Raw genomic sequence first — 54739 nt, 5'->3', positions numbered from 1 at the left:
GCCGCGGCCGCACGACCGCCACGGATGCGTTGGTCCAGCATATCGGACTGCGGCAGGCGCTTCATCTCCACCAGCCAGTCGACGACGCGTCCGCTCCCGCCGAGGCCGAAATGGCCCGATGCGTCGCGGCAAAGAGCAACAACCCGCCGATAGGTTTCAGCGGCGAGGCGAGCGTTCAGTCGCAATTCCTCGTTGCAGTAGAGGTGCCGCTTCCTGATCGTGCTGAAATCCAGGAATGCATGCCTGACCGGTTTCTTGAGCTTGTAGACAAGTTCGTCCGTGAGGAAGACCCAGGACATATGCGTCTCGCGGGCTTCCACATGAGTAGTTCCGCGACCGTAAGCCGCCAGATCGCTCAGAAAGCACACCTTCGCTGCCAGGTTTGCAATTTGTCGCTGTCTCGCCATCGCCGGCACAATGGTAGCCGGCGACGGCCGTCACTTTGATGCGCATCAAGGACGTGCCCGCAGGGCATGACATTTTTCAGACAAGCAAAGTCAACTGGCGGAACGCTATGGATCGCAAACACACTTTCAACATCGGCTACGTTATCGCCGTGATGGTCTTCATGGCGCTTTTTCAGCTTTGGTTCGGGTATCGCGATCTGGCTTCGATTTCCTACAGCGATCTCATTCGCTATGTTGCGGACGGCAAAGTCGCGTCGGTGACGGTGACGGAGACAACCATCCAGGGTCGCTTCTCGACGCCACTGGACGGAAAGCAATACTTCGTCACCAATCGTGTCGATCCCAACATGGCCGAGCTGTTCGAAAAAGCCGGCGTCCAAATCACCGGAGCCACCGACAGCAACTGGCTGACCACGATCCTGTCCTGGGTGCTGCCCACGCTTCTCTTTTTCGGTCTGTGGGCTTTCCTGTTCCGAGGCTTCGCCAATCGCCAAGGCATGGGTGGTCTGATCAATATCGGCAAGTCCAAGGCGAAGGTCTATCTGGAGCGCAAGACAGGGGTGACTTTCGAAGATGTGGCGGGCGTCGACGAAGCCAAGACCGAATTGCAGGAGATTGTTTCCTTCCTCAGGGACAAGGACAAATACGGCCGTCTCGGCGCTCGCATTCCGAAAGGCATCCTGCTTGTCGGACCGCCCGGTACCGGCAAGACCTTGATGGCGCGCGCTGTCGCCGGCGAGGCAGGCGTGCCCTTCTTCTCCATCTCCGGCTCGGAATTCGTCGAGATGTTCGTCGGCGTGGGCGCAGCCCGGGTGCGCGACCTGTTCGAGCAGGCCAGGCAGGCCGCGCCTTGCATCATCTTCATCGATGAACTCGACGCACTCGGCCGCGCCCGCAGCCCAATCGCGGGCTATGGCGGCGGCGACGAGAAGGAGCAGACCCTGAACCAGCTGCTGTCGGAACTCGATGGTTTCGATCCGCGCGTTGGCATCGTGCTGCTTGCGGCTACCAATCGCCCCGAAATCCTCGACCCCGCACTGCTGCGCGCCGGGCGCTTCGACCGGCAGGTCGTGCTGGATCGCCCCGACCGCAAGGGCAGGGAGGCGATTGTCAGGGTGCACATGACGAACGTTTCAACCGCGCCCGAAGTCAGGGTGGAAGATATTGCCGCGATTACGCCGGGCTTTACCGGCGCAGATCTTGCCAATCTGGTCAACGAGGCCGCCATTGTCGCCACGCGGCGCGGCGCCGACAAGGTGACGATGGATGATTTCACCAATGCGGTCGAGCGCATCGTCGCAGGGTCGGAACGCAAAAGCCGCCTGCTGAAACCGCAGGAGCGTGAGCGTGTCGCCTTTCACGAAATGGGGCACGCCCTGGTGGCGTCGACGACGCGAAGCGCCGATCCGGTGCATAAGGTGTCCATCATTCCGCGCTCGATCGGCGCCCTCGGCTACACCATGCAGCGCCCAACGGAGGATCGATTTCTGATCACGTTCGGCGAACTTAAGGATCGGATGATCGTCCTCATGGGCGGCCGCGCCGCCGAGCAAATCATATTTGGCGAGGTTTCGACCGGAGCGGCCGATGACCTGGCCAAGGTCACGGATATCGCTCGCCAATGTGTCACGCGCTTCGGCATGGATGAGGTGGTGGGGCAGGCCGTTCTCGAGGAGCAGCGCCTGCAATGGCTGGGTGACGGCCCGGGCGCACCAAGCAGGAGAGACTATTCCGAGGCCACGGCACGGGAAGTCGATTTGGCCGTGCGCAGCATGATCGACCAGGCCTTTGCTTCCGCCAAGGAACTGCTCAGCGGAAGGATTGCCGATCTGCGCGCCGGCGCGAAGCTGCTGCTCGAAAAGGAGACTCTGACGCCTGACGACTTTGCACCCCTGCGGCGAGCCGTCGAATTGGCTCCGGCGGCGTGAATGGCCGATGGCGTATCCGGTGGAGATGTCATGATGGCCGGATACTCCGTGGTGTCGGCCAGGTTTGAACAAACGAGGGTGGCGGTCATGAAACATGAACTTCAGGGCAAGATGGTCAGCATCCTCGAACGTTGCATGGACATGACAATCACGACGATCCGCTCAGGCGGATCGCCGCAGGCCTAGACGGCAACAACAGAGGATACGGCGGACGCTGACGGTCCGCCGGGAACCCTGTGTCGGAACTCAGTTCGAAAGCAACCGGTTGATCGACCCTTGCTTTAGCAACGAACGGGTCATGCCGCCAAACGCCCATTCACGGATGCGGCTGTGACCGTAGCCGCCTGCGACCACAAGGTCGGCTCCTATTTGACGCGCGATATCCATAACGATCTGGCCGCCATCGGCAGAGCTGCTTGCGAGAACGTCGGATCGTGCCTTGACACCATGCCTCATCAGGAAGCGCACAACGTCGCCAGTGCTTTCGCGTGCGCTCCTCTGATCCTGCTCCTCGATCGTCGCCACCAGCACGTCCTGTGCGTCGGTCAAGAAGGGCATGGCATCGGCGACCGCGCGGCGGGCTTCGCGCGTGTCTTTCCAAGCGATGACGATCTTCCGGGCGGCTGGCGGTGTCAGATTGTCCTCCGCGAGAAGCACAGGGCGCCCGGCGGACAGGATCAACGTTCCGATATCCACCACCCGGTGATGGTCGTCGGCGGCGCCTGGTGCCGGCGCTCCGGTCACGATGAGATCTGCGGCGCGCGCGTGCACAGCGAGAAGACGTGTCGGATCACCGATCTCTTCGCGCCAGGACGCGTCGTCCCCGGCAATGCTGCGGAACTCTTCTCTCAACACCTTTAGGCGTTCCTCGATTTCCTGCCTGCGCTGACGCATCATTTCGGCGGCCGCGATGCCGCCGTCGTCGCTGGGGGCAAACACATATGCGTCGGCTGCGGCAAAGCCGATCAGTGTGGCTTCGAACCGCCGCGCCAGTTCCTGAGCGTAGATCGTTCGCGGAGCGGCCGGAGAATCGACATCAAGTTGAACCATAATGGTGTTGAAGATCATTTTCGTGCTCCTCTAAGACCTTGTTGCAGGATCACCATGAAGCCCGGCCTTTCGCCTTGATGCGCATCAAAGCCTGCACATGCCGGCAGCCCGTCAGGTCACATCGTCATCGCCGGCCGCGCCGCCTTCGGCCTCCCAATCCGAGATCCGCCGTGATTGGTCCGCATCGAAACGGAGCCGAACACCGGCACCTCCCACAGCATCTTCAGGGATAAATTCCGCGCCAAGTTGCTCCAAAGCGCGTCGCACGGCGAGCATATCGGCGTTGGACAAATTTCGGCCGGTCCTTTCGAAAGACAGAATAGCTTCTGGCGAAACCCCGGACGTCGCAGCCAACAGAGGGCGGTCGACATGGGTGAGAATGCGCGCAGCGCGGCACTGCTGCGGCGAAATCATCATCGTGGTGGCTATATCCACCATAAGAAGGGGCGCCTCGCTTCGCCTACATCGACATTTCCGGTTCCAGAGCGCGTTCCTTCGTCGGTTCTGGAATTTCTGTCATGGTCGCTTCGGTCAAGAGCAGAACGCTCGCGACCGAGACGGCGTTCTCAAGCCCGATGCGCACCACCTTGGTTGGGTCGATGATGCCGGCCTCGACCAGATCGACATATTCCTTGCGTCCGGCATCGAAGCCGAAATTGCCTGCGCCTTCAATCATCTTGGCAGTGACAACGCCGCCGTCGACAGCGGAATTCTCGGCTATCTGGCGAACCGGCGCTTCGAGTGCGCGCTTAAGGATCTGAACACCCGTCCGTTCGTCGCCTTCGCAATGCTGCTCCTCATCAGCCACCGTCGCGATGCAGCGCAACAGGGCAAGGCCCCCTCCCGGCACGATGCCTTCCGCGACCGCGGCTTTGGTGGCGCTGATGGCATCATCGAGCGCTTCCTTCTTCGACTTCATCTCGGCCTCGGTCGGAGCACCGACTTTTATGACCGCGACGCCGCCTGCAAGCTTGGCCAGCCGCTCCTGCAGCTTTTCACGATCGTAGTCGCTGGTCGTGTTGTCGATCTCGCGCCGTATCTGTTCCACCCGACCTTTAATCGCCTTGGCATCGCCGCCGCCGCCGATGATCGTCGTATTGTCCTTGTCCACGACGACGCGTTTCGCACGTCCCAACTGTGCCATCGTGACATTTTCGAGCTTGAGACCGAGGTCCTCGGAAATCACCTGTCCGCCCGTCAGGACAGCTATGTCCTGCAGCATGGCCTTGCGACGGTCCCCAAAGCCGGGCGCCTTGACGGCGCAGTTCTTGAACGTGCCTCGGATCTGGTTGACGATGAGCGTCGCCAGTGCCTCTCCTTCGACTTCCTCGGCGATCACCAGCAATGGCGAACCGGACTTCGCCACGGCTTCAAGCAGCTTGATGAGGTCGTTGAGCGAAGCGATCTTCTTCTCGACGATAAGCACAACCGCATCTTCCAGGACCGCCTCCATCTTCTCGGCATCGGTGACGAAATAGGGAGAGAGGAATCCGCGATCGAACTGCATACCCTCGACGACCTCCAGAACCGTTTCCGTGGTCTTGGACTCTTCGACCGTGATGACGCCTTCGTCGCCGACCTTTTCCATCGCCTCGCCGACCAGTTCTCCGATGAGCGGGTCATTGTGCGCGGAGATCGTCGCCACCTGCTCCTTCTCGCGGCGGGTCGAGACCGGTCGCGATACCTGCTTCAGCGTCTCGATCGCCCGTTTGGCTGCGCGGTCGAGGCCCCGCTTGATGTCAATCGCACTGGCGCCGGCGACGACATTGCGCACGCCATCGGCGAACATCGCGTGAGCCAGAATGGTTGAAGTGCTGGTGCCGTCGCCGACCATGTCGCCGGTCTTTTCGGCTGCCTGCCTGAGCATCCGCGCGCCGAGATTCTCCTCGGGATCCTTCAGGTCGAATTCCTTGGCGATCGTCACCCCGTCGTTGCAGACGATCGGTGAGCCCCATTTCCTTTCGATCAGGACCGACTTCGAACGCGGCCCGAGCGTTACGCGCACGGCGTCGGCAAGCTGGGTCGCGCCCCGAAGGATCTTTTCGCGCGCGGCTGAACGAAACAACACTTGCTTGTGAGCCATGATCATCTCCCAGGAGATTACCGTCGGCCACAGCTAGCAGGCGTCCATTCAGCCGGCTTTGATACGCATCAATCACGATCCTGGGGGCGTCTTGACGAGGATCAATGATGGCCGGGTTCATTACCTGTCAGATGGCTGTCGATTCAATTGGGGAACAACCATGCGGACGAATGAAACGCCTCGATACGACGCCAGCGTGAACACGACCGGCTGCTGCCCCAAGTTCAATCCCGAGGGCTGGGACGGTCAGGAACTGCACTTCAAGGACAAGCGATTTGTCAAAGCGGCAACCCGCAGCGTCATGCATGTCCCGATGAACATGGGCAGCGTATTTGCGCGCGTTAACAAGCACATCGAGGACGCCGGCGCTTCCGATGCCGATCGGTTCATCGTGCTCAGTCAGGACATCTCGCCCTGGAGCAGCGAGCACCTGTTCTCGGTTTCGAAAGAGGTCCCCGGCGAGGAGATGGCTGCGCTGAGTGGCAACTTCGTGACGAAAGTGTTCGAGGGTCCGTACAGTCAGCCCAGAGTATGGCACGAGGAGATGCGACAGATTGCGCGCGATCGGAAGTCCGAGCCGAGCGACGTGTATTTCTTCTACACGACATGTCCGAAATGCGCCAAGCCTACGGAAAGAACTATGTCGTCGGGGTCGCGGCGATAAGCTGAATCACGACAGATGGAGCTCGCTCTCGGTCGCGTCATCTGCGACTGCGGGGAGAAGCATGATCAACGGCGTCAGTCGGCGAACGGTCGCAAGCGCAACCGACTGCTCATTCATCCGCGGAGGCGCGCTTGATTTCGAGCTTCCGGATGACGTTTCGAAGCTCGTGTACCGGCAGCTTGGTGAAATCCTTGGCTATTTCTGCGGCCGTGACCTTGCGAAGGCTTTCCGGAAAGGCTTGGCGAAGATCGCCTAACATCTGGGGAGCTGCAGCAACCACGAGTTGGTCGAAATCTCCAGCGAGATGACGGCTGTTCAGCATATCGGCCAGCATTGCAGCAAAGGCACGGTCTTCCTCGCGCACCGGATCGGAATGATACTCCATCGCCGATCTGCGGGTTCCCGTTGAAGCGAAGCTGCGGCCCGGCTTGTCGGCCATGATTTCGCGCGGTCGCCGCCGCTCCGAATGGAACATCAGATCTTCATCTTCTTGGGACGCTTTCTCTCTGGACAAGACATCGCGCAAAACTCGCGCTCGCGCTCCGTCTGCTATCAGAACCCAGATCCTCTGCGGCTTCATGGCACCCTCGTTCAAATCAACAATTTAAATCATATGGCTGACAAGCGATCCGCGTGTTGATCCGGATCAATGGGGCTTTGCCTTATGGCCATCACCAGCTGACGGTGCGATAACCGCCCAGCTCGCTTATCGTCTATCCGGGATCGACTGGCGCAATCCGCAGGAAGCGTGGCGTCCGATGTCGGCCGAGTGACGGTTCAGGTTTTGAAATTGTGAGCGAATATGATTCCCTCGCCGTGTGAAAATCGCTCCTCGATCGCTTCCGTCCGATCTTGCCGCCGCCCCTGCGATGATCCTCGGCGAGCGCGCCGCGCGCATGGAAGCCGAGGCCATCGCGGCGCGCGCCCGGGGCGGTGAACTCCAGCACGGACGCCCTGATCGCGCATCTCAAGCTCGAGATAGAGAAGCTGCGGCGCGAACTCTACGGCAGCCGCTCGGAGCCGTGACGACAGCACCTTCCGGCTTCCCAAGGGCAGCGCGTTCCAAGCGCTTCGCATGACGCCGGCGCTACCGCCCCAGAATGGCACGCCGGTGGCGGTGGTGTGCCGGATGCGGTCCTGGAGGATCGAAAGACTTCCGGGACGCACGGCGGCTCGTTCAGCAACGGCTCTTGGATCACGCGCATCCTGAACACGGAAGTGCGGGATACGTTTGGCCTCATCAGCCTTGCCTTAAATCAGTTAACACCAACGGTTGCCGGGTGGGTTGAGTGGGAATGCCCCGGCTATGACTAGCGGGCGCCAAACTCGCCTGTTCAACGTGACGGATGCCGTGGCCGTCGACGTGGGCACCAGCGAGTAGACGGGGCCGGCAGTGGCGCAGACTCTACGAGAAGTAGCGGCGGCGCTGCCGTTGAGGCTGGGAAGACTTACCGGATCGAACATCGATGTAGCATTGGCAACTGCAACGGCTTTGGAAGAGCCTGCGGCTTCGGCGCTGAAGTCTACACCTGCGTCAAATTTTGGAGCGCCTGACAGCCCTAGAGTCTTTTGCGCACGGATCGGGCGGTCTTTGCCAGAAATCTCTTGAGGCCGCGCTCAGCAAAAAGGAAATCGGAAATCGGTCGGCCATTGGTCCACTGAATACCGCTGCCGGCCGACAGCGTGGCGCTGACATATATCGTGTCGCCGCGCATTGCCACGATGTCGACGTGCGACAGAGCAAAATTGACGTGCGACAGGAGAGCATGGCCGGTCGTGAAATTGTTATGCGTCTTCATGCTGGTGCGCTGCGGCTTCTTCGGGTTGAGCAATAGGTGAAGATCACCTGGCGCCCCGGAGCATGCGCAGCAAGTGCCCGGAAAAACCCGGTAAGATCATTGATATATTCGAGCGATCCCGCGCAAACGACAACATTGAAAGGCACGTCTGGCAGTCTGAATTCCTTGTTGAAGTCCACGACAAAGGTCCCAGGAAGATCATCGACGCAATCGACCGGCACATACGTGCAAGCCGGGGGGATGAACTTCTTCAGCTTCTGATTTCCCGCGCCTATGTCGAGAACGGTATCTGTCGCTCGGATTAGCTTTGCGATGATACCTGCGCGAGATTCCCAATCGGGCTGCGCCCCGACTGCTACGCCGCGCCATTCGTCAATACTTGTTTGGATCTTTCACCCCCCAAAGCCCGCGCTCTTCTTAGCTGATTTCACTAACCGTGTCACGCGAAACCCCAATCAATCACAACCTGTCCGAGCGGGCGGAAGGTTCTTTGCCATGGCTGAGCGCCTGAAACCCAAGTTCAGATGAAAAAATGCGAGGGAAAAGGTCGGACTGGTCGATACGCCCAGATAGTAGTCCGAACGCCTACGGCAGGCCCCAAGTACGGGCATAAGAGGCGAGCGGCACACACGGCCCGACGGCCGCTCAAGGATCACGAGAGGCCGCCGGGCCTGACCGGCTGTCGGTTTGGGGTTGCGGTCGCCGGCCGGCGAGTTATAGGCTAAACAAGCGTTGTTGCTAATTTAGTAAAATTATCATGTTCCGTTCCCTTGGCCGTCAAATCGGATGAGCCGGGAGGCGACTCCATGCCTAAAACGGGTGTGGGTAGCCGGCATCGGCGAGGTGCGGCCTGCTACTTGCTTTGCCTTGACGGCGGATTAAATTCCTATCTGTTCCCATCGAAGGAGAACAAGATGCCGCGCGCTCGCCGCCACGAACATATTTCCGAGTATCATATTGCCAGGATCGAGCGGCAGGCGAGCTTACTGAAGTACGAGCTACGTAACGCGCAGTTGGCGCTCAAGTTCGTGAGGCCGTTGAACGCTTTCACCTGCAAGTCGATGCAGTATTCCTGCATTCTGAAATTACCCTGCCACTCGCCGGTGCAGTCGGCTTTAATGCCGGCCATCGTGTCGGGCTCGGCGGCTGCCGTGCCTGGTAGCGCGGTCAAAATGATCAGCATGGCGATCACTGTGCGCATAGTCCCCTCCCTTTTCCCCAAGGTCAGCATCGCGCAGCGCGCGGTCGTGCGCAGCCCGGTAGGATAAAGCGAGTTGGTGACGCTCTACGCGTCGCGCTATGTCGGCTCGATGGCGAAGGGGCTGGACATACCAATCTCTGATCGATGCGAAGATGAAGGTGACCGCGCACTGCCATCATGCGCCTTGGGGCCTGCCTGAGAGCCATCTGACTACAGAAAAGGTAGCATCGTCTTAGCTCCAGATGAACGTGAGGAAGAAACCGGCAATAGCAATTGCCGAGATGACATTGGGCCACCATACGGCATCATGGGCCGGTTTGGCTGGCTTGTACCTGTGCCCCGTGCGGGGCAGCAGGTTCGGATCGTAGCGCACGTGGCGCTTAGGGTCGTATTTGGTTGACCGTTTCATCGCGTTGCACCCCATATTGCGACACATAGGATGGAGGCGGGTGCTCGAGATCGGAATGATATAGCGCCTCGCCAAAGAGGATGCCGCTGGTGTGGTTGTTGGTTCTAATCCGGACCATGAAGGCCGCGCCCTCCATTGAGCGAGTTCGAGGCGGCCCGACAGCCGCTCAAAGGATCAAGAGAGGCCGCCGGACCTGACCGGCGGGCCCTTTAGGCGGGGGGCGGCGCCGGCTGGCCTAGTTATAGGATATCCATGCGTGGTTGCTAATTTAGTAAAATTGTCGTCTCCGTTGCCCCTGGTCGTCAAATCGGATGAGCCTGGAGCCGACTCCATGCCTAAGACGGGTGTGGGTGGCGCGCGTTCGAGTGCGGCCTTGACGGCTTGAGGATTAGATTCCTATCTTGTCCTCATCGAAGGAGAGCAGGTTGCCGCGCGCTCGCCGCCACGAACAAATTTCCGAGTTTCACCTCGCTAAAATCGAGCGACAGGCAGCTTACTGAAGTACGACCCGCGTGACGCGCAGTTGGCGCTCAAGCCGTTTCATGGCCATTGGGGCGTTATCGACCACTGCATCGGGACATACGGCGGGCGCTCAATGTATTGAACAGCCGACCGGCGGACTATGAGGAGCCGCATTTCGCGCCAATGTCGAAGGGGCTGCTCGGGTTGCCCTAGTGCCGCGCCCGGTCGAAGACCCGGTACTAGAAATCGCAATCGCCTTTGCGGCCGTCGGCGCGCGCAGAGAGAGCGCACCAGGCCGCCGCCAGCTCGGTTTTATTGTGGTCTGTGGTGGGCCGGGCTTCGTTGCATTCCGCTGAGGCGGGTTTGTCTCGTTTGGCCAAGGGATTGCTCCTCCGAAAACACAGGGGCGATAGTGAATGTGCTCACCCACATTCGCAAGGAAGGGCGGCCGGCACCAGTTTGGGCGGGGGGCTTGAATAGGCACCGGCCTAGCGGATTGGGACTCCGCTGCCGCTGGATAGTACCGAGTATGGTGATTCGAGCAATTCCGTGATCGCGGATGCACCTATGCGCTGCCGTCCGTTTCGCTAACTGCGCTTTCTGGTATTCGGTCCTGGCGAGCTGTCCGACGGGTTTTCGGCCAATTTGGCGGATCGCCGATCTTTTAGCCACAGGGATTTCTTTTTTCTTGCCAGCAGTTCATCGCGATCGCCATCGGTCGGTCGGCCGTGCTGCGCGGCAATCACATAATCGGCTCTGTTCGTTCGATAGTCTTTTTTTTGCACAGACATCGTTGTTCCTCCACAGACATCGTTGTTCCTCCATCGCGGCCTTGCCCCTTTGGCCTGATGCAGAAATTAACCGCCCGTGAAACGCGCGAGTCTACCAATCGAGGATTGTATTAAAATGATACACTCCGCAGTCGCGCCTACATCTCGTTGTTTTCGATGATGCCAGCTTCGCCGTCAAAAGCGCCGACCAAGAGAACGACGATAAGCAGATATGGCTCTTCGATTAGACTAACAATCTCGGGTGGCATGCCGGTAATCTTACTGAACGCGGTTTCTCGTATTAAGCCACGACCGACTAGTAAGCACCAGGAGCGGAGCGTTTGACTTCAAGGTTGGAGTGACTGGAAGATCTGAATGCTCTGCGGGCCAGTGCGCGCTCACGCGGCGCGCGGTGGCTGGCCCGGGGCCGCGCATATAGTAAAGCTCTGGACGGTAGCGCGGGGCAACGAATTCGCGAAAGGCTGATGCCAACCGAGTGATCAAAGCCCAACGTTCCATGACACAGTCTCTGCAAGACGCCGCTGCAGGAGGCGGTTCATTTCCGATTTTTGTCGGGGCTATCCACAGTCTCGCGGCCATCGAGGCGCTCCTTATGGCCTTGTGACGGCCGTCGGACATGATGGCAGAGTCCGCGACGTCGACGCCGATGCGGTCTCTGCTGATAGACCGCTTGAACAAAAGACCGAATCGGATTGGGTCGCAGTCAGAAATCCCCATGAGGTCTCGGACGACCAGAGGGCTACTCCCACGTCCGCGGCCAAGAACGCTACGGGAAGGCCGAACAGAAGCTTACGCGACATCATTTGTCCCAACCTCACAGGCCGGTATCGACATGGAACAGCGTGTTTATTGCGCCCGGCATGTCTGAAGCCGTGGGGGCAAGAACCGTGCCACGCTTGACTGCTCCATTGCACCGGGAAGGCGGATCAACTCATCGCTCATCGGAATGTTGTCGCTTCAGTTTGGGCTAGTTCTCTGCCTCAAGCGACTTGCGCGCCAACTGCCATTCGCCCCACACGTTCTCAGGATCAATGTCGTCGTAGCCCCAAACTTTTATGACTGCCCGATATGCATGCGCGGGCATCGCGATGGACGGAGCCTGATCTCTGATCTGAAGGACTTCTCCTTCTGTTAGGGGCGCGCCTTTTTCCCGTTCCGCAGCTAGAAGAGTCGCTACCAGCGCCGTGACCGGGACAATGAACAATTTTTCCGCCTGATCAGTCATTAGGTGTCGCTGTCAGCGAGGCCTGGTCCACCAACCGCTGGCACGGGCGGCCGCGAAGCACACTTTGCTAGGGTCAGGCTTTAGCCCGGCTTTTAAAGAGGCAAAGCCACGCTCGTACTCGCGAGCCTTAATGTACTTTCTGTCCTGGTCCATGAACTTCCCAAAGCCGGCATCGTTATAAATGACCACATCAGGGCACAGCAAATACGCTGCCTCTGGTAGCCAGTATCGAAAGCAACCGAGTCAGCGTCGGCATTGGACGACACGAGCGAGGTGACGCCAAGCGCCAACGCAGCAACCGACATGCGAGCAATACACGTAGTTCATTGTATCCTCCCCGGACCACAGAAGACTGCCGCAACCGTGGCGCGCGCAAGCATTCGCCCCCGCACACACGGGGGCTGGGCAGTAAACGGATGATCGCATCGAGGGTTCTGCAATTTGCGGTATGCTCAATTCTATGCGGGACCCTGCTACAATCCCCCATGGCCGTCCGAATAGTGGTTGTCCTGGCGCTTCTTTTCGCCTTCGCCTACGGATTCGCCAAACTCGTGGAACGTTATGGCGGCGTTGGCGATCGGGTCTCTCCGTGTGGGCAATTGTCAAACCTTGATTGCCCAGACCCGGACGCGCCGCCTCCTGAGCCTAAGCCCTCCTGAGCCTAAGCCCTCCTGAGCCTCACACCAGCACCGCCACCGTTCTCGGGGATGAATTCGACGCCGGCCGCTTCGCGGGCGTGTGGCGGGCTTTTCACTGCTCGGGCGAATAGTCCTCAGCACGCATCAGTTTAGGTGAGGAGAGCCATAGATCCTTGAAGGCGATCATGGCCGGCGTCCATGGTTCCCACTTGTCCATTGCCCGCAGGATGAACAAGCCAGCTTCGAAGGCGACCAACGCCCTGGTTTCTTCGGGTCTGTTATGCTTGTGCCAATCGCGCGTCTCATTTAGACGCCTTATCCAGTCCTTGTCTGCCGCGACTGGACGATTCGGATTGTCTCGAATGCCCGCCCAAAGGCCGTTCGCTTTGCCGGGTGCCATATCTTCGGCCGCTCCAGCCAGGGTGATGGTGACCGCAAATTGCCCGGCATGGAAAGCGGTGATTGCCGCCTCAATCTGTTGAGCAGCAGCCTCCTGCTTGGTGACTGTAAACACACGGGAGAAGGGGCGCCTCTCTCTCATAGTACCTCTGCAAGAGTCGGCCGCCTCATGGGTGGCCCGAGCTTTCTCATTGCGCGGACTGTGCGAAGCCGCCGAGCAGGCCGCCAACAAAGCTGCCTATCTTGCCATACGTTTCCGCGCCAAGAGATCCTTCCGGTTTCGCCTCAACCGCTTGCCGGATCGAGCCTGAAGCACCGTTAAAGGTCCCTGTTTCGATAGCAGCGATGCCTTTGGACGTAAGTTGGACGCCCAAATAGCCGCCGCCTACGTAGGCCCCTTGGCTTATGATAAGCCCCTCAGCGTGCAACCAACTGACTACATCGGCAAAGTGGTAGCGCTTTTCGGTGTTCGCATCGGGCATAACATCCTTGGCCTCTAGTTCCTGCCTTCGCAGTCCGCCAAGAATAGTCTTGGCGAGAATCCGGCCAATGATTTCGTACGACTCAGCAAGCGACGTCATCTGTTGCCCAAATGTTGCCCTGGCGCTCGTGCGGCCAATTCGGCCACTGAGAGAGTTTAGCTGAGTGCTTGAATGCGTTGGCTCCCCGGGCCGGAGCCTTCGCGGCGACATTGTCGTCCATGTCATTCGGGGACTACCCTCGCAAGTGCTTGAAACTGCCTCCAAATGCAGGAATTCCTTGCGAGGCCCAACCATATCGTCTACTGCTAGCGCACCACCCAATAGCGGGGAAAAAGCGGGGAAGACGAAATGGGGAGCCATACTCTCAACGCTCTAACAGTCAAGAAAATCGAAGCCAGCCGCAAGCCCAAATTGCGTGACGGCGGCGGCCTGTGGCTCGTTACTAAGGGAAAGGGCCGGTACTGGATTCTCGACTATCGCTTCAGCGGCAAGCGTCGAGAGATGGGGATCGGCCCGCTCCACACGGTTGGCTTAGCGGAGGCCCGACAGAAGGCTGAGGACGCACGTTCCCTGTTACGACAGGGTCTCGATCCGGTCGAGTACAGGCGCGGCGCTGGCGCCATAGAGGAAGCCAAAGCCGCCGCAGCAGAGAAGACATTCGGCGACTATGCCGACGCCTACATTGACGCGGCAGTTAAGGCTGGCCGGTGGCGGGGCGCCAAGACTGAAGCCGGTTGGCGCAATACACTGACAAACCACGCCGCCCCGCTGCGCTCAAAGACACTGACAGATATCGGTGTGCAGGACGTGTTGTCTATCATCCGTCCGTTGTGGGGCACAAAACAGGAAACAGCCGAGAAGCTGCGCGAGCGCGTCGAGCGCGTGCTTGATTCCGCTAAGGTCGAGGGCCTTCGTAGTGGCGAAAACCCTGCTACATGGCGAGGCAATCTTGAACACGTTCTGCACAAGCCGGACGCACTGAGTAAGACCAATAATCATCCGGCGTTGCCGTACAGTCGTGCGCCAGGGTTCATGAGGAAACTGCGCGGCATCGACGGCATGGGCGCGCGTGCGTTGGAGTTCACCATTCTAACGGCGACGCGGAGCGGCGAGGTGCGTGGCGCGACTTGGGACGAGATAGACTTGGACGCGGCCATGTGGGTCATCCCGGCAAAGAAAATGAAGGCTGGAAAGGCGCACCGCGTTGCGCTTTCGGATGCCGCGACAAAACTACTCAAAGCGACACCGCGGTTCGAGAACAACAAGCTTGTATTCCCAGCTGTGCGGGGCGGGGAGTTGTCCGACATGACGCTGGCGGCTGTAGTCAAGCGCATGCACGCAGCCGAACTGAAGGCGGGCCGCGAGGGTTGGATTGATCCGGAACAAATAGACGACGACGGCAAGCCGAAAGTCGCTACCGTTCACGGGTTTCGCTCCACGTTCCGCGATTGGGCGAAAGAGATTTCGGACCACCCGCGTGAGCTTGCCGAAATGGCGCTTGCGCATGCAGTCGGCGATGCCACGGAGCGCGCCTATTCGCGCGGGGATGGGCTGGAAAAGCGCCGCCAGCTTGCGGCGGATTGGGCGGAGTATTGTTCCGGCGGGAAATAAGAGTGGTTGCAGAAATGCAACAAACATACTCTCACGAAATTATTAATCGTCGCAAATGGTGCGGACCAGACTAGGATTTTCGCCCGTTAAACAATCTATAGTGTGCATCAAGGACGGCATTGTCGTCCATGCGCTTTACACAGGTCGGGCGGTGATGCCGCCAGTCTGCCCCGCAGGGCGACTCATAAAACCCACCCACGCTTCCAATCAACGCCACAAAAACGCGCCCGGATTCCGTCTGGCCGCTAGGAGGGTTTATGCAACACGACAACGATAATGGCATCGCAGTTTTGGTGTCGCTCAACGACGCCGCGCGCATGACGAGTTTGTCCCGCTCTATGTTGAATCGATATCGTGCTGAGGGGCGCTTCCCGGCAGCCGTGTCGCTGGGCGAAAAAAGGGTGGCCTTCGTCGCCACAGAGGTGCGCAACTGGATTGACGAGCGCATCGCAGCGAGGGCGGCAGCATGACCAAGCCCATCGGCCGTCCAGGCAGCGATAAGCAAAGAGGGAGGACTATTGCACCGTCCGCTAATCGTGCCTTCACCTCCGGGTCGCTGAGCAACTCATCAACGGTGCGCGGATCCGGAACAGGGATGTCTTCAAGCCAGGCCGCAACTGCGTCGAAGCCGTCACGCAGCGCGTCAGCCGCTGTCAGCCCACCGGCGGCGGCGCCGGGGACATCCGGGAACAGACGCGCCATTCGCCTGTGTGGCCGCCGATTAGTGGCACGTATCGCGTCGCTCGCATGACTTCTCCACGTATCGCCGTCCGAACGCCATGACAATCAGAGCCGCGCTCAGCGGCCAGTTACTGCCGCCCTCAGGCGGATTTTGAAAACGGGAACAAGCAATTGAGAATCATAGCTGTCCGGCCTGCAGCCGGATCGAAGACCCTCGCCTATTTCGATCTCGAAATCGGTGAGCATTTGCGAATCTATAACTTGATGCTTCGCAGGAATACGGACGGAAAGCTGCGCACAATAGCGCCAAACGCCTGCGGCAAACACGCCGCGACGTTCCATCCGATTCTTGCCGAGCGTATCAGCCAGGCAGCAGCCGCGGCATTGAGCGGAGGCCGCGCAGCCAATGACGCATCTTAATTCATATGAAATGCAGCCCTTCACCCTGCCGGCCGGTTTTGGCGAGGGTGACGATGCGCCGCCCGCAGTCGGCCTTATCAGCGTTGATCCGCGTGAGCACGCGCTTGAATGCGCGAAATACTATGCTGAAAATCTGCACGGCGACATGGTTCTGGTGCCGTTTGTCGACGGCCAGCCAGATTGGCCAGGCACCACCCGCGACACCCTCACCAAATTAGCGGGCCACCACTGGTCAGAAATTGAAGTGGAGGACATCCCGCGGCTCGGCGTTTTGACGGACAGCTTTGCCAAATTTCTCGACTACGGCTTGGGCTATGGCGACGATGTTTCAATCATCACACTGTGGCGCGAGGGAACGCCCGAGGTGAAGCAGATTGATGGTGAGGATTGCCTGATTGCGCGCCATCTCATCATGGAAGCCCTTATTGACGACGAGCCGTTGAAAGCCCGCCAAACGAAGCCCGACAAGCCAAAAGATCCGCCCGTAGTTGCCAACGACAACAAGCCAAAATCCCGATTTAGGATGACTTGGTTTGACGACATCGCAGGCCGCATCACGAAAGAGACAATCATCAAGGGCGTGTTCGGCGTTCGGGAATTCACAATGGTTTCCGGGATGCCAGGTAGCGGCAAGTCCGTCATCATGACTGACGCCGCGTGTCACGTTGCTGCGGGCCGGGAGTGGCACGGCAGGAAGGTGAAGCAGGGTCTGGTTATCTATGTGGCTGCGGAGCGGCAAGCGCTCACAGAACGACGAATGATGGCCTTCCGCAAGGAGCACGGCGTCAAGGACGTGCCTCTCTTGGTGCTTGGCGGAATGATCGATCTCACCACCGGGCTGGCTGACGCTGACGCCCTGGCGACAGTCATCAATGCTGCGGCGAAAGCCTGCGACGAGTCGTGCGTATGGATCATCATCGACACGCTTACGCGTACCTTCGGACCCGGCGACCAGCACCAGTCGAAAGACATGGCGAAGTTCGTTCGGTCCTGCGACAGACTGTCGGAAAAGACCGGAGCACACGTCACAGTTATCCACCACACGGGGTGGAGTGGTGACCGCGGTAAAGGTGCTATCGACCTTGATGGCGCCGTAGATGCGTCATTCATGGTGAAGAAGTCGGCCAGCGGCTACACATTGGAATGCGACGGCGCCAATGACGGTGATGAGGGCACAATCTGCCACTTCACGATGAAGAGCATCGAGGTTGGCATCGACGAAGACGGCGAGCCTACATTCGCACCGGTAGTGATACCTTCAGATGGCGTCAGTGCCGGCGAGCACTTGGTGACTACCTTGAAGGGTCACAACGCCAAGGCGCTGCAAATCCTTACCGAGGCTTGCCGTGGTACGGGCAGCCCGATCGATGAGGAGGACTGGCGCGAGGCGTTCTATGCGGCATCCCCTGGCGATAAGCCGGAAACGCTCAAGGTTCGATTCCAGCGGGTTCGAAAGGCGCTCAAAGACTCGGGCGCGGTCCATTATCATGAGGGCACATATTGGGTTACGCCAGACGGAACAGACGGAACATGTTCCGCCACCGTTCCGTGTTCCGTTTGATAATTTGGAATCTACACAGGCGGAACGGAACGGAACACACCCTTTAGGGTGTTCCGGTGTTCCGTCTGATGTTCCGTTGAAAGATGAAGATGTTCCGACTGCCTAGCGCTCGCGCTAGAGTTTTTCGCGTTAAAACAATACATTTAGTGTTAGCGACCATCTTGGACGCTAGATAGTGGACTGCGGCCCTGGCGGGCCGCTCTCAAAAACCTGGGGAACTTCACAACATGGCATTCACTACCGACGACACATGGACTCCGTCCACGTACCGCAAGGCCTATGCCCTTTGGGCGGCCAACGCACCGAAGCACGACGGCAAGATACTGCCAAGGGAGGCGAAGACAACGCGGCCGCGGCACGACAAGCTTTCAGGGAAGCTGAAAAGCCTTATGGCCTGGAAGCGCGCCACTGAGCCAGACGATCCGCTTTCAACAAGTTGGTTGCGCTACGATCTGCATGCCGACAATGACAATAATTTTGACGAGCACGACGAGCCTTCGCCGCAGCTTCTAGATTGCGTCGAGGAGATCAGACCGTCGATCAATGAGCTTCAGCGCGAGTTCGAGCCGAAAGTCTGGAAGAAGAAGGACGTCGAATATCACCATGGCGTTGCTGTCGGAGGCGACGTCGAATGGGGCACTGCGACAGGCCTGACACACGTGGCGAGCGAGACATCTGGGGAAAGGGCACCGCGCCGCACCTACCGTATTGTAAAGCGCATTCGTGGGCTTGAATTCAGCAACGGAGATCAGGTCGAGAGGTGCACTGTTCTGAAGTTCGACAAACCGGTGAGCGGCGAAGTCCCTATGCCCACCGGCGCGCTTGTCCGGTATCGGCAGGGCAAGACATGGCGGCGGCCTTCCGACGCGTTCAGAGGCGCAAAGGGCGAGCCGCCAGAGACAGAGGCAACGGTCGGCGTGGGTAATCATAACCCCGGCTCTTTGCCTTGCCCTGATCCTATCATCGATCGCGAATGGGCGGCAGACATCCGCAAGCTGGTCGGCAAGGACACGGCCAGCGTGCTTGACAAGGCGCTTGAGGCTGCGAACTTCAAGGAGATCGGCATCGCGTTCGGCAGGCAAGGAAAGAACGCAGAACGTCATGGCAAGAAACTCGTTGTAGACGCTTGCGAGAAGCTCGACGCAATTCTAGCTGGGAATGATAACGGGTACAGAAAAGCTGCCTAGCGTGTCCCCTTTTTGCATTTCAATCCGATATACTATGAGGGGTAGGAAACTACCCTAAACAGTTCGCGCCGTCCCCCAGGTCGGCGCTTCGCCGGTCTTGCGTCGCCAGCGCGCCGGCGCCCGTCATTGCGTCAGTAGCGCAGGCGGGACCAATCGCGCACGTTTTCGCCAAACTGCGTGCGCCTACACCGTCCAGCCCCGTCTGCTGCGGCGGTGTTTTTTTGCCCATCACATACGCAATTTCAAACGATGAAAGGATCGCCATGCATGGCCACCCTTAGAGACTGCCTATCCGCAATCGAGCGGCACATTGGATTTCCAAAATCTCGCAGCATTACCGTTTCCCGCCGTCTTCAGGAGCGGGGCGCATTGCCACTCGGAGCGCCCGGCATCGCACCTGAACTAGACGCGCATGATGTCGTTTCGCTCATTATCGCGCTTGCCGCTGACACTGCTTTGCACGAGGCGCCAGACGCTGTTGAGCGTTATCGTGCTCTCACGCCAGGCGGCGCCGATTTGACCGATGCTCCGGCAAGCATCGACACGGCCGGCCGTGAGCTCGACATCATGGCTGATATCGCCATTCACGGTAACGCCGATCTTTTGCGTCGCGATCGGATCGAGGTCGTAGCTAACTGGCCCGAGGTCGCAATCACCGACGCTACAAGCGGTCAGATTAAACGCTTCGTCGCGCCAGGCGCCCTGGCCACGAATTGGCAGGCCAACGGCCACCGCAAGAGCACAACCATCAACGGCAGCGCTTTTGTCGACTGCATTCAATATCTCTTCGAGAGGAGCCACTAATGGCCCACATCTTCCCCCGCGCACCAAAGCCGGTCGCCGCCGATGTTCGCCCACCGCGCGTCACGCCAAAAGCCCCTGACTATCGCGTGCCGACGCAGGCTGAATCGCTGCCTGAGTTAGGCGGTCTGCCGAGGTTCACCCTGACGTGGCTGCGTTGCTCGGCGACAGTCCCTCTTCGAAATCATCGAAGCGCAAGGCCATCGCAGATGCACGGCATCGCATTGCCGTCGGCGAGACCGCCCTGGCAGAGATTCAAAAACGCCGCCTGGCGCTAGAAACCAAGTCCAACAAGGCCGTTTGCGATGCAGTACGGCCGGAGGTTGCCAAGCGTGTTGCAGCCCTCGTTGCTGCCCTGCAGGCGGCCGACGTGGCGCATGGCGAACTCAACGAGCTAATCCTGGCCATCGAAGCAGAAGGTGTCTCTTGGGCGTCGCTCGGGCCAATCCGCCCGTTCTTCATGGGCGACCATCGTGACGCACAGCGTCGGGTCGCAACGTACATCAAGGATGTAAGGGATGCCGGCCATGCACAGTGAGCGCCTGAATGAAATCCGGGTTGAGCATGCGACTGAAGGGGGCAAGCGACGTCCAATCCGCCGCATGGTTCGTTTGCCTGGCGCCTCGCAGCACGCGGGCAACGATGAGAGCGCGGCGCTAATTGCCAAGCGCATCCAGTTGGCGAAGATGGAGCGGCGGGCAAAGCGGAATGGCTGATCTTATTTCCGGCTACTGCGTGATGTTTAACTCGGAAACGACCATCGGCAATTTGTTCCGCGAGAAGATCGCGCCGTCCGCTTTTGACAGGAGCCTTCGCGAGCGGCCTGACGTCCTGGCACTCTGGAATCACAACTATGATCGACCGCTTGGTCGCACAGCAGCCGGCACGCTGGATCTGCGTTCTGATCGCATTGGTTTATGGTTCGGGCTTAACCCCGACGAAACCACCCCTGACGGCCTTACGGCGATCGGGACGGTGGGTCGTCAGGACGTTAAAGGCTGCAGCTTCGGCTTCACTGTGACTCGAGAGACGTGGGACGAAGGCGACTATGAGCAGTTGCCATTGCGTATCGTTGAGGAGGCTACACTCTGGGAAGTCACGTTGACCCCCATGCCAGCATACCCCGAGACATCTGCTTCGCTATCCCGTGCCTCCACCAACGCGACGGCAGCAGCGGAGCGCATCAGGCGCCGTGAAGCAGCACATCGAGCGCGTGGCATCAGGTGAGGCCAGGGGGGGGCGATTCGGTCCTCGGCGCCGTCGACTCCACACACCGGCCGCATCCAATTGAGCATATGCGTGCTGCCCCGGTTGAGAAAATATTCGGCGCGATCCTTTCGCCATAAGGATTCCGGCCCTTCAAACAGTGAGATTAACCAATGAATGAGGTGCAAAAACCTCCTGCACATCTGCGTCCTGCCACCAAAAAGTGGTTCAAAACGGTCATTTCCGACTTTGAATTGGACGGCCACCATATCCGTCTTCTGACGCTTGCGGCCGAGGCTTGGGATCAAGCACAGACCGCGCGTGAGGTGCTCGACAAAGACGGCCAGACGTTCACTGACCGCTTCGGCCAGCCGAAGGAAAGACCAGAGGTCGGAATTCTGCAGAACGCCAGGATTTCCTTCGCCAGGCTCATTCGAGAGTTAGCACTCGACGGCGACAGCGCACCCGAGGCGCCGCGGACAGCTAGAACCGCTGACTACGGCAGGCGGCGCTGATGCCGGTTAGAAGGCGAACAGACCGACGCCGCGACGGCATGCCGGTTGCGGCCCTGCGCAGGGTTTGGGACCTGTGGCAGCGGCAAGATCTGACCTCGGCCGAGCGAGACGAGTTAGAGCGAATGGAAAGGGAGTGCCATGCAGCCGGCTATGACCCGCTGTTGGCGTGGTGCAGCAGTCAGCCGTAGGGAGCGATACAATGCCAGTACGACGCAGGAAGGCCAAGGCTCGCCCCGATGAGGCCGAGGCTTGGCTAATGATGATGATGAGCGGCTACGATTTTTTCAGCGATCTGGTCGATGCAGGCATTGTCGAGGATCGCCACGAAGTGCCGCGCCCCCTGGCTGAGGCGACCTGGCATCGCATCGGAGAAGACATTCTAGATTTCATGGCAGAATTCCATGTCGGCTTTCGCCCTCCGGAGCGCCCGATCTGGGCGGAACGGGAATTCGGGCCGCCTGGTAAGCGGAAACGGCGTGCCGGTAAGACGTAAGAAAGAAAAGGGCCGGCGCGACGAACGCCGACCCTCTTTCGTGCGCGCTCGTCGGGTTCAATGACAGGGCGCGTGCCGGAAAACTGCCCCGCCAGATCTGGAATTGCAACTTCCGCGATCACGCAACCCGCACGCGAGGGCAGAGGGTGCCATGGCCGCGACCATGTGGCTTAACTCCAGCCACCGCGCAATCGTGGGGATCACCGCTTACTTGTGCGGCCGCTTTCGCGAGGTTCTTTTCGGCGTGTCGGGCATGAACCTTCTTGCGGCTTTGCCTGCAATCACTCGGCGCCACGCCAGCAGAGTTCTCAAAGGTTGGGTGGCAGGCGCCAGCGGAGGACGATCCTGCGGCGAAGTATTTCAGGTAGCGTCAGTACCAATGGAAATAGACGCCTATTGGGAATATCGCACCAACTGCAGCTGCAGCAGACGCAACCGCGGCGACGGCCAACTCCCATGTTCCTAAGGTAATGCGCTGGCGTAATACGACAGCCTGACCTCGCCAATATAGCTGGCCAGCTTCGTCAAGCTGGAACCCATCTAGTTCGTCCATGCCGATAGTCCGAACGGCCATCATTTGTCCTTTCGCTGTCGATTGCCGCGCCATTTTTTGCAAAGCGGAAAGTCCGATGAAAAGGTCGCCGCCAGCAATTAAGCCGGCGGCGACCGATGTCAGTTAACTCACGCGCACTCGGGGAGTGCGAGCAAATTATCACTCCACTGGCCGTCGGCGTAGGTGCGGACGTACTTACCGTTCTGTCCTATGACCACACCGATATTGGCGCGCTTGCCGCCGACCGATGTGTAGAAGGTATTTGTCTTTTCTTCTATCCATTGGATGACTTGAGCTCTAGTCCATTTCCCGGTCGAATTCCCGAGGTGGGTAATACCTTCATGGGTGTTCTGCCGAGGCAGTTTATTGATACAAGTCACCTGAACGTCTGACATAGAATGCTCCTTTCGAGCGAAGTGGAGCATTCGCATCTGGCACCTTGGGAGGATGTTTATCCATGGTCGTAGCTCCTGTGGCTTGCAAATAAAGCCTCAGGACGCTAGTTACCGACCTGCTAGGGAGCGGACTCGCGGTCTTGTTCGTCCACTCGGCGCCACATTTACCGCGAGTACGCTTAAAGACAGAGGCGGGCGACGAATCATCGCCTGCCTCTTTTCTATGCGGAACTTGATTAGCAAGTAAACAGATAGCCTTTTTCTTCACAACAACAATCTGTGAAGCAATTATGTCAGCATTGCTGGCATAATGGCGCACCGCATTCCTTGCGGCCTTTTCATAGGATCCCCCCATATGACCAAACCCACCCAACGCGCCGCGGCGCGAACGCACTGCCTTGCCCAACGCCAGGCGGAACTCCTATTGCAATCGGCGAGGTCTTAAATGGTCGATACTGTCGCCATCAATAACAAGTTCGCGCTCGACATGAAGATGGGGCCGGTCTTTCAAACGACCGTCATCCCACTCATGGGCGGCTATGAGGACCGCAATCAGGACTGGCAAGTTGCGCTGTGGCGCTACGATGTTTCCCTGAACAATCGCCCGCTGGCCGAAATCCGTTCGTTCATGGCACATGTGTTGGGGCGGCGCGGTTCTGCGAATGCATTCCCGCTCCGCGACCCACTCGACAACACGCTGACCGACGAAAACATCGGCACTGGTGATGGGACCACGACAGAATTTCAAATTGCCAAGACGTATGCCGACGCGGATCGGCCATACCGTCGACCGCTGGCCATTGTTTCCAATCTTGTTGTTAAGGTTGCAGGCGTCACACAGGTCGAAACTGTCGATTTCAACACGGAGGATGGTTGGATCGCTTTCACGAGCGCGCCGACAGCCGGTCAAGCGGTCACTGTCACTTGCGATTTTCTGATTCCGGTCAGATACGAAGCCGACCAGAACTTGCTCACGCTTCCGATCGGTCCTGGCACATCGAACGCCTTCGCGTCGGCTGGGCCGTTCACTTTGGTGGAACAGCACGTCCCCAAGCCAGAGCTTCTTCCGCCACCTAGCGTCCTGGCAATCTCCGGCACGCCTATTCTGATCGCTGTGAAGGATTTTGCCTACGACGATTTCACGGTCTCGGCGGTCGGTGGCGTGCTTCCCTACACTTTCACCGTTCATAGCGGCTCGCTGCCGGCAGGGATATCGCTCGATTCTTCGACGGGCGTGGTTTCTGGATCCCCAACGACGCTTGGAACGTCGTCGGGGATCGTCATTCGGGTAACTGATGACATAGGCGGGACCGATGATCTGGCGTCTTTCAGCATTGAGGTGGTGGTGGCCGCAGATCCGCATTTCGCAAACGTTGTTCTGCTGCTCGACTTCGAGGGCTCCGATGGCGCGACCAGCACCACGGACGAAAGTCCATCCGCGCATTCGGTCGCCTTCAACGGCAATGCTCAAATCGACACTGCCCTTGCGAAGTTCGGATCGTCGTCATGCCTCTTCGATGGGACAGGCGACTACCTGTCGATCGCCGACAGTACAGATTGGGATCTTTCGGACGCCAATTCCGACCTCTACACCATTGAGTTTTTCTTCTATCCGGTCGTCACCGGCTCGAACATGCGCGTCATCGGCCAGGCACCCAGCACGAGCAACGTGGGCTTTTATTTTACGTACAGCTCGTCAAAAATGGGGTTCCGCCATTCCTTCGACGGGACCGTCGGGAACAGCGTCCTGGTGGGCAACTCCAACAACCTCAACCTCAACGCCTGGAACTATATTGCTGTGACGAAAAATAGCGCCGGAAAGATCAGGCAGTGGGTCAATGGCGCGCTGGACGGCAGCGCCACGCCGGCAACCTCCTCGATGTTCAATTCCACAGGCGCATTGGAGATCGGCCGCGCCTTCGGCGCGACCGGCAATCTCAATGGTTCCCTGGACGAAATCCGAATCACCAAGGGCGCCTGCCGCTACGACACCGATGGCTCGATCCCTGTGCCGACCGCAGCATTCCCTAGAGGCTGATGAGCGGCAAAGTGAGGGCGTCCCACCCAGTTGCCCGGTAATTCCGCCGAGGTAGCCCCGCGCGGGTCACTCTATGATGATCTTCCCATCGACATCTCCGTCGATGCTAATCCCAGTCAGGCGGCGATTCCGAAAAAGGCAATGTGCCGAATGATGAACGAATGTGCCGTGGTCGTCACGCGTCGCGAACTCGATCCTTGCTATACGCGCGGCGAAATCTTCTTCGGCGTGCAGGAGCCGATTGCCGAGATACGGATCGATCCGGACTGACCTGACGGGCGAAACGATCTTGACAGCCATGCTGAGTGCCGTCAGTGCCCCGACTGCCGACACGCAAGCAGGTATCATGCTCCAGCGATCGCCATCGGCGTGAGCAGATAGAGCCGCTGTTACGAATAGTGCCGTCAGGCAAACGCGCCTCATCGGCGCGCCTTCCGCCAGCCGGCCGCTCGCGCTTCTGCCTCGGTGCAGAACCAGCGTTCGCCATACTGAGGGCTGATCTTGGTCTCGAAATAATACTCCTGGCCGGGGACGTGATAGATCCGCTCACCTGTGTTGATGGAAATGTTGCCTTTGATATCGCAACTGCCGTCGGCTGCGATGCCAGTGAGCAGACCGGCGGGAATGAGACCAGCGATAGCTTCAAGGCTGCTCGGGCTTGCCGTGAGAAAGACAGCGAGGGGAACCATCACCAAGGGAAAGAGATATCGCAGCCGCCACGAACTCCGCCGCCGATTCCGGAGGCGCTTTCGCCACTGGCCAGCCTGATTGGCGCCTTGATATCGGCGGACTTTGCCCACGACCCTTCTCCCCGAGGAGAGAATGCGTCTATTGCGGAGCAGAGTCCATCTTGCGCGGGGGCTTTACGCAGTCTGAGGCTGTTCGACAGACCTCGTGCCTGACATCGCAATCAACCGCGCAGCGGCGATTGCGCCCAAAACCATGAAGGCAGCCGTGACGGTAAGGAACATCGAAGACGCGAGAACAGTCCAGTCCTGCACATAACAACTTGCAAATTCCATAACGCCCTCCCTTAAACCCACTAAACCCGCTTGCATGATGATCCTGCTTCAGACGAAATACAAGCATGTGCTAAATACACGAGAGCAAGCCCGATGAGTTTCCTTCGCCCAAAACCCAAGCCGAAGAAGGCCTATCCGAACAGCGATCGGTTTGGAGAGGACGGCCGGCGCCTCTATACCGCCTATGATGATGCTGCCAAAGCCGCGAAGGCTGCCAAGGCCGCGAAGTTTGCCAAGGCTGTCGAGGCTGCCAAGGGGAAGAAGCCGATCCACCCCGTCAAACGGCGGCGCCAGTCACTGCTCATAGGTGGTGCCTCACTGGCTGCTGTTTGGGGCCTTTTGATGTACTTTATAGGCGCGGGCTAACCCCAAGCGCGGCAGCCACTGGCGGGCGCCAGGACGTGCGGGGACGCTTCGGCGGTGTAGGACAGCAGCGAGCCTAAACGCGCGCTGGTGAGCGCTCTGCGCGCCGCGGCGCGCAACTGCGCTTGCGCCGTCATATCAGATAAGCCTAATGTAAATCATGACCTGGCCATTGAGCGGACGCGGCGGCGTACTCGTGTTGGGCGCTATTCATCCGGTGGATATGTCGATCACGCAAGGGGAGGACGAGATGAGACTGGTTAAGTCATTTGCATTTGCTGCTGTGCTGCTTCTTTCGTCTGCATTGTCTGCGACCGCCCAGTCGGCCCGCGAGGACATCGAAGCGGCGCTGACGAAATTCACGGACGCTTTCAACAGCGGAAACGCGGCGGCGGTAGGACAATTGTATACCGAGGACGCAGCCGTGCTCCCGCCTGACGGCAAGCGCGTCGATGGCCGCAAGGGCGTGGAGGAATTCTGGCAGGGCGCGATCAAAGGCGGGATGAAGAATCTCACCCTGAAGGCGCTAGAAGTGGAAGAGAGCGCGAACCTCGCCTACGAAGTTGGCGCATTTACGCTCGATGTGCCGAGCAAAGACGGCGCCCTCTCCACCGTTGCGGGCAAGTACATCGTCGTCTGGAAAAAGGGCGACGACGGGACATGGCGCCTGCATCGGGACATCTGGAATTTAGGTGCGGCCCAATAGGGATTGATAGGCTCTCATCCAGACTTCGGCAGAATGCGCTTTTCGGCATTGCGCCGCATCCATCAACAGGGTTGCGCCATACAGATGCAGCCGGCAACAACCTACATCGTGAGCGTGTTCGAAAAGCCGCATTGGCGCACGGTGCTTGTCACGAAGGATAAGGCGAAAGCTGAGGCGATGGTGGAAGAGATCGGTGGCAAGGTGCGCATCGAGGAGATCACGCCGAAGCCGAAAAGGCGTTAGGAACCGAGGGAAGGCGGCCGGCACCAGTTTGGGCGGGGGCTCTGATAGGTACCGGCCTAACGGATTGGGGAATCCGCTGCCGTTGGATAGTACCGCGTATGGCGATTCGAGCAATTCCGTGATCGCGTCCGTTTCGCTAGCTGCGCTTTCTGGTATTCGGTTCTGGCGAGCTGTCCGACGGGTTTGCTGCCAAATCGGCGGATCGCCGATCTCTTAGCTGCACGGGCTTCTTTTTTCTTGCCAGCAGTTCATCGCGATGGCCATCAGCGGCCGCTCGGCCACGCTTCGCGGCAATCGCGAAGTCCGCTCTGTTCGTTCGATAGTCTTCTTTTTGCACAGACATCGTTGCAGTCTCCCAGTTCCGAAGATCAACGCGCTATGGTTCAAAGCAGTTCCGAAGACACGAGGGGGCCGGCAAGGGCGCGTCTCCCTAACCGCCACCGTCTATCCCGCCGCCCGCTTGACTGAATACAACCGTGCCGTCGTCTTTGCGTACTTCCACCGCCACGATACCGCCATCCTGCTTTCGAGCATCGAATGTCGCCAGCGCGTGATCTCTTGCGGCCTTTTCGGCGTCGAAGAGCGTCTTTTCAACAATCCCCTGTTTTCCGTACCAAATCACTGTGTAGGCCACTGCTGCGACGCTCCCTACATCTCGTTGTTTTCGATGATGCCGGCTTCGCCGTCGCGTAACTGGTGCCTGGGCGTGGGTGACTTCCGCAGTCTCACCCCGGCGCCGCCGCCATTCTCGGGGATGAACTCGACACCTGCCGCCTCGAGTGCGGTGCGCAAAGCATCGACGGTTCTCTCCTTTAGCTCTTCTCCCTTTTCAAATCTCGTTATCGTATTGGTTGACACCTTCGCGGCATCTGCCAACTCGCGAACGCCGATCTGCAAAGCTGCTCTAGCCATTCTGCATTGTGCCGGTGACAAATCGCTTCTCCGTAGCGAAATCGCCTTGACGTGGCGATATCCTCAAGTATTGTGTACACCGTAGCGAAAACGCCACAGGAACGCAACGAGGAGCCACACACATGACCACCGCCACAGTTAACGAGGATCACATTGCCTTCGAACCGGAGAGGCCGCCAGCGGGCACTTTTTGGGGAAGCAAGAGTTACCGTGTGGACGGCTACTACCTTGGCTGGCAGGACGACCGGGGCCTGCCTCGTTTTGTTGAGCCGATCGCCCGGTACACCGAATACGAGTCAGCAGTGAGTGCTGCTCGGCAAGCCGGCGACGACTTCAGCGTCGTGATGCAAATTAGTATCGTGGGCTTGCCGCTCGACTGACTCTACCCACGCACCGAAACGACAAGCCCCGCTTCGGCGGGGTTTTCTTTGGCGTTTGGTACGGTCCAGTTTTTCTGATAACAGTAAGTCACCCTTAAGCTTTTGTGGATCGTAATTACTGTTACAAACTAGGTGGGTGCGATGCTTGGTAGATTAATTTCTGGCTTGAAGGGTAGGAAAGGCCGTAACTTTCACCATTACAGCGTAAATATGGGAATGTTGCAGCCGAAGATAGAACAGCTTCAACGGCTCGAGGTGGTGCGCCGTGTTCCGATGCAGGGATATCCCAACGGTGCGGACGTTTGGCACCTAACGTTCATCTCTTGCGAATTCAAATTTGCAATTAATACCAGTTCACATGTTATAGATCCCGATCCGTTCGGGGTCTCTCGCGTAATTGCGGTGGTTGGCCGTTCTATTCCGAGTGATGAAGATTTTGCCCAACTTTCGGACCGCTTTTGGTTTAGACAGATAGACGAGATTCGCGGGATTATGCGCGACATCGACCGCCAATATCCTGGTCAGGACATAGGTTAGCAAAATTCCCAGATCGCGTACGCGCCTCCCGACAACTATCGTTTGAGGCCGGGCGCACCACCCCCAACACACGCTTTATGCATCCTGTGAGGTACAGTGTCTTGTGAAGGCTTTTCAGAGGAGTGCGGTGCGGAAGTGAGTGACCCAATTGAATTTAAGGCGAACTACGGCATTAGGGCGAAACAGACGACATACCGTGACGTCATTTTCCGCTCACAGCTAGAGGCACAGTGGGCTGCGTTCTTCGATCTTTGTGGCTGGGAATGGCAATACGAGCCCGGCAAGCTCCCGGGCTGGATTCCCGATTTCCAGATTAGGACCAGCTTTTGCGACGTTCTTGCTGAGGTAAAGCCAATTGACCTTTGGGAGGCTTGGGGCATGCACTTGGAAGGAAAGAACGTAAGCCTGCCGGATTACGGCAAAGCTGCAAGGTACCGAGGGGATCTCCCCATTGTTCTTTTGGGGCACGAGCCAACCTGCATTTCTGGAGACGAAATAATTGGCTTAATCGTAACAACGGACATCAGCCAAGTCCCCGCCATAGCAGGATGTACGCTTGAGGAGTTCAACAACTCGCTGCGTGTCGAGGGCAACGCCAAAGCCAAATGGTTTGAGGCTGGCAACAAGATCCGTGGGTTGCCAGCCGCGTCACGGCGCATTTTTCCAGATCTGTGACCCTCTCCCGCACCGTAGATGGAGTCGCCAAAAGCGGGGAGAGAAAGCGGGGAGGCTTTCAAAAAAGCGCTAAAAACCCAATGAAATCAATCGTAAATGGCTCCCCGGGCCGGATTCGAACCAGCGACCAACCGGTTAACAGCCGGTTGCTCTACCACTGAGCTACCGGGGAACAGAGGCTCTCATGTGAGTGGCGCAGCCTATAGCAAACCCGTTTCGGCTTTGCAAAGAAGCATTTCGTATTTTTTCGGTGCTTTTTTCGCCCGGCGCTTTCTCGCAATCGTGCGCTGGCGCCCTCATATTAGCCGTCTGGCGGAGAGCGCGGAACCGAAAACGCGGTTGCAGCTTTCGTCAGGTGGTGTTTTTTACTTTGCCCGAACGGACCAGCAAACCAGACATGAGCGCAGCAAGCCACAACCATCCACCGGCACGGAAAATATCGGTCTTCGGCCGTCAGTTCACCATGCCGCGCTCGCGCGGCCTCAGGATTGCGATCGGCGCGGTGCTGATCTTCGGCGGCATTCTTGGCTTCCTGCCAATCCTGGGTTTCTGGATGATACCGCTTGGATTGCTGGTGCTTTCCTACGAGTTTGCCTTGGTGCGCCGCCATCGGCGCAGGCTCGTCGTGTGGTGGGAACGGCGGCGGCGGCCGAACTGACCAGGTGTGTAAGTGGCAACTTGGCAAGCCTCTGTGAAGGGGCGTTTTGCCGGCTCGACTCAATCTGGGCTATTGCCGGCCTGCTTGTTGCAGGCACTCGCAAACCTTCTTGAGCATAGCGTCCCTCCCGCGTCCCTCACGTAAGGTCCATGCCCCAGCGCCTCCCCTCGCCATATTCTGTAGTTAACAGTTAACTAATATATTATAACTAATACATTAATTGCAGCATACGTATCGACGATTCGACGTGGCATCGTGGACCCAGAGGAAACCGTCCGGAATGCACCATGGCCGCTTGACGGCATTTTCGCCGCAACCTATTGGAACCGGGTGGAACGCCGGGAGCAATGAGGCCTCGTGGCGGAGTGGTTACGCAGAGGACTGCAAATCCTTGCACCCCGGTTCGATTCCGGGCGAGGCCTCCAAATGCTCAAGCTCCCGCGCACCGGCGCCAGGGTGCTCGAGTTCCGGTCGAAACGAGTCGCGGTCTTGGCGCGGCAGGTGAATTGGTTTTGGGCGGATTGGTTGGAACATGAGCGCTGATTTTGCCGAACGTCGGGTGAAAATGGTCGATGGCCAGATCCGCACCACCGACGTGACCAGCGCCCCGCTGCTCGAGGCGATGCTTGTCGTGCCGCGCGAGGCCTTTGTCGCCCCCGGCCAGCGCGATCTTGCCTATATCGACGAGGACATCCGCATTGCCAAGGGGGCGGATGGTCCACGCTATCTCATGGAGCCTTCGCCGCTGGCCAAGCTGATGCAACTGGCCGAGATCGGTCCTGGCGATTCGGCGCTCGATGTCGGCTGCGGCACCGGCTATGCGGCGGCGATCCTGTCGAGGCTGGCGAAGTCCGTCGTCGCGCTGGAAAGCGATTCGGCATTGGCCGATGCCGCCATGTCGACGCTTTCGGCACTTGGCTGCGACAACGTCAGCGTGGTCAAGGGGTCGCTGCCGGAAGGCCATGCCGCGCGGGCACCCTACGACGTCATCTTCATCGGCGGCAGTGTGGAGGAAGTGCCGGCGCCGCTGCTCGACCAGCTTGCGGAAGGCGGTCGTCTCGTCGCCGTCGAAGGGCAGGGGAATTCGGGTGTCGCCCGATTATTTATTAAAACAGGGGGGGGTGTAACCGGAAGAGGCGCATTTAATGCGGCAATTAAGCCACTACCCGGATTTGAACGTATTCGTGCGTTCGAGTTCTGAGTGATTTTGGCTTGCAGCCGAGGCGTTGTCATGTTCGCTTGGGTTTGAACAATCGTTGCTGATCGCATGACTGGGGTACTCTTGGGGGCTGACAGCAGGGAACCTGAAACACACCGCGCCGGCTGCTCGAGTGGGAGAAGCCGTCGCGGTGTGGTTCCCATGCAAAACGAATGAGGGAATAACGTGCCGTCTTTACGCAAGAGTCTTTTTTCCGCCGTCCTCGTTTCGGCGACCGCGCTTTCTCCGCTGGCCGCCTCGGCGGAAACCATCCTTGGCGCACTTTCGAAGGCCTACCAGAACAATTCCTCGCTCAATTCGGCCCGCGCCGGCGTCCGCGTCACCGACGAGGGCGTCGCCATCGCCAAGTCGGGCTGGCGCCCGACCATCACCGGTTCCGCTGACATCGACTACTCCAGCAGCCATTTCGATGCCCGTAGCAATGTCCCCGGGCTGAATCGAAGCTTCGCGTTAACCACCGGCAACTTCGGCGTCCAGATCGACCAGACCCTGTTCGACGGCTTTCAGACCAAGAACAATGTCGCCGCCGCCGAATCGCGGGTCCGCGCCTCGGTCGAGAGCCTGCGCAACACCGAAGAGAACATTTTGTTCAATGCGGCAAGCGCCTACATGGACGTGATTCGCGATCGGCAAGTGGCGGTGCTAACCGAACAGAATCTGCAGTTCCTGACCGAGCAGGCGCGCGCGGCTCGTTCGCGCTTCGAGGTCGGCGAAGGCACTCGCACCGACGTGGCGCAAGCCGATGCCGAGCGCTCCTCCGCCGTGGCGGAACTCGCCGCCGCCCGCGCGCAGGCGCTGGCGAGCGCTGCGACCTATCGCCAGATCGTCGGCGACGAGCCGGGCAAGCTCAGGGCCGCTTCGCCGCTGTCGAAGCTGTTGCCGCGGAACCTCGATGCGGCGGTCGCGATTGCATCCAGCGAGCACCCCGCCATCCTCGCCACCCAGCATCTGGTCGACGCGGCGGCGTTTTCGGTGAAATCGGCCGAAGGCGCGCTGCTGCCGCAGCTCTCGGCTTCCGCCGGCGTTTCGAGCGCCTATCGCAACACCGTGCCAGGTGTATTCGGGGAGTCGGATGGCACAACCAATTCGGCCAGCATCGGTGCCACGTTGACCGTGCCGATCTATTCCGGCGGGCGGAACTCGGCGACGGTGCGCCAGAATAAGGAATCGCTCGGCCAGGCGCGGATCGAGGTCGATGTCAGCCGCGACACCGTGCGGCAAGCCGTGACCTCGGCGTGGACTCAGTACACTGCCGCCCAGCAAACCGTGGTGGCCAACCGGCAGGTGATCGCCGCGGCGCAGCTTGCGTTGAGCGGCGTCATCGAGGAGCGCAATGTCGGCCAGCGCACCACGCTCGACGTCCTCAATGCCCAGGCCACCCTCATCACCGCCAAGATCAACCAGGCCAGTTCTGAACGTGATTTGGTGGTGGCGAGCTATGCCATCCTCTCGGCTATCGGACATCTTTCGGTCGACCGTCTCGCCCTTCAGGTGACGAAATACAGACCCGAAGAGCATTACAATGCGGTCAAGGACAAGTGGATCGGCCTGCGTACGCCGGATGGCCGCTGATCGCGTCAGCAGTTTCAAGTTCCGCCAAGATTCAAAATGTTAGAGCGCCGCGTGTCCCAGAGGACGCGCGGCGTTTCAGTGTATGGATTCAAGCCAGGCCGGCTGAATGTCAAAATACCCTAATCTGTTGAAATCCAATCTGCTCTCAGATTGGGGATTCTCGTAGGGCGATCCGTCGGTTACGCTGTCGCCATGATTCGAATCCGGTTTTTGCCGGACAGGAAATCTGCAACGAGTCACAAGGGCGGCGGATGTGACGATGGCTACGGCAAGCAGCGTGCAGCGCGAACCTTCCATGGAAGAGATACTGGCTTCCATCAGGAGGATCATCGAGGACGGTGATACCGGCCGCAAGCATCCGGACGAAGCGGAAGACCTGCGCCAGGATCTGGAGCCGACGCCGGCGGTGGTGCCGGCACCGGCGGCAGGCGGGGCGCCACCGGCGGCAGGCGGGCCACTGGAGGCAGGCGGGGCGCCGCCGGAGGTGGATGCCTTTCGTGAACTGCGTGCCGGACCAGTCACCAGAGAGCCGGCTACGCAGGCGGAGGCGCAACCATCGGCTGTCGAGCCTGTGATTGCGCGCACGGAGCCGCCGGTGCGTTCCAACCCGACTCCGGCCGAAGCGCCGGTGACGCTTGCGGATGACAAAGCCGCTGCCGAGCCGGCTCCGGCCGTCAAGCCGGATGCGCCTGCGACGGCAAGGGCAGCGGAGACGACCGATAGCATCGTTGCCGATTGGCGGCGTGAGATCGCCGCAGTCGGCAAGGCGATGACCGTGACCAAGCCGGACAAGGCCCCGGACGGGGTCGAGGCGCGGCAGACGCCGGACACCGAACCGAAGGCCGAGGTTTTCGAGGACGCGGCCGAACCTGCTTTCGAGCCGGCCCCGCCGCCAAACGAGTTGGCGCGCCCGGCGGCAAGCGAGGCGCAGCCCGCTCGTCCGGCGATCCTTTCCGAGTATACGGGCCGGCAGGTTGCCGCAGCCTTCGGCGAGCTTTCCGATGCGTTCGCCAGCCGCAGCAAGAAAACCTTCGACGAGATGGCCGAGGAGATGCTCAGGCCCATGCTGCAGGACTGGCTGGACAACAATCTGCCGACACTGGTCGAGCGGCTGGTGCGCGAGGAAATCGAACGCGTGGCGCGCGGCGCGCAGTAATTTCAGGGACCAGTCGAGAACCAAACGCCGCCTTGGGGCGGCGTTTTGTTGAATCTGGACTGGGGAGAGCCGGGCAGGGCAATGAGGGGCAGCGCAAAACCTGAAGCGATTGTCCTGCGACAGTCGGATCTGGCGAGTTGCACCGAGCCGCCCAGGCGCTATCTATAGGCCATTGCCGTCCGCCGCTCGCTTGCGGTTGACTTGCCAACTGCCTTCCGATTTACACCGAACCCAACACATCCCGACAGCTCGGACCTCTTTTCATGCTCGAAAAAACCTACGACGCCAAAATCGTCGAGCCGAAGATCGCCAAAATCTGGGAGGAGGCCGACGCGTTTCGTGCCGGCGCGGGCGCCGACGAGGGCGCCGAAGCCTTCACCATCGTCATCCCGCCGCCGAACGTCACCGGCTCGCTGCATATGGGCCATGCGCTCAACAACACGCTGCAGGACATTCTGGTGCGCTTCGAGCGCATGCGCGGCAAGAACGTGCTGTGGCAGCCTGGAATGGATCATGCCGGCATCGCCACGCAGATGGTGGTGGAGCGCCAGCTTATGGAGAAGCAGATCCACCGCCGCGACCTGACGCGCGGTGAGTTCATCGAGAAGGTCTGGGAGTGGAAGGCCGAATCCGGCGGCGCGATCCTCAACCAGTTGAAGCGGCTGGGTGCCTCGGCCGACTGGAGCCGGGAGCGTTTCACCATGGACGAAGGCCTGTCCAGGGCGGTGCTCGAAGTGTTCGTCACGCTCTACAAGGAAGGGCTGATCTACAAGGACAAGCGCCTTGTGAACTGGGACCCGAAGCTGCTCACGGCCATCTCCGACCTCGAGGTCGAACAGCAGGAGGTCAACGGCAATCTCTGGCATTTCCGCTATCCAGTCGAGGGCGAAGCCTTCGATCCGGAAAATCCGAAGACCTTCATCACCGTGGCGACGACGCGTCCCGAGACGATGCTGGGCGATACGGCGGTGGCGGTGCATCCCGACGACGAGCGTTTTCGGCATCTGGTTGGCAAAAACATCGTCCTGCCGATCGTTGGCCGCAAGATCCCGGTGGTGGCGGACGAATATTCCGATCCGGAAAAGGGCAGCGGCGCGGTCAAGATCACGCCGGCGCATGATTTCAACGACTTCGAGGTCGGCAAGCGCCACAAGCTGCCGGCGATCAATATCCTCACCGTCGAGGCGGCGGTGACCCTCACGGACAATGACGACTTCCTCGCCGGGTTGGAGGTGACGGCCGAGCGCCAGGCCGTCTGGGATGCGCTCGACGGCCTCGATCGTTTCGTCGCGCGCAAGAAGATCGTCGAACTGATGGAGGCGGGCGGTTTCCTCGAAAAGGTCGAGCCGCATCGCCACACCGTGCCGCATGGCGATCGCGGCGGCGTGCCGATCGAGCCGCTCCTGACCGACCAGTGGTATGTCAACGCGGCCGAACTCGCCAAGCCGGCGATCGCGTCCGTACGCGAAGGCCGCACCAAGATCATACCCGGCAGCTGGGAGAAGACTTACTTCCAGTGGATGGAGAACATCGAACCCTGGTGCATCTCGCGCCAACTCTGGTGGGGACACCAGATCCCCGCCTGGTACGGGCCGGACGGGCGTGTCTTCGTCGAGAAGACCGAGGAGGAAGCGCTCGCTGCCGCGATCGAATACTATCTGGCGCTGGAGGGGCCGTGGAAGGCCTGGGTCGAGGACAAGCTCGAGAACTTCAAGCCGGGCGATATCCTGACTCGCGACGAGGATGTGCTCGACACATGGTTCTCGTCAGCGCTGTGGCCGTTCTCGACGCTTGGCTGGCCGGACCAGACGCCGGAGCTGAAGACCTACTACCAGACCGACGTGCTGGTCACCGGCTTCGACCTGATCTTCTTCTGGGTCGCCCGCATGATGATGATGGGCTTGCATTTCATGGAGGAGGAGCCGTTCCATACCGTGTATATGCATGCGCTGGTGCGCGACAAGAACGGGCAGAAGATGTCGAAGTCGAAAGGCAACGTCATCGACCCGCTCGATCTCATCGATGAGTACGGCGCCGACGCGCTGCGCTTCACGTTGGCGGTGATGGCGGCGCAAGGGCGCGACGTGAAGCTCGATCCGGCGCGCATCGCCGGCTACCGCAATTTCGGCACCAAACTGTGGAACGCGACGCGTTTTGCCGAGATGAACGACGTCGCGAGAAACGACGATTTCTGGCTGAACGACGCCAAGCTGGCGGTCAACCGCTGGATCCTGACCGAACTGACGCGCACCGCGGGTGAAATCACCGATGGCATCACCTCATACCGCTTCAACGAGGCGGCTGGTGCGGCCTACCGCTTCGTCTGGAACCTGTTCTGCGACTGGTACCTGGAATTGTTGAAGCCTGTGTTCACAGGTCCGGACGAGGCCGCCAAGGCCGAAAGCCGAGCTTGCGTCGCCTTCGTGCTCGACGAGATCTACAAGCTGCTGCATCCGATGATGCCGTTCATGACCGAAGAACTGTGGGCGCAGACGGCCGGCGAGGGCAAGGAACGGCCGTCGCTGCTTTGCCATGCCGCATGGCCGTCGCCCGACTTCGAGGATGAGGCCGCGGCCGCCGACATCAACTGGCTGATCGATCTTGTTTCCGGTATCCGCTCCGTGCGCTCGGAGATGAACGTGCCGCCGGCGGCGATCGCTCCGCTGGTGGTGATCGGCGCCAACGAAGCGACGCGCGACAGGCTCGATCGCCAGGATTCGGCGATCAAGCGGCTGGCGCGGGTCGGCGATATTTCACTCGGCGAAGCAGCACCCAAGGGCTCCGCCCAGATCGTGCTCAACGAGGCGACCATCTGCTTGCCGCTTGGCAGTTTGATCGACCTCACCGCGGAGGCGGCGCGACTGCAGAAGGAACTGGTCAAGGTGACCGAGGAGATCGCCCGGCTGCACAAGAAGCTGTCCAACGAGAAATTCGTCGCAAACGCGCCGGAGGACGTCGTGGAAGCCGAGCGCGAAAAACTCGGCGAGTATCGTGAGGCGCAGGAGAAGCTTTCGATGGCGTTGACGCGGGTGCGCGAAGCCGGTTGAGCTATCTTTTTATTTGAGGATCGGATTGTCCCAAAGCCGGATTCTGCTTCCCGAGTCCGGTGCTCTGGATTCGTCGGATTCGCCAGTCTCGAATCTGCTTTTCGGACGGGCTTCCTGCCACGAAAATAGGCATTCCGCAGCGTAAATCTTGACGTAAACGGAATGTTTTGGCCCTATTGTTGCCATAATGTAACAATGGGGCTCGGTCTTCGCAAAACGGGCCGTTTTTGCGTCATTCCATGCCAGTTTTCGGAATTTTCTCGTCGATTTGCACCCCAATGGGCCGTTTTTTGGCCTTGCCGCGAAAGCTGTCACTTTGTCCAGAATACGATCCGCGAAGGCGTACGTGTACGCATCGAGAATTCGTTGTTGCGACGTTAACCTGAATTGGTTCTAGCTTGGCCCACTCGTATTCGGGAGGGACATTCATGAGTAATTTGCGTCTGAAAGCGCTACTGGGGGCAGGGTGCTTTTCGCTATCGATTTTCGGTGTTGCGAACGCGGGCGGCTTCGACCGGGGCGGTGTCAACATCGACCAGTTGTTTGATGCCGCGCCATATTCGTTCGATGCCGGCGTCACCTATGTTTCGCCGCAGCGCACACTGAAGAATGTGCAGCGCCTGGATGGCTCGGGAATGTCGACGTCGGAAATTGACGTTGGTGGCGACTACGTGGTGCCGCGCATCGGCTTCAAGGCCAACATCTTTGAACCAGTGGATTGCCTTGCGTCTTATACGAAACCGTATGGTGCGGAGGCAGACTTCGGAATGAACAACGCCTATTCGCCAACGGCGGTCAAATACTATGTCAAAACAAATGATTTCGGCCTTACCTGCTCCTACAAGATAAATGTCGGCAAGGGCGCGATCCGGTTCATCGGCGGCCTCTCCTACCAGGAGGTCGATGCGTTTCTGTCCCGCCAGACATTGCTGGCCTTCGGCAATACCGGCCTCGGAAAATTCAAGCTTTCCGATGAGGCATGGGGTTGGCGCGTGGGCGCCGCTTATGAAATTCCCGAAATCGCCTTGCGCGCAAGCTTGATGTACTCGTCGAGCTACAAATATGACGAACTGTCGGGAACCGTCGACACGACCGGATTTGCAGGTGGGCCGCTAGGAAATGTTACCGGAGTGTTCCCGGTGACCGCATCCGCCGAGATTCCCCAGGCCGTGGAATTCAAGCTGCAGAGCGGTATAGCTCCTGGCTGGTTGGCCTTTGGCTCGATTCGCTGGCAGGAATGGAGCAAGCTTGGCATTGTTCCGATTAATGGTGTGATTAACCCGGTTTTCGGTACACCGTCGAACGTTTCTTTCGACCTGCTTTATCGCGACGGCTGGACGGTGTCGGGCGGCATAGCTCACAAGTTCACCGACCAATTGTCGGGCGCGGTTTCGCTGACCTGGGATCGTGGAACCTCGACGACCTCCGGCTATCAGTCGGACACCTGGTCCGTGGCCAGCGGCATCTCCTATTCACCAAACGACAAGATCGAGGTCAGACTTGGCGGCTCGATCGGTGTTCTGACCAGTGGGTCATCGACCTTCACCGGTGTTGGCGACACGGCAAATGCCATTACCTACACATACGGCGACGATCTGCTCCTTGCTGGCTCAGCCTCGGTCAAGATCAAGTTCTAAGTGTAAGATTTCAATAGAAAAAAGGCCGGGTATTTGCCCGGCCTTTTGCTTGAGGGCTTCCCGACCCTTCTGGCGTTGCAAATACACCACCCCTCCGCCTCCTGCGATCGTGACGTTTTGGCAACAGTTTCTGAGCAACGCTCGCGCTGCGAAGGCAGCAAGGGACATTGCCTATTTCCCGCCATAAACCCGGCGCACCTCGAATTTGTCTCAGGACACGTGCCAAAAGGCTCGGCAATGGGGCAGGCCGCACCGCCCGCGGCGAGGACGAGTATGAACGCCAGAGTCATCTCCAAGGCCAAGCTGCCCAGCCGCTATGTGACCGTCGGCCCGGCGCGCGCGCCGCACCGCTCCTATCTCTATGCGATGGGACTGTCGGCGGCCGAGATCGCGCAACCGCTAGTCGGTGTCGCAAGCTGCTGGAACGAGGCGGCTCCCTGCAACATCTCGCTCATGCGCCAGGCGCAGGTGGTCAAGAAAGGTGTCGCCGCGGCTAACGGCACGCCGCGCGAATTCTGCACCATCACCGTCACGGACGGCATCGCCATGGGCCATCAGGGCATGAAATCGTCGCTGGTGTCGCGCGAGGTCATTGCCGATTCGGTCGAACTCACCATGCGCGGCCATTGCTACGATGCGCTGGTCGGCCTTGCCGGTTGCGACAAGTCGCTGCCCGGCATGATGATGGCCATGGTGCGGCTCAACGTGCCGTCGATCTTCATCTATGGCGGCTCGATCCTGCCAGGTTCCTACAAGGGCCGGCAGATCACCGTGCAGGACGTGTTCGAGGCCGTCGGCCAGCACTCGGTCGGCACGATCGATGACGCCGAACTTCTTGAAATCGAACAGGCCGCCTGTCCTTCGGCCGGCTCTTGCGGCGCCCAGTTCACCGCCAATACCATGGCCACCGTCGCCGAGGCCATCGGCCTGGCGCTGCCCTATTCCTGCGGGGCGCCGGCACCCTACGAGATGCGCGACCGCTTCAATTTCGCCTCGGGCGAAAAGATCATGGAGCTGATTGCAAAGAATATCCGCCCGCGCGACATCGTCACGCTGAAGGCGCTGGAGAATGCGGCGACCGTGGTTTCGGCCACCGGCGGGTCGACCAACGCGGCGCTGCATTTGCCCGCGATCGCACATGAAGCCGGGATAAAGTTCGACCTCTTCGACGTGGCCAGGATCTTCGAGAAGACGCCCTATATCGCCGACCTGAAGCCGGGCGGCAAATATGTAGCCAAGGACATGTTCGAGGCCGGTGGCATTCCGCTTTTGATGAAGACGTTGCTCGATCATGGCTATCTGCATGGCGACTGCCTGACGGTGACCGGCCGCACTTTAGCCGAAAATATGGAGCACGTAGCCTGGAATGATAGCCAGGATGTGGTCCGTCCCGCCAACCGACCAATCACCCAAACGGGTGGCGTCGTGGGCTTGAAGGGAAACCTTGCCCCCGAAGGCGCGATCGTGAAGGTCGCGGGCATGTCGGAGCTGAAATTCTCGGGTCCGGCGCGCTGCTTCGATTCGGAAGAGGAGTGTTTCGAGGCAGTTACGGATCGCAGCTACAGCGAAGGCGAGGTCCTCGTCATCCGTTACGAGGGTCCGCGTGGCGGTCCGGGCATGCGGGAAATGCTTTCGACGACAGCGGCTCTCTACGGTCAGGGCATGGGCGGCAAGGTGGCTCTCATTACCGACGGACGTTTTTCGGGCGCGACACGCGGTTTCTGCATCGGCCATGTCGGGCCGGAAGCCGCCATGGGCGGTCCGATCGGGCTGCTGAAGAACGGCGATGTGATCTCGATCGATGCGGTGAACGGCACGATCGAGGTGGCGCTGTCCGACACCGAACTGGCGGCGCGGGCAAAGGCATGGAAGGCGCGCTCAACCGACTATCAGTCGGGCGCGATCTGGAAATACGCACAAACGGTAGGGCCTGCCCGCGATGGCGCGGTGACCCATCCCGGCGGTGCGAAAGAAACACACTGTTATGCGGATATCTGAGTTGCTGAGGTCGTCTGTCTTTTCGGCACTGGTCGCGATCGCCACTTTTGGCGCGACCTTGGGCGCCGCGGGCCAGGCCGTGGCCTTCGACGACAAGGTGTTCGACGACAAGACCGGCGTGAAGCCGCAGTCCAGCCCGTGGGCAGTGTTCCAGTTCGGCTTCTCCGCCTACAAGAACGGCCGCAAGGAGCAGGCCGCGGAGGCCTACAAATACGCAGCCGAAAACGGCCAGATCGGCGCCACCTGGAAGCTTGCGCGCATGTATGCCGAGGGTGACGGCGTGGAGCGCGACGATTACGCGGCGTTCAAGTTCTTCAGCGAGATCGTCGACCAGGACGTCGAGCCCGGTTCGCCGGAAGAGAGCTATGTATCGGACGCGCTCGTGGCGCTCGGCGACTATCTGAGGAAGGGCATCCCCGGCAGTCCCATCACAGAGGACGAAGTGGCGGCCCAGGAATATTACATGCGCGCCGCCGCCAACTACCGCAACCCGAACGCCCAGTTCGAGATGGGCCAGATGTTCCTGAATGGCAAGGGCGGCGTCAAGGCCAGCATCAAGCAGGCCGGACGCTGGTTCCAGCTCGCTGCGGAAAAGGGCCATGCCGGTGCGCAAGCGACGCTCGGCAACCTGCTCTTCCAGAGCGGTAAGATCGTTCGGGGGCTGGCGATGATGACCGCAGCACTTGAGCGGGCCTCACCCGCCGACCGGCCATGGATACGCGGCATGCAGGAAGAGGCATTTGCCGCGGCCGGCGAGGCCGACCGCCGCACCGCGATTTCGCTGGCCGGTGACATCCTCACCAAAGGCGGCGACCAGTAGTCGCGAAGCCAGTAGCCACGAAGCCAGTAGCCACGAAGATTGGGCATCCCGAAAAATCAAGTCGGGCAGCCGAGATCAGTTCTCGATCGGTTTCGTCGGAACGGGGCTGGGCTCCGGCGTTGAAATCGGCGTGGCCGGTTGATGCGGCGCCGGTGTTCCCGGACAATCGCCCTGAATCTTTTTCCACGACGTGTTGTTGAGCACCGTGTCGCAGCGGGCGAGGTGGCTCTGGCCGGCAAGCGTCAAGCAGGCGACCTGACCGATCTGGAACGATTTTCCGTTGGCCAGGCAGTGCGGTTCGGCAAAAGCTGACGTCGCGGCGAGGGCAAGCGCCGCGGCATACGGGCAAAGCGCAAACCTGATCGTCATCCTGAACCCCAGCCAAGCCGAGATTACAGCCGAACCCCCGATTGTGGCGATATGAGGGTCTGGACCATGATCCCGAACTGAAGGTCCGGCGCTGCAAGGAGATAGAGCTCATCCGATTCCACCGGAATGGGAACAGGCTCTATAGACTGGAAATCCGGCGATCCGGACCTCGAAATGATCAGATTGGCGCAAAAGTCAGTTCGATGGCCACGGGCACGTGGTCGGAGGGTTTTTCCCAGGCGCGCACGTGCTTTTCGATCGCGGCGGAGGAAAAGCGGTTGGCGGCTTCGGGCGAGAGCAACAGGTGATCGATGCGGATGCCATTGTTCTTCTGCCAGGCGCCGGCCTGGTAATCCCAGAAAGTGTAGGTGTCCGGCGCGTCGGTGACCGCGCGCACGGCTTCGGTGAAGCCGAGATTCTTCAGCCGGCGGAACGCCTGCCGCGTCTCTGGCTGAAACAGGGCATCGCCCAGCCAGTTCTCTGGAAATCTTGCGTCGATGGGCTCGGGAATGACGTTGTAGTCGCCCGCCAGCACCAGCGCCTCTTCCAGCAAAAGCCGTTCCTCGGCCCAGCGCTCCAGCCGCGCCATCCAGGACAGCTTGTAGGAGAACTTCCTTTCGTCGTCGACCGGGTTGCCGTTCGGCAGATAGAGCGAGGCGACGCGCAACGCGCCCTTGTCGGTCGAGAACACGCCCTCGATGAAACGCGCCTGCTCGTCGGCGTCGTCGCCCGGCAGGCCTCTGATAACCTCGTCGAAGCGCAGCTTCGACAGGATGGCGACGCCGTTGAAACCCTTCTGGCCATGGGTTTCGACATTGTAGCCAAGCGCTTCGATCTCGGCGCGCGGAAACTGCTCGTCGACCGTCTTGATCTCCTGCAGGCAGGCGATATCAGGCGCGCTTTCCGTTAGCCAATGGGTCAAATTGCCGATGCGGGCCCGAACGCCGTTGATGTTCCAGGTGACGATTTTCATGACGGCCTCATTGCTGTTGCGGCGGATGACGTTCGACGAGGCCGATCGTATTGCCTGCCGGGTCCTTTAGGAAGGCCATCCATTCGCTTTCCCCCGCCGGCCCGAACAGGCCTTCCGTGTCGCGATGGACGAGCATTGGCGGCGCGGTGAAAGGAACGCCGGCGGCTTTTGCCGAGGCGTGGAAATCGTCAAGGTCCGATATGTCGAGATAGACGGTGCCGGCCGGCAGACCGTCCGTGAAAAGCAGGCGCACGTCGCCCGCCATGATGAAGGCGATGCCAGGCGGCTCGAAGCGCACGTGCACTGTCATGCCGAGCACGTCGTGCCAGAACGCCAGCGTTGCATCGAGATCGCGCCCGGCTGAAAGCGCGACCTGACGGACCGCGCCGATGGCAGGCATTTCTAAATACTGAAGCTGGTGCCGCAGCCGCATGAGGCGACCGCATTCGGGTTCCTGATCTGGAACGACTGGCCCATCAAATCGTCGACGAAATCGATCACCGAGCCACCCATATAGACCAGCGAGAGGTCGTCGATCAGAACAGTAGCGCCGTCCTTCTCGATGGCGACGTCGTCGTCGTTGCGCGTGTCGACCAGGTCGAACTTGTAGGAAAAGCCGGAACAGCCGCCGCCCTCAACCGAAACGCGCAGCGCCGTCTTGCCGGCTTGGCCAGATACAATCTTGGCGATCCGCTTGGCGGCGGCATCGGTCATCTCGACTTTCATGGCAGTCTTGGCGTCAGCGCCCATGGGCGTCACCTTGCTTTCGGTTTCACATGATAGGTATGAAGCGCGAGGGGGCAAGTCAACTGCGGCATAGGCTATGACAATTGGGGCCATGACGAACGAGTTGGGCGACATCGGTTTCGGCTATAGGCCGCGCGCGGCCTATGCCTGCGATCCGGCAAAGTCGCGCGGGCGGCTGTTCGACGAGGTGGAGAGCCCGACCCGAACGCCGTTCCAGCGTGACCGCGACCGCATCATCCATTCGACGGCCTTTCGCCGGCTGAAGCACAAGACACAGGTGTTCGTCGCGCATGAGGGCGACCATTACCGCACCCGGCTGACGCATTCGATCGAGGTGGCGCAGATTGCGCGCGCCCTGGCTCGAGCGCTGCGCGGCGACGAGGATCTGGCCGAGGCGGTGGCGCTGGTGCACGATTTCGGCCACACGCCCTTCGGCCATACCGGCGAGGACGCGCTGAACGAGAAGATGGCCGCCTGGGGCGGCTTCGACCACAACGCGCAATCGCTGCGCGTGGTGACGCGGCTGGAGAGCCGCTATGCCGAGTTCGACGGGCTGAACCTCACCTGGGAAACGCTGGAGGGTCTGGTCAAGCACAACGGACCGCTGACCGACGCCCGCGGAAAAGGCCTGAAGGGGCTGGTGCCACAAGCGATCCGCGATTATTCGGAGCTGCATGACCTTGAACTCGACCGCTTCGCCGGCATCGAGGCGCAGTGCGCGGCGATCGCCGACGACATCGCCTACAACACCCATGACATCGACGACGGCCTGAGATCAGGCTTCCTGACGCTGGACATGCTAGAGAAGGTCTCGCTGCCCGGCTCGATCCTCGAAGGCGTGCGTCAGCGCTATCCGGCGCTCGACGATATGCGCACCGGCCACGAACTGATGCGACGGCAGATCACGATGATGGTCGAGGACGTCATCGTTTCCACCAGCGCCAATCTCGCCCGCATCAAGCCGGACAGTGCAGACGCGGTGAGGGCGGCAGGCGAGACGATGGTCACCTTTTCCGCCGAAATGGCCGCGTTCGAAAAGGAGTTGAAGGCTTTTCTCTACACGCATCTCTACCGGCACAGCGAGGTCATGCGCGTGCGCAACGATGCCGAGCAGATCGTCAAGAACCTGTTCGATGTCTATTTCGCCGATCCGCGCGCCATGCCCGATGGCTGGCGCGAGGGGCTCGACCGGGCCGACGATCGCATCAAGGCGCGCAGCGTTGCCGATTTCCTGGCGGGCATGACGGATACCTACGCTTTGAAGGAACACCGCCGTTTGTTTGACCATACGCCTGAATTAAGCTAGGGCGGGCTCGATTTTGCCGGCCAATAAGCCGGATCCCTGCAAAGCCGCCAGAGTCACACCAAATGAACATCTTCGCCGACTTCAACGCGCGAATCACCAGAGCTGTCGAAGCGCTTGATTTGAAAGACAAAGACGGCGGTTCGCTGGACCTGTCGCGCATCGCCGTCGAGCCGCCGCGCGACGCCAGCCATGGCGATCTGGCGACCAATGCGGCGATGGTGCTGGCCAAGCCGACCGGCCAGAATCCACGCGCATTGGCTGAAAGGCTGGCGCAGGCGCTGCGCGCCGACACCGACATCGCCGCCGCCGACGTCGCTGGTCCGGGCTTCGTCAATCTCAGGCTCAAGGACGCATTCTGGCAGGCGCATCTGACCGCGCTGCTCGGCGAAGGCCGCAATTATGGCCGCTCGACGGTTGGCGGCGGCAAGAAGGCCAATGTCGAATACGTCTCCGCCAATCCAACCGGACCGATGCATGTCGGCCATTGCCGTGGCGCCGTGGTGGGCGATGCGCTCGCCAACCTGATGGCCTTCGCCGGCTATGACGTGACCAAGGAATATGTCATCAACGACGCCGGTTCGCAGATCGACGTGCTCGGCCGATCGGTCATGCTGCGCTACCGCGAGGCGCTCGGCGAAGAGATCGGCGAGATTCCGGCCGGGCTTTATCCGGGCGACTATCTCATGCCGGTCGGCCAGGCTCTGGCCGGCGAATTCGGCCGCTCCCTGCTGCAGATGCCCGACGAGGAAGCGCTTGCCATCGTCAAGGACCGGACCATCGACGCGATGATGGCGATGATCCGCGCGGATCTGGCGCTGCTCAACGTGCATCACGACGTCTTTTTCTCAGAGCGCACGCTGCATGCCGACAACGCCCGGAAAATCCGCTCGGCCATCGCCGACCTGACGCTCAAGGGGCATATCTACAAGGGCAAGCTGCCGCCGCCCAAGGGCGAGAAGCCGGACGACTGGGAGGATCGCGAGCAGACGCTGTTCCGCTCGACAGCGGTCGGCGACGACATGGACCGGGCGCTGGTCAAGTCGGACGGCACTTTCACCTATTTCGCCGCTGATGTCGCCTATTTGAAGGACAAGGTCGATCGCGGCTTCGTCGAGCTGATCTATGTGCTTGGCGCCGATCATGGCGGCTATGTGAAGCGCCTGGAAGCGCTCGCCCGGGCGATTGCCGGCGACGAGGTGAAGCTCACCGTCCTGCTTTGCCAGTTGGTGAAGCTTTTTCGCGACGGCGAGCCGGTGCGCATGTCGAAGCGGTCGGGCGATTTCGTGACCCTGCGCGAAGTGGTGGAGGAGGTCGGCCGCGATCCGATCCGTTTCATGATGCTCTACCGCAAGAACGATGCGCCGCTCGATTTCGACTTCGCCAAGGTGACCGAGCAGTCGAAAGACAACCCGGTGTTCTACGTGCAGTATGCCTCGGCGCGCTGCCATTCGGTGTTCCGGCAAGCGAGCGAACAGTTGGGCGAGGCCAATTTCGACCGCAATCGGCTGGCCGCAGCCACCGCTTCGCTGGCCGACGAAGGCGAGATCGGCCTGATCCGGAAGCTTGCGGAATACCCGCGGCTGATCGAATCCGCGGCACTTGCGCTCGAGCCGCACCGGCTGGCATTCTACCTCTACGATCTCGCCTCCAGCTTCCACGGACATTGGAACCGCGGCACCGAGAATCCCGACTTACGTTTTGTTAAGGTTAACGACCGACAATTGACGCATGCCAGACTAGGGCTGGTGCAGGCTGTTTCGGACGTTTTGACGTCCGGCCTGACGCTGATCGGAGCCGATGCGCCCACCGAAATGCGTTAGGTTTGACTAAAAAACCTGTCACCTTTTGCCCACATTGCGCTGGTAAGGGCCAACCCTACGCGACGTCCATGGCGTCCGAATGAGTGCGAGTTCGGGAACAATAATGGCAGACAGAACCCAGCTGAGAGCAGCCGCCCAAAACGATATCGCCGACGATGATCCGTTCGCGGAACTGACCAGGATCATGGGGTTCGACCCGCGCCAGCCGGTCAAGCCGCAGGCCCAGCCGAAGGCGGCTCCCGCCAGCCAGCCGGTGGACGAGGGCGATTTCGACATCGACCTCGAGAAGGAGTTGATGGGCGAATTCGGCGCCGACGACAATGACAGTGTCGCCGAGGTTCGCGAGCCGGCCTTCAACGCGGCTGCTACTGACGCAGTGGACGACGAGCTTGCCGCGTCGCTCGAACAGGATTTCCCGCTGTATGACGACGCGGCGGACGAAGCCGCCCATGCCGTCGCTGCCGACGAGGCGCACTCTGGGGCTGCCGAAGCATCCGCGCCGGCCGTTGAATCTGCTTTCGATGACGGTTTCGATGATGCGCTCGCCAGTTCGCTCGAAGACGTCTCGCCATTCGAAGATGATTTGTCGGTAGACGACGAGCTTGCCGCGTCGCTCGAACAGGATTTCCTGCTGTATGACGACGCGGCCGACAAGGCTGGACAGAATACCGCCGCCGCCGATGTTTCCGCGTCGCGCGCCGAGCCCGTCTTGGACGATGAATTCGACAATGCCGTCGCAAGCTCGCTCGAAGACGAACTGATGCTGGACGAGCATGTGCCGATGGAGAGCGCCGCCGGCGTTTCCGCGTCGCGCGCCGAACCCGCCTTGGACGATGAATTCGACAATGCCGTCGCAAGCTCGCTCGAAGACGAGTTGATGCTGGACGAGCATGTGCCGATGGAGAGCGCCGCCGACGTTTCCGCGTCGCGCGCCAAACCCGCCTTGGACGATGAGTTCGACAACGCGGTCGCAAGCTCGCTCGAAGACGAGCTGATGCTCGATGACCATGCGCCGACGGAGCACGCCGCCGTCGATGCTCCTGCGGCGCCTGTTCGGGCTGTTTCGGATGAGTCCGATGAGGACTTTGCCGGCCATTTCGACGACGCCATGGCCGATGTCGACATGGATTTCGACGTTCGCACGGATGAGCCAGTCGAGATTGACGAGCCCGAAATTGACGAACCGGAGACTGTCGCCGCCAAGGACGAGCCTTCCGCCGCACCCTCGGAAGATGCGTTCGATGACGATTTCGATTTGCGCTTCGACGACGTGCTTGCCGAGGAAACCGAAGAGCCGGTTGCGCAGGCCTCCGGCTTTGCGGCCCCGCCGACGGCGCCAGTCACCATGGTTCAGCCGCCGGAGCCAGCCCCCGTCGCTGACGAGCGGAGCCTCGAAGACGAGTTGAACGCTCTGTTGGGCACCATGAGCACACGGGCTGCTCCCGTGGCTGTGCCCGAATCCGCCATGATTCAGCAGCCTGTGGCCGCGGCTGAAAGAACCGCCGACAAACCAATGGATACTGTCGACGACCTGGACTGGAGCCTTGACGAGCAAGCTCCTTCGGAGCCGTCGGATGACGACGCGGTTCAGTCCGCTGACGCCGATCTCGACGCCGTTCTCCTCGATGAGCTCGAGGGCCAGGATTTCGGTGTTGAAGATACCGCCGAGCCGGCCGATGTCGATTTCGATTTCGAGGATGATGAATTGCATGCCGCCTTCGCCAAGGACATCGGTCTGGATCATGGCGACGGCGTTAAGGTTACGACATCCGCTTCCCAGGAGGATCCGGATCAATCGCTCAACTGGCTAGCGGCACGGCCTGCCCCGCCGGCGCCGGCCCGTTCGTGGAGCCGCGTAACGCCGGTCGCACAGTCGCAGCAGCCCGCCTTTGCGGCCCAGCCGACGGCTTCGGCGAATGCCGCGGAAGCTACGCCGCCAATGGCTGCGGCACCGTCCTATCAGGACGAGCCGGCCCATCAGGACGAGCCGGTCGAAGACGACACCAATGCGGCATCCGCGCCAGCGCAAAGCGAACCGCCTTCGGCGTATGACGAGATGCCCGATCTCGAAACGGTCGATGTGCCCGAGCGCGTCGTGGCGCTGGCGGACGATCTCGATATTCCGGAACTCGACTTCGACGAAGACGAACCGGCGGCGCCTGCCTATGACGATCTTGACAACGAGTTCGCCAGCCTTCTCACGGAAATGAATACCGTGGACGTCGCTACGGCTCCAGTGCGCAGCACGGCGTATGACGATGCATCCGGGTTCCGTTCAGGGGCCGAGTTCAAGTCAGCCTATGAGCCCGACCGCGTCGAAACGCGGACCTATGCGGCGAGGCCTGCACAAACGCCCTTCAGTGCGTCCTATGCCGACGCCGCCGGCGGCTTCGATCTGGGCGATGCGCCCGGCGGCGAGCCGGCTTCGCAGGCCGACGACTTTGGCTTGGACGAACTCGACTACGACCCCGAACTGGATGAGGCCATGTCGGTTCCCGGCCTGGCCGGGCAGGAGGCCGCGAGACCCCGTAGCCGTGGCCTGCTGGTCGCCGTGGTCGTTGGCGCCGTGGCGATCGCCGGTGGTATCGGCGCCTTCGCATTGTCTTTCGGCGGCAGTGGCGGCAGCGATGCGCCGGTCATAGTCAAGGCGGACAATGCACCGATCAAGGTCAAGCCGGAAAATCCGGGCGGTACCGTCGTGCCGAACCAGAACAACAAGGTCTATGACGCCGTGGCCAAGGGTGGCGCGAGGCCTGCCGAACCGGTCCAGGAAAAGCTGGTCACCAACACTGAAGAGCCGGTGGACGTGACGGCCAAGGAGCCGCCGCAGAGCCGTGTGGTCGATCTTTCGCCCGACGACATCGACGCGGCTGAAGGCGCCGATGCGATCGGCGGCACGCAAGCGGCCGGCGGCACGCAACCGGCCGGCGGCACGCAAGCGGCCGGAAATGCCGACGCCGCTGCCGCGCCGGCACCCAAATCCGAAGACCGTATCGCCCAGGTTCTGCAGGAGGCCGACAACGACATAACGCCCGATGTCGTCGCAGTTGCGCCCCGTAAAGTGAGGACCATGGTCGTCAAATCCGATGGTTCACTGGTTGCGCGCGAGGATCCGGCACCTGCGGCGCCGCAGGTGGCTGCCGTCGAGCCTGTCGATCCGGCGCCGCAGCATGTGGCACCGGCGGCCCAGGCCGACGACGCGGAGCAGACCGGCACGGTGCCGTCTATTGCCGACCAGGCAAGTGGCGACCCAGTGGCCGGCGACCAGTTGATCGAAGCCGTCAAGCCGGCAGTCGCGCCCGAAGCCCAAACCGCCCAGCCCTTCAACACGCCGGCCACGGTTCCGGTGGCGCCGCAGCGTCCGTCCGACCAGCCGGTCGATGTCGTCGGCGAGGTCAAGCCCGACCAGGTTGCGTCCATCAATCCGGCGGCCTCGAACGGTGGTGGCTCGTGGTCGATGCAGATCGCCTCGCAGCCGACTGTCGAAAGCGCCCAGTCGACCTATCAGGATCTGCAGCGCCGCTATGGCAGCGTGCTTTCCGGCCTCACCGCCAACATCGTCAAGGCCGAGATCGCCGGCAAGGGAACGTTCTACCGCGTTCGCGTCCCGGCGAAGTCACGCAACGATGCAATCAACTTGTGCACCAACTACAAGGCTGCCGGCGGCAACTGCTTCGTGTCGCGCTAGCCAAATCTCCCGTCCTTAGGGGCAAGAAACGGCGCGGTCACGGACCGCGCCGTTTTTTTGGGATTCTGGCTCAACCGCATGTGGTTCGATGCGATTCCCTTTGTTCGCGTGAAGCTCTAAACTCCTGCCCATGACCGAATCAAAATCCATGATCCTCGGCTGCGCCGGGAAATCGCTCACACGCGACGAAATCAATTTCTATCGCAATGAATGCCCGTGGGGCTTCATCCTGTTTGCCCGCAATATCGGCGAGCCCGAGCAGATTCGCGATCTGGTCGCCGCGATGCGTGACTGTGTAGAGCGCCCGGATGCGCCGGTGTTCATCGACCAGGAAGGCGGCCGGGTGCAGCGCCTGCGGCCGCCGCTGGCGCCGAACTATCCGGCCGGTGGCGCGCTCGGCGCCTTGTGGCGCAACGACCACGACGCCGGCAACCGCGCCGCCTGGCTGATGGCGCGGCTGCATGCCTTCGATCTGCTGCGCTACGGCATATCGGCGGATTGCCTGCCAGTGCTCGACGTGCCGATCGAGGGCGCCAGCGACGTCATCGGCGCGCGCGCCTACGGGAAGGAGCCTCGTGCCGTGATCGAACTGGGTCGCGCCGTGGCGGAGGGCCTGATGTCGGGCGGCGTGCTGCCGGTGATGAAGCATATTCCCGGGCATGGACGGGCCTTTGCCGACACGCATTTCGAACTTCCCACCGTCGATGCCTCGATGAGTGATTTGCAGCGGCATGATTTCGCCCCGTTCAGGGAGCTCAATCATTTGCCGATGGCCATGACGGCGCATGTCGTCTACAGCGCGATCGACCCGAACAACCCGGCCACGACCTCCGGCAAGGTCATCGACGAGATCATCCGCGGCGAAATCGGTTTCGACGGGCTGCTGATGAGCGACGACACCTCGATGAAAGCACTTTCTGGGGATTTCCCGTCAAAGGCGGCCGCGATCCTTGCGGCGGGCTGCGATCTGGTCCTTCACTGCAACGGCGTTTTCGAGGAGATGGCCGGCATTGCGTCGCGCACCACGGGGCTTGAAGGCACGTCGTTGCAGCGCGCGCAACGCGCGCTGACCTATATCAAGAACCGCGATCGGGCCGATGAAGCCGAGATACGCGCCGAATTCGCCACCTATTTCGACGCGGTGGCCTAGACCATGATCCCGAAAAGTGGGAACCGGTTTTCGGGCCAGATCGTGGTCAAACAAGAACGTAGACCATGATCCCGAAAAGTGGGAACTGGTTTTCGGAACAGATCATGGTCAAACAAGAAGATAGAATCTGAGGAAAGCGACAGGAAGTGGCGGAAACATTGGACAGTAAGGCCGGCAAGGCCGCACCGATGGACCGTCTTTGGGCCGAGAACGACGATTCGCGGCTGACCGGCGATCCCGCGCTGGTCGTCGACGTCGCCGGTTTCGAAGGTCCGCTCGACCTCTTGCTGCATCTTGCCCGCAACCAGAAGGTCGATCTGGCGCGCATCTCGATCCTGGCGCTGGCCGAGCAATATCTGGCCTTCGTCGAGAAGGTGAGGGCGCTCAGGCTGGAACTTGCCGCCGACTATCTGGTGATGGCGGCGTGGCTGGCCTTTCTCAAGTCGAAGCTTTTGATCCCCAAGCAACCCGGCGACGACGGCGAAAGCGGCGAGGAGCTGGCGGCGGTGCTGCAGTTCCGGCTGAAGCGGCTGGAAGCCATGCGCGACGCGGCGGCCCGGCTGGTCAACCGCAACCGGCTCGGACGCGACGTGTTCGCACGCGGCATGCCGGAGATGGTCATCATCGAGAAACGCAACGCCTATTCGGCCTCGCTCTACGATTTGCTGACCGCCTATGCGGCGCAACGTCAGAAGCAGGCGATCACCAATGTGACGATCGCCAGGCGCGGTGTGTGGTCGCTCAAGGACGCGCGCGAAGTCCTGACCCGGCTGATCGGCACGCTTGCCGACTGGACGGCGCTGGATGGTTTCCTGATCGAGTATCTGACCGATCCGGATGAGCGGCGCACAGCGATCGCCAGCTCCTTTGCGGCAACGCTGGAACTGGTCCGCGAAGGCAAGGTGGAAATGCGGCAGGACGAGGTGTTCGCGCCGCTCTATCTGCGCGGTCGTGCGCAAGGCATCAGGGCAGTCGAGGTGGCATCATGAGTGAACGCGCCAACGCTTCGGTCATTCCGTTCAAGGTCGACGACGAGACCGAAGAGGGCGTGCTCGCCGGGACTCCGGCAGAAAATCAGGCCCAGAACCCATCCCATGCTCCTGGCCAGAATCCTGGCGAGCGGCTGCATATGGCGGAAGCCGTGCGCATGGCCGAGGCGATCGTTTTCGCCAGCGCCGAGCCGGTCAGCGAAAAGCAGCTTGCCGCGCGCCTGCCCGACGGCATCAACATTGCAGCGGCGATGGCTGACTTGCAGCAGATTTATGAGCGGCGCGGGGTCAATCTGGTGCGCGTCGGCGATGCCTGGGCGTTCCGCACCGCCGGCGACCTCGCTTTCCTGATGAGCCGCGACACGGTGCAGCAGAGGAAGCTTTCCCGCGCGGCGCTCGAAGTGCTGGCGATCATCGCCTATCACCAGCCGGTGACGCGCGCCGAGATCGAGGATATCCGCGGCGTCGAAACCTCGAAGGGCACGCTGGACACGCTGATGGAGACCGAATGGGTGAAGATGCGCGGCCGGCGCCGCACGCCCGGCCGTCCCGTCACCTACGGCACCACCGACATCTTCCTCGATCATTTCGCGCTGGAGGAGATCCGCGATCTTCCCGGCATGGAGGAATTGAAGGGCGCCGGGCTGCTTTCGGGCCGCATGCCGTCGAATTTTTCCATTCCGCTGCCGCCGGCCGATCTAGACGCGCTGACCGACGACGAGGATCCGCTGACCGACATCGACCTCGAAGAACTCGGCCTGTTGACGCCGCGCGTCGAGGAAGATTGACCGCAGGCGCGCTGTAGAAAAGGCCGGCAGGCGGGGGCTGCGCGGATTCGTAGCGCCCCTCCCGCAACGAAAGTGCGTGACTTCGGCCACTCATTCATAAACTCTGTCGCGGTTGTGTTTGAATCCCAGCGCGAAAACGCATAGATCATCGTCAGAGAAAACATTTCGAGAGAGAGTTGCTATGGGTTCGTTTTCGATTTGGCACTGGATGATCGTGCTGGTGATCGTGCTGCTGGTGTTCGGCCGCGGCAAGATTCCCGAGCTGATGGGTGACATGGCCAAGGGTATCAAGAGCTTCAAGAAGGGCATGGCCGACGACGATGTCGCCGAGGACAAGCGTACCGTCGAGCACCGTGCCGACGAGACCGTTTCGGCAGTGAAGGAAAAGGCCAGCAAGAGCTGAGCCCAAACTTTAGTCGGAACGTATCGCCATGTTCGACATCGGCTGGACCGAGATGCTGGTGATCGCGATCGTCATGATTGTGGTCGTCGGGCCCAAGGATTTGCCCAAGATGCTGCGCACTTTCGGCCGCACGACGGCAAAGATGCGTGGCATGGCAGCCGACTTCCAGAAGCAGTTCAACGACGCGCTGAAAGAGGCCGAGCTCGACGACGTCAAGAAGTCGGTCGATTCGCTCAGGAGCCTCAACCCGGCCGCCGAGATCAGGAAGCAGCTCAATCCGTTCGAGCAGGCGGCAGCCGACGTGCGCTCCGGGGTCGACGCGGCGATGAAGCCGAAGCCGGCTGTCGACACGGTCACGCCAGATGCTTCGACGCCGCAGGATACCGGGCTGAAGAATGGCGCGACGGTGCTGCCTGATATCAATACCCCGGAAGCGGCGCCGGCGGCGCCAACCTTTCCAGCGATGACCGATGAGTCGGTGGTGACATCGCCTGTCGGGACGGCGACGGCGGCTGCGCCGCAAAAGGCTTCGGCAGCGAAGATGAAGGCTGCGCCAGCGAAA

The 54739-nt window shown here is 60.4% G+C and carries 59 protein-coding genes, 2 tRNA genes and 1 pseudogene (2 of these 62 cut by a window edge); 37 read left to right on the top strand and 25 right to left on the bottom strand.

The window, feature by feature from the left end; all coding sequences use genetic code 11:
* Window positions 1-407, bottom strand: the 5' portion of a protein-coding gene (locus IQ26_RS19190; protein WP_240547174.1) for a hypothetical protein. Its footprint begins 655 nt before the window's first position; only the first 407 of its 1062 coding nucleotides appear in the window; it begins with the start codon at window positions 405-407; its stop codon lies beyond the left edge, outside the window.
* Between the two features lie 107 nt (window positions 408-514).
* On the opposite strand from IQ26_RS19190, the gene ftsH reads away from it, so the two are divergent.
* Window positions 515-2335, top strand: coding sequence for an ATP-dependent zinc metalloprotease FtsH (gene ftsH, locus IQ26_RS19185; RefSeq protein WP_145719922.1), 1821 nt, complete (start codon window positions 515-517; stop codon window positions 2333-2335).
* Complete coding sequence (locus tag IQ26_RS19180; protein WP_145719921.1) at window positions 2336-2521, top strand: hypothetical protein; 186 nt, start codon at window positions 2336-2338, stop codon at window positions 2519-2521. It begins immediately after the preceding gene.
* A 60-nt stretch (window positions 2522-2581) separates the two neighbouring features.
* On the opposite strand, the gene IQ26_RS19175 is transcribed toward IQ26_RS19180, so the two are convergent.
* The 3 genes from IQ26_RS19175 to groL form a co-directional block, all read right to left on the bottom strand.
* Window positions 2582-3403, bottom strand: a complete 822-nt coding sequence (locus IQ26_RS19175) for a universal stress protein (RefSeq protein WP_145719920.1) — start codon at window positions 3401-3403, stop codon at window positions 2582-2584.
* A gap of 93 nt (window positions 3404-3496) precedes the next feature.
* Window positions 3497-3799 (bottom strand): XRE family transcriptional regulator, encoded by a 303-nt coding sequence (locus IQ26_RS19170; protein WP_145719919.1) that lies wholly within the window; start codon window positions 3797-3799, stop codon window positions 3497-3499.
* Between the two features lie 46 nt (window positions 3800-3845).
* Window positions 3846-5468 carry a chaperonin GroEL gene (gene groL, locus IQ26_RS19165; RefSeq protein WP_145719918.1) on the bottom strand — a complete coding sequence of 541 codons (1623 nt, stop codon included), beginning with the start codon at window positions 5466-5468 and terminating at the stop codon, window positions 3846-3848.
* A gap of 196 nt (window positions 5469-5664) precedes the next feature.
* Here groL and IQ26_RS19160 point away from each other — a divergent pair, with 196 nt between their 5' ends.
* Window positions 5665-6132, top strand: a complete 468-nt coding sequence (locus tag IQ26_RS19160) for a hydrolase (protein ID WP_208760182.1) — start codon at window positions 5665-5667, stop codon at window positions 6130-6132.
* Between the two features lie 109 nt (window positions 6133-6241).
* On the opposite strand, the gene IQ26_RS19155 is transcribed toward IQ26_RS19160, so the two are convergent.
* From IQ26_RS19155 to IQ26_RS19120, 9 genes and pseudogenes are all read right to left on the bottom strand, one after another.
* Window positions 6242-6712 carry a host attachment protein gene (locus IQ26_RS19155; protein WP_145719917.1) on the bottom strand — a complete coding sequence of 157 codons (471 nt, stop codon included), beginning with the start codon at window positions 6710-6712 and terminating at the stop codon, window positions 6242-6244.
* Window positions 6713-7691: 979 nt separating this feature from the next.
* Complete coding sequence (locus IQ26_RS19150) at window positions 7692-7931, bottom strand: hypothetical protein (protein ID WP_145719916.1); 240 nt, start codon at window positions 7929-7931, stop codon at window positions 7692-7694.
* Window positions 7928-8233, bottom strand: a complete 306-nt coding sequence (locus IQ26_RS41490) for a methyltransferase domain-containing protein (RefSeq protein ID WP_420846399.1) — start codon at window positions 8231-8233, stop codon at window positions 7928-7930. The genes IQ26_RS19150 and IQ26_RS41490 overlap by 4 nt, the downstream gene beginning before the upstream one ends.
* A 650-nt stretch (window positions 8234-8883) precedes the next feature.
* Entirely contained in the window at window positions 8884-9132 is a 249-nt protein-coding gene (locus tag IQ26_RS19145; RefSeq protein WP_145719915.1) for a hypothetical protein, read from the bottom strand.
* Between the two features lie 1458 nt (window positions 9133-10590).
* Window positions 10591-10794 (bottom strand): hypothetical protein, encoded by a 204-nt coding sequence (locus tag IQ26_RS19140; protein WP_145719914.1) that lies wholly within the window; start codon window positions 10792-10794, stop codon window positions 10591-10593.
* Between the two features lie 597 nt (window positions 10795-11391).
* A pseudogene (locus IQ26_RS41485) lies at window positions 11392-11547 on the bottom strand (hypothetical protein); the annotation flags it as partial.
* Window positions 11548-11761: 214 nt separating this feature from the next.
* Window positions 11762-12019 carry a hypothetical protein gene (locus IQ26_RS19130; RefSeq protein WP_145719912.1) on the bottom strand — a complete coding sequence of 86 codons (258 nt, stop codon included), beginning with the start codon at window positions 12017-12019 and terminating at the stop codon, window positions 11762-11764.
* Between the two features lie 750 nt (window positions 12020-12769).
* Window positions 12770-13171 (bottom strand): hypothetical protein, encoded by a 402-nt coding sequence (locus IQ26_RS19125; RefSeq protein ID WP_145719911.1) that lies wholly within the window; start codon window positions 13169-13171, stop codon window positions 12770-12772.
* 73 nt (window positions 13172-13244) lie between these two features.
* Window positions 13245-13637, bottom strand: a complete 393-nt coding sequence (locus IQ26_RS19120) for a hypothetical protein (protein WP_145719910.1) — start codon at window positions 13635-13637, stop codon at window positions 13245-13247.
* A 249-nt stretch (window positions 13638-13886) separates the two neighbouring features.
* Here IQ26_RS19120 and IQ26_RS19115 point away from each other — a divergent pair, with 249 nt between their 5' ends.
* A complete protein-coding gene (locus IQ26_RS19115) occupies window positions 13887-15149 on the top strand; it encodes a tyrosine-type recombinase/integrase (protein WP_145719909.1) in 1263 nt (420 codons plus the stop codon).
* A gap of 257 nt (window positions 15150-15406) precedes the next feature.
* Window positions 15407-15619 carry a helix-turn-helix transcriptional regulator gene (locus tag IQ26_RS19110; protein ID WP_145719908.1) on the top strand — a complete coding sequence of 71 codons (213 nt, stop codon included), beginning with the start codon at window positions 15407-15409 and terminating at the stop codon, window positions 15617-15619.
* A 328-nt stretch (window positions 15620-15947) separates the two neighbouring features.
* Here the strand turns inward: IQ26_RS19110 and IQ26_RS19105 are convergent, their stop codons facing one another.
* Window positions 15948-16172: a hypothetical protein gene (locus tag IQ26_RS19105; protein ID WP_145719907.1), complete on the bottom strand. Its 225-nt coding sequence runs from the start codon at window positions 16170-16172 to the stop codon at window positions 15948-15950.
* 64 nt (window positions 16173-16236) lie between these two features.
* On the opposite strand from IQ26_RS19105, the gene IQ26_RS19100 reads away from it, so the two are divergent.
* Entirely contained in the window at window positions 16237-17811 is a 1575-nt protein-coding gene (locus tag IQ26_RS19100; protein WP_145719906.1) for an AAA family ATPase, read from the top strand.
* 389 nt (window positions 17812-18200) lie between these two features.
* Window positions 18201-18998, top strand: a complete 798-nt coding sequence (locus IQ26_RS19095) for a hypothetical protein (protein ID WP_145719905.1) — start codon at window positions 18201-18203, stop codon at window positions 18996-18998.
* 49 nt (window positions 18999-19047) lie between these two features.
* On the opposite strand, the gene IQ26_RS19090 is transcribed toward IQ26_RS19095, so the two are convergent.
* Window positions 19048-19263 (bottom strand): hypothetical protein, encoded by a 216-nt coding sequence (locus IQ26_RS19090; protein ID WP_145719904.1) that lies wholly within the window; start codon window positions 19261-19263, stop codon window positions 19048-19050.
* A gap of 2 nt (window positions 19264-19265) precedes the next feature.
* Between IQ26_RS19090 and IQ26_RS19085 the strand changes: the two genes are divergently transcribed.
* The 6 genes from IQ26_RS19085 to IQ26_RS19060 all read left to right on the top strand — a co-directional run bounded on the left by IQ26_RS19085 (window position 19266) and on the right by IQ26_RS19060 (window position 22013).
* Complete coding sequence (locus tag IQ26_RS19085; protein WP_145719903.1) at window positions 19266-19802, top strand: hypothetical protein; 537 nt, start codon at window positions 19266-19268, stop codon at window positions 19800-19802.
* Window positions 19803-19947: 145 nt separating this feature from the next.
* On the top strand, window positions 19948-20337 hold the full coding sequence (locus IQ26_RS19080; RefSeq protein ID WP_145719902.1) for a hypothetical protein: 390 nt from the start codon (window positions 19948-19950) through the stop codon (window positions 20335-20337).
* A complete protein-coding gene (locus tag IQ26_RS19075) occupies window positions 20327-20515 on the top strand; it encodes a hypothetical protein (RefSeq protein WP_162458013.1) in 189 nt (62 codons plus the stop codon). The genes IQ26_RS19080 and IQ26_RS19075 overlap by 11 nt, the downstream gene beginning before the upstream one ends.
* The gene (locus tag IQ26_RS19070) at window positions 20508-21026 is read left to right on the top strand and encodes an HK97 family phage prohead protease (RefSeq protein ID WP_145719900.1); all 519 of its coding nucleotides are present in this window, start codon (window positions 20508-20510) and stop codon (window positions 21024-21026) included. Before IQ26_RS19075 ends, IQ26_RS19070 begins: the two co-directional genes overlap by 8 nt.
* Before the next feature lie 152 nt (window positions 21027-21178).
* Complete coding sequence (locus tag IQ26_RS19065) at window positions 21179-21520, top strand: P27 family phage terminase small subunit (protein WP_145719899.1); 342 nt, start codon at window positions 21179-21181, stop codon at window positions 21518-21520.
* Window positions 21521-21719: 199 nt separating this feature from the next.
* Window positions 21720-22013, top strand: a complete 294-nt coding sequence (locus IQ26_RS19060) for a hypothetical protein (RefSeq protein WP_145719898.1) — start codon at window positions 21720-21722, stop codon at window positions 22011-22013.
* Window positions 22014-22694: 681 nt separating this feature from the next.
* Here IQ26_RS19060 and IQ26_RS19055 read toward each other — a convergent pair.
* Entirely contained in the window at window positions 22695-22961 is a 267-nt protein-coding gene (locus IQ26_RS19055; protein WP_145719897.1) for a DUF3892 domain-containing protein, read from the bottom strand.
* 445 nt (window positions 22962-23406) lie between these two features.
* Between IQ26_RS19055 and IQ26_RS19050 the strand changes: the two genes are divergently transcribed.
* Window positions 23407-24999, top strand: a complete 1593-nt coding sequence (locus IQ26_RS19050; RefSeq protein ID WP_145719896.1) for a DUF2460 domain-containing protein — start codon at window positions 23407-23409, stop codon at window positions 24997-24999.
* Between the two features lie 419 nt (window positions 25000-25418).
* Here the strand turns inward: IQ26_RS19050 and IQ26_RS19045 are convergent, their stop codons facing one another.
* Complete coding sequence (locus IQ26_RS19045; RefSeq protein ID WP_145719895.1) at window positions 25419-25799, bottom strand: sunset domain-containing protein; 381 nt, start codon at window positions 25797-25799, stop codon at window positions 25419-25421.
* Between the two features lie 315 nt (window positions 25800-26114).
* On the opposite strand from IQ26_RS19045, the gene IQ26_RS19040 reads away from it, so the two are divergent.
* The 3 genes from IQ26_RS19040 to IQ26_RS19030 all read left to right on the top strand — a co-directional run bounded on the left by IQ26_RS19040 (window position 26115) and on the right by IQ26_RS19030 (window position 27333).
* Window positions 26115-26387, top strand: coding sequence for a hypothetical protein (locus IQ26_RS19040; protein ID WP_145719894.1), 273 nt, complete (start codon window positions 26115-26117; stop codon window positions 26385-26387).
* A gap of 157 nt (window positions 26388-26544) precedes the next feature.
* Complete coding sequence (locus tag IQ26_RS19035) at window positions 26545-27090, top strand: YybH family protein (protein ID WP_145719893.1); 546 nt, start codon at window positions 26545-26547, stop codon at window positions 27088-27090.
* Window positions 27091-27174: 84 nt separating this feature from the next.
* Window positions 27175-27333 (top strand): hypothetical protein, encoded by a 159-nt coding sequence (locus IQ26_RS19030; RefSeq protein WP_162458007.1) that lies wholly within the window; start codon window positions 27175-27177, stop codon window positions 27331-27333.
* Between the two features lie 136 nt (window positions 27334-27469).
* Here IQ26_RS19030 and IQ26_RS19025 read toward each other — a convergent pair whose 3' ends face one another.
* The 3 genes from IQ26_RS19025 to IQ26_RS19015 all read right to left on the bottom strand — a co-directional run bounded on the left by IQ26_RS19025 (window position 27470) and on the right by IQ26_RS19015 (window position 28230).
* A complete protein-coding gene (locus IQ26_RS19025; protein WP_145719891.1) occupies window positions 27470-27676 on the bottom strand; it encodes a hypothetical protein in 207 nt (68 codons plus the stop codon).
* 87 nt (window positions 27677-27763) lie between these two features.
* Complete coding sequence (locus IQ26_RS19020) at window positions 27764-27967, bottom strand: hypothetical protein (protein WP_145719890.1); 204 nt, start codon at window positions 27965-27967, stop codon at window positions 27764-27766.
* A 14-nt stretch (window positions 27968-27981) separates the two neighbouring features.
* Window positions 27982-28230: a transcriptional regulator gene (locus IQ26_RS19015; RefSeq protein WP_407660214.1), complete on the bottom strand. Its 249-nt coding sequence runs from the start codon at window positions 28228-28230 to the stop codon at window positions 27982-27984.
* Between the two features lie 137 nt (window positions 28231-28367).
* Between IQ26_RS19015 and IQ26_RS19010 the strand changes: the two genes are divergently transcribed.
* From IQ26_RS19010 to IQ26_RS19000, 3 genes are all read left to right on the top strand, one after another.
* Complete coding sequence (locus IQ26_RS19010; RefSeq protein ID WP_145719888.1) at window positions 28368-28625, top strand: hypothetical protein; 258 nt, start codon at window positions 28368-28370, stop codon at window positions 28623-28625.
* Between the two features lie 141 nt (window positions 28626-28766).
* Window positions 28767-29162: a hypothetical protein gene (locus tag IQ26_RS19005; protein ID WP_145719887.1), complete on the top strand. Its 396-nt coding sequence runs from the start codon at window positions 28767-28769 to the stop codon at window positions 29160-29162.
* A gap of 135 nt (window positions 29163-29297) precedes the next feature.
* A complete protein-coding gene (locus tag IQ26_RS19000; RefSeq protein ID WP_145719886.1) occupies window positions 29298-29837 on the top strand; it encodes a hypothetical protein in 540 nt (179 codons plus the stop codon).
* A gap of 97 nt (window positions 29838-29934) precedes the next feature.
* Here the strand turns inward: IQ26_RS19000 and IQ26_RS18995 are convergent.
* Window positions 29935-30009, bottom strand: a tRNA-Asn gene (locus IQ26_RS18995).
* 225 nt (window positions 30010-30234) lie between these two features.
* Here IQ26_RS18995 and IQ26_RS18990 point away from each other — a divergent pair.
* The 9 genes from IQ26_RS18990 (at window position 30235) to IQ26_RS18950 (ending at window position 41944) form a co-directional block, all read left to right on the top strand.
* Window positions 30235-30495, top strand: coding sequence for a hypothetical protein (locus IQ26_RS18990; RefSeq protein ID WP_145719885.1), 261 nt, complete (start codon window positions 30235-30237; stop codon window positions 30493-30495).
* Between the two features lie 351 nt (window positions 30496-30846).
* Window positions 30847-30920: transfer RNA gene (locus tag IQ26_RS18985), tRNA-Cys, on the top strand.
* A 107-nt stretch (window positions 30921-31027) separates the two neighbouring features.
* Window positions 31028-31696, top strand: coding sequence for a protein-L-isoaspartate O-methyltransferase family protein (locus IQ26_RS18980; RefSeq protein ID WP_145719884.1), 669 nt, complete (start codon window positions 31028-31030; stop codon window positions 31694-31696).
* Window positions 31697-31879: 183 nt separating this feature from the next.
* Window positions 31880-33286: a TolC family outer membrane protein gene (locus tag IQ26_RS18975; protein WP_145719883.1), complete on the top strand. Its 1407-nt coding sequence runs from the start codon at window positions 31880-31882 to the stop codon at window positions 33284-33286.
* Between the two features lie 259 nt (window positions 33287-33545).
* Window positions 33546-34442 (top strand): PopZ family protein, encoded by an 897-nt coding sequence (locus IQ26_RS18970; RefSeq protein WP_145719882.1) that lies wholly within the window; start codon window positions 33546-33548, stop codon window positions 34440-34442.
* Between the two features lie 263 nt (window positions 34443-34705).
* Window positions 34706-37489, top strand: coding sequence for a valine--tRNA ligase (locus IQ26_RS18965; RefSeq protein WP_145719881.1), 2784 nt, complete (start codon window positions 34706-34708; stop codon window positions 37487-37489).
* A 428-nt stretch (window positions 37490-37917) separates the two neighbouring features.
* The gene (locus tag IQ26_RS18960) at window positions 37918-39126 is read left to right on the top strand and encodes an OmpP1/FadL family transporter (protein ID WP_145719880.1); all 1209 of its coding nucleotides are present in this window, start codon (window positions 37918-37920) and stop codon (window positions 39124-39126) included.
* A 273-nt stretch (window positions 39127-39399) separates the two neighbouring features.
* On the top strand, window positions 39400-41124 hold the full coding sequence (gene ilvD, locus IQ26_RS18955; RefSeq protein ID WP_145719879.1) for a dihydroxy-acid dehydratase: 1725 nt from the start codon (window positions 39400-39402) through the stop codon (window positions 41122-41124).
* The gene (locus tag IQ26_RS18950) at window positions 41111-41944 is read left to right on the top strand and encodes a tetratricopeptide repeat protein (RefSeq protein ID WP_145719878.1); all 834 of its coding nucleotides are present in this window, start codon (window positions 41111-41113) and stop codon (window positions 41942-41944) included. Before ilvD ends, IQ26_RS18950 begins: the two co-directional genes overlap by 14 nt.
* A gap of 75 nt (window positions 41945-42019) precedes the next feature.
* Here IQ26_RS18950 and IQ26_RS18945 read toward each other — a convergent pair whose 3' ends face one another.
* The 4 genes from IQ26_RS18945 to erpA form a co-directional block, all read right to left on the bottom strand.
* Window positions 42020-42313 (bottom strand): hypothetical protein, encoded by a 294-nt coding sequence (locus IQ26_RS18945; protein ID WP_145719877.1) that lies wholly within the window; start codon window positions 42311-42313, stop codon window positions 42020-42022.
* 178 nt (window positions 42314-42491) lie between these two features.
* On the bottom strand, window positions 42492-43286 hold the full coding sequence (gene xth, locus IQ26_RS18940) for an exodeoxyribonuclease III (protein WP_145719876.1): 795 nt from the start codon (window positions 43284-43286) through the stop codon (window positions 42492-42494).
* 7 nt (window positions 43287-43293) lie between these two features.
* Window positions 43294-43686 (bottom strand): VOC family protein, encoded by a 393-nt coding sequence (locus IQ26_RS18935; RefSeq protein WP_145719875.1) that lies wholly within the window; start codon window positions 43684-43686, stop codon window positions 43294-43296.
* 2 nt (window positions 43687-43688) lie between these two features.
* Complete coding sequence (gene erpA, locus IQ26_RS18930; protein WP_145719874.1) at window positions 43689-44036, bottom strand: iron-sulfur cluster insertion protein ErpA; 348 nt, start codon at window positions 44034-44036, stop codon at window positions 43689-43691.
* An 88-nt stretch (window positions 44037-44124) separates the two neighbouring features.
* Between erpA and IQ26_RS18925 the strand changes: the two genes are divergently transcribed.
* From IQ26_RS18925 to tatB, 8 genes are all read left to right on the top strand, one after another.
* Entirely contained in the window at window positions 44125-45339 is a 1215-nt protein-coding gene (locus IQ26_RS18925) for a deoxyguanosinetriphosphate triphosphohydrolase (protein ID WP_145719873.1), read from the top strand.
* Between the two features lie 62 nt (window positions 45340-45401).
* Complete coding sequence (gene argS, locus IQ26_RS18920; protein WP_145719872.1) at window positions 45402-47159, top strand: arginine--tRNA ligase; 1758 nt, start codon at window positions 45402-45404, stop codon at window positions 47157-47159.
* 103 nt (window positions 47160-47262) lie between these two features.
* Window positions 47263-50847, top strand: coding sequence for an SPOR domain-containing protein (locus IQ26_RS18915; protein WP_145719871.1), 3585 nt, complete (start codon window positions 47263-47265; stop codon window positions 50845-50847).
* A gap of 130 nt (window positions 50848-50977) precedes the next feature.
* Window positions 50978-51997 carry a beta-N-acetylhexosaminidase gene (nagZ, locus tag IQ26_RS18910; RefSeq protein ID WP_145719870.1) on the top strand — a complete coding sequence of 340 codons (1020 nt, stop codon included), beginning with the start codon at window positions 50978-50980 and terminating at the stop codon, window positions 51995-51997.
* A 188-nt stretch (window positions 51998-52185) separates the two neighbouring features.
* Complete coding sequence (locus tag IQ26_RS18905; protein WP_145719933.1) at window positions 52186-52986, top strand: segregation and condensation protein A; 801 nt, start codon at window positions 52186-52188, stop codon at window positions 52984-52986.
* A complete protein-coding gene (gene scpB, locus IQ26_RS18900; protein ID WP_145719869.1) occupies window positions 52983-53774 on the top strand; it encodes an SMC-Scp complex subunit ScpB in 792 nt (263 codons plus the stop codon). Before IQ26_RS18905 ends, scpB begins: the two co-directional genes overlap by 4 nt.
* Before the next feature lie 181 nt (window positions 53775-53955).
* The gene (locus IQ26_RS18895; protein ID WP_013895102.1) at window positions 53956-54177 is read left to right on the top strand and encodes a twin-arginine translocase TatA/TatE family subunit; all 222 of its coding nucleotides are present in this window, start codon (window positions 53956-53958) and stop codon (window positions 54175-54177) included.
* 28 nt (window positions 54178-54205) lie between these two features.
* A protein-coding gene (gene tatB, locus IQ26_RS18890) for a Sec-independent protein translocase protein TatB (RefSeq protein ID WP_145719868.1) crosses the window boundary here: on the top strand, window positions 54206-54739 show its 5' portion. 159 nt of this gene lie beyond the right edge of the window; 534 of the gene's 693 nt are visible here — the first part of the coding sequence; it begins with the start codon at window positions 54206-54208; its stop codon lies off the right edge, out of view.

Origin of the sequence: Mesorhizobium tianshanense (assembly GCF_007830515.1) — a bacterium.
Lineage (GTDB): Bacteria > Pseudomonadota > Alphaproteobacteria > Rhizobiales > Rhizobiaceae > Mesorhizobium > Mesorhizobium tianshanense.
This window is presented reverse-complemented; position numbering and strand designations above follow the sequence as displayed.

What these genes read in the sequence shown, in the direction of transcription:
- IQ26_RS19155 (WP_145719917.1), bottom strand. Translation starts at nt 6,712, where the DNA reads ATGAAGCCGCAGAGGATCTGGGTTCTGATAGCAGACGGAGCGCGAGCG.
- scpB (WP_145719869.1), top strand. Translation starts at nt 52,983, where the DNA reads ATGAGTGAACGCGCCAACGCTTCGGTCATTCCGTTCAAGGTCGACGAC.
- IQ26_RS19070 (WP_145719900.1), top strand. Translation starts at nt 20,508, where the DNA reads ATGGCTGATCTTATTTCCGGCTACTGCGTGATGTTTAACTCGGAAACG.
- IQ26_RS19150 (WP_145719916.1), bottom strand. Translation starts at nt 7,931, where the DNA reads ATGAAGACGCATAACAATTTCACGACCGGCCATGCTCTCCTGTCGCAC.
- IQ26_RS18895 (WP_013895102.1), top strand. Translation starts at nt 53,956, where the DNA reads ATGGGTTCGTTTTCGATTTGGCACTGGATGATCGTGCTGGTGATCGTG.
- IQ26_RS19115 (WP_145719909.1), top strand. Translation starts at nt 13,887, where the DNA reads ATGGGGAGCCATACTCTCAACGCTCTAACAGTCAAGAAAATCGAAGCC.
- IQ26_RS18950 (WP_145719878.1), top strand. Translation starts at nt 41,111, where the DNA reads ATGCGGATATCTGAGTTGCTGAGGTCGTCTGTCTTTTCGGCACTGGTC.
- IQ26_RS19040 (WP_145719894.1), top strand. Translation starts at nt 26,115, where the DNA reads ATGAGTTTCCTTCGCCCAAAACCCAAGCCGAAGAAGGCCTATCCGAAC.
- ftsH (WP_145719922.1), top strand. Translation starts at nt 515, where the DNA reads ATGGATCGCAAACACACTTTCAACATCGGCTACGTTATCGCCGTGATG.
- IQ26_RS18915 (WP_145719871.1), top strand. Translation starts at nt 47,263, where the DNA reads ATGGCAGACAGAACCCAGCTGAGAGCAGCCGCCCAAAACGATATCGCC.
- IQ26_RS19175 (WP_145719920.1), bottom strand. Translation starts at nt 3,403, where the DNA reads ATGATCTTCAACACCATTATGGTTCAACTTGATGTCGATTCTCCGGCC.
- IQ26_RS19170 (WP_145719919.1), bottom strand. Translation starts at nt 3,799, where the DNA reads ATGATTTCGCCGCAGCAGTGCCGCGCTGCGCGCATTCTCACCCATGTC.
- IQ26_RS19050 (WP_145719896.1), top strand. Translation starts at nt 23,407, where the DNA reads ATGGTCGATACTGTCGCCATCAATAACAAGTTCGCGCTCGACATGAAG.
- IQ26_RS19010 (WP_145719888.1), top strand. Translation starts at nt 28,368, where the DNA reads ATGACCACCGCCACAGTTAACGAGGATCACATTGCCTTCGAACCGGAG.
- IQ26_RS19060 (WP_145719898.1), top strand. Translation starts at nt 21,720, where the DNA reads ATGCCAGTACGACGCAGGAAGGCCAAGGCTCGCCCCGATGAGGCCGAG.
- ilvD (WP_145719879.1), top strand. Translation starts at nt 39,400, where the DNA reads ATGAACGCCAGAGTCATCTCCAAGGCCAAGCTGCCCAGCCGCTATGTG.
- IQ26_RS19145 (WP_145719915.1), bottom strand. Translation starts at nt 9,132, where the DNA reads ATGCGCACAGTGATCGCCATGCTGATCATTTTGACCGCGCTACCAGGC.
- IQ26_RS19055 (WP_145719897.1), bottom strand. Translation starts at nt 22,961, where the DNA reads ATGTCAGACGTTCAGGTGACTTGTATCAATAAACTGCCTCGGCAGAAC.
- IQ26_RS19065 (WP_145719899.1), top strand. Translation starts at nt 21,179, where the DNA reads ATGAATGAGGTGCAAAAACCTCCTGCACATCTGCGTCCTGCCACCAAA.
- IQ26_RS18935 (WP_145719875.1), bottom strand. Translation starts at nt 43,686, where the DNA reads ATGCCTGCCATCGGCGCGGTCCGTCAGGTCGCGCTTTCAGCCGGGCGC.
- xth (WP_145719876.1), bottom strand. Translation starts at nt 43,286, where the DNA reads ATGAAAATCGTCACCTGGAACATCAACGGCGTTCGGGCCCGCATCGGC.
- IQ26_RS19090 (WP_145719904.1), bottom strand. Translation starts at nt 19,263, where the DNA reads ATGGCGATCCTTTCATCGTTTGAAATTGCGTATGTGATGGGCAAAAAA.
- IQ26_RS18960 (WP_145719880.1), top strand. Translation starts at nt 37,918, where the DNA reads ATGAGTAATTTGCGTCTGAAAGCGCTACTGGGGGCAGGGTGCTTTTCG.
- IQ26_RS18965 (WP_145719881.1), top strand. Translation starts at nt 34,706, where the DNA reads ATGCTCGAAAAAACCTACGACGCCAAAATCGTCGAGCCGAAGATCGCC.
- IQ26_RS19030 (WP_162458007.1), top strand. Translation starts at nt 27,175, where the DNA reads ATGCAGCCGGCAACAACCTACATCGTGAGCGTGTTCGAAAAGCCGCAT.
- IQ26_RS18945 (WP_145719877.1), bottom strand. Translation starts at nt 42,313, where the DNA reads ATGACGATCAGGTTTGCGCTTTGCCCGTATGCCGCGGCGCTTGCCCTC.
- IQ26_RS19120 (WP_145719910.1), bottom strand. Translation starts at nt 13,637, where the DNA reads ATGACGTCGCTTGCTGAGTCGTACGAAATCATTGGCCGGATTCTCGCC.
- IQ26_RS19180 (WP_145719921.1), top strand. Translation starts at nt 2,336, where the DNA reads ATGGCCGATGGCGTATCCGGTGGAGATGTCATGATGGCCGGATACTCC.
- IQ26_RS19105 (WP_145719907.1), bottom strand. Translation starts at nt 16,172, where the DNA reads ATGGAACGTCGCGGCGTGTTTGCCGCAGGCGTTTGGCGCTATTGTGCG.
- IQ26_RS18980 (WP_145719884.1), top strand. Translation starts at nt 31,028, where the DNA reads ATGAGCGCTGATTTTGCCGAACGTCGGGTGAAAATGGTCGATGGCCAG.
- nagZ (WP_145719870.1), top strand. Translation starts at nt 50,978, where the DNA reads ATGACCGAATCAAAATCCATGATCCTCGGCTGCGCCGGGAAATCGCTC.
- IQ26_RS19025 (WP_145719891.1), bottom strand. Translation starts at nt 27,676, where the DNA reads ATGTCTGTGCAAAAAGAAGACTATCGAACGAACAGAGCGGACTTCGCG.
- IQ26_RS19130 (WP_145719912.1), bottom strand. Translation starts at nt 12,019, where the DNA reads ATGACTGATCAGGCGGAAAAATTGTTCATTGTCCCGGTCACGGCGCTG.
- groL (WP_145719918.1), bottom strand. Translation starts at nt 5,468, where the DNA reads ATGGCTCACAAGCAAGTGTTGTTTCGTTCAGCCGCGCGCGAAAAGATC.
- IQ26_RS19095 (WP_145719905.1), top strand. Translation starts at nt 18,201, where the DNA reads ATGGCCTGGAAGCGCGCCACTGAGCCAGACGATCCGCTTTCAACAAGT.
- IQ26_RS19110 (WP_145719908.1), top strand. Translation starts at nt 15,407, where the DNA reads ATGCAACACGACAACGATAATGGCATCGCAGTTTTGGTGTCGCTCAAC.
- IQ26_RS19005 (WP_145719887.1), top strand. Translation starts at nt 28,767, where the DNA reads ATGCTTGGTAGATTAATTTCTGGCTTGAAGGGTAGGAAAGGCCGTAAC.
- erpA (WP_145719874.1), bottom strand. Translation starts at nt 44,036, where the DNA reads ATGGGCGCTGACGCCAAGACTGCCATGAAAGTCGAGATGACCGATGCC.
- IQ26_RS18990 (WP_145719885.1), top strand. Translation starts at nt 30,235, where the DNA reads ATGAGCGCAGCAAGCCACAACCATCCACCGGCACGGAAAATATCGGTC.
- IQ26_RS19085 (WP_145719903.1), top strand. Translation starts at nt 19,266, where the DNA reads ATGGCCACCCTTAGAGACTGCCTATCCGCAATCGAGCGGCACATTGGA.
- IQ26_RS19140 (WP_145719914.1), bottom strand. Translation starts at nt 10,794, where the DNA reads ATGTCTGTGCAAAAAAAAGACTATCGAACGAACAGAGCCGATTATGTG.
- IQ26_RS19100 (WP_145719906.1), top strand. Translation starts at nt 16,237, where the DNA reads ATGACGCATCTTAATTCATATGAAATGCAGCCCTTCACCCTGCCGGCC.
- IQ26_RS18905 (WP_145719933.1), top strand. Translation starts at nt 52,186, where the DNA reads ATGGACCGTCTTTGGGCCGAGAACGACGATTCGCGGCTGACCGGCGAT.
- IQ26_RS18925 (WP_145719873.1), top strand. Translation starts at nt 44,125, where the DNA reads ATGACGAACGAGTTGGGCGACATCGGTTTCGGCTATAGGCCGCGCGCG.
- argS (WP_145719872.1), top strand. Translation starts at nt 45,402, where the DNA reads ATGAACATCTTCGCCGACTTCAACGCGCGAATCACCAGAGCTGTCGAA.
- IQ26_RS18970 (WP_145719882.1), top strand. Translation starts at nt 33,546, where the DNA reads ATGGCTACGGCAAGCAGCGTGCAGCGCGAACCTTCCATGGAAGAGATA.
- IQ26_RS19075 (WP_162458013.1), top strand. Translation starts at nt 20,327, where the DNA reads ATGCACAGTGAGCGCCTGAATGAAATCCGGGTTGAGCATGCGACTGAA.
- IQ26_RS19035 (WP_145719893.1), top strand. Translation starts at nt 26,545, where the DNA reads ATGACCTGGCCATTGAGCGGACGCGGCGGCGTACTCGTGTTGGGCGCT.